Below are 57,671 nucleotides of genomic sequence, written 5' to 3'. Positions count from 1 at the left end.
TAGCTCCAAAAGCTACTTTCGAGAAACCAATAAAAAAAGAGTGTATCGAAATCGTACAGTCAAATTTCAGCTTTGGACATAAAAAAATCCCCGAACACACTGCTCGGGGATCTAATCAATATTCTTGCAACGCTTATTTTTTCAAAGCTTCACTATAGTTTGTATTTGCCTGATCCCAATTGATCACATTCCAAAATGCTGCAATGTAACTCGGGCGCAAATTCTGATAATTCAGGTAATAAGCATGTTCCCATACATCCAATCCGATGATTGGAGTTCCTTTGATCTCAGCCACATCCATAAGAGGATTGTCCTGATTTGCGGTGGATACTACCTCGAGTGTACCAGCAGCAGTCAAAATCAACCATGCCCAGCCAGAACCGAACCTGGTAGCTGCTGCTTTATTAAATACTTCTTTGAATGCATCAAAATTGCCAAACTTGGCATTGATGGCATTTGACAAATCGCCAGTCGGTGCTCCTCCACCTGTCGGTGACATGATTTTCCAGAATAGGCTGTGGTTATAATGACCACCGCCATTATTTCTTACCGCTGTATTTGACCCAGCTACTTGAAGCAATTCCTCCAACGATTTGCTCTCCAGGTCAGTTCCGGCGATCGCATTGTTTAGATTAGTTACATATCCATTGTGGTGCTTACCATGGTGGATTTCCATGGTTTTTGCATCAATGTGCGGTTCCAAAGCCGTAGTGGCGTAAGGTAAAGATGGAAGTTCGAAAGCCATTTTGTTTAAATTTTAAGGTTAAAAGATTGATTAAAAGTCATACAAATAATCTGCCTTAGCAACCAAGACTACCTGAAAAAGGTTCTTATGAAATCAATTTCCTTTTATTTTCTCAGTTTTTGGAAAAATTCGAATAAAAGCTTTTCTGATTCTAAGCCAAGGCTTCCCGAAAAGACTTTTGTCTTAGGGTGTAATATCCCCGGATTGCTTTGCAAATACCCTCTTTTAGGATCAGATGCGCCATAATGAATTTCGCTAATTTGTGACCAAAAAAGTGCTCCTCCACACATCACACAGGGTTCCAAGGTCACGTATAATCGGCAATCATTCAGGTACTTTGCCCCCATATAATTAGCCGCGGAAGTGATCGCAAGCATCTCGGCATGGGCAGTTACATCATTGAGTCTCTCTGTCTGATTGTACGCTTTGGCAATAATCCTATTTTTAGACACAATCACTGCACCTACAGGAATTTCGCCCTCTTCGAAAGCTTGCTTGGCCTGCTTGAGGGCTTCATTCATGAAGTAATCGTGACTGTAAAGTTCTATTTCCAAAATGGCCTAGAAAAAGTCCAGAATTTCGTTTCTCACACCGTCATTAATGATGAAAGCAAGAATCAAAGATACTACCAAGCCAATAAATGCTTTGGAAACGTCCTTCCGTGCCAATCTAAATGCCCTAAAAAGCCAAGCATTTCGTTTCTCCGCTTTGGCGTGCTTTCCGAGAGCAATTGCAATTTCCCTACCTCCCAGCAAGCCAATGAATACCCAAGTTGTGCTCATCGGAACATTGCTGTGGATCTTGAAATAAAACAGAATTATCGCATAGACAAAATCAACAATGGTCGCTGCACGTACATCTGTTACACTGGTTTTCTCATTGACAATTCCCTGAATTTTGTCCCCTTTCATGTAAAAAAGGAATCCTAATCCTATGAATACAAAACCTGTATAAACAGAGAATTCCATCACACTCAGCTGTCTGGGAAGGAATACTGCAATATTGGCTGCATCCTGCATGATCCATACTGCCCAGAGGGTTCCTGATGTAATCCATTGTAAGTATATCCAATAGGGAGCCGGTTTTCCTTTTAGATAGTTTTTGACAAATCGCTCAAGCACAAACCAAACAGCTATTGCAATAGAAAAAGCCAAAATGTAACCCACAAAACTTTTAAACATTACACTCACAATAGTGCCTGCCTTATAGGTGAAAACATTAAGTAAGAGAAATGTGGTAGAAACAGGCATCCTCAGCCTAGTCATAATGAGCAACACAATTGGAGCTGCAAGCTGAAGGAAGACAAAACTCGTAGGTGCTGTGTCCAGGCCCGGTACGCTCAGACGTTGATAACTAACGTCGCCGTTATAGGTAATCCAGCTGTAAGTAACTGTCCCAACAAATATCAGCCCCATAAATAGCCATAACCAATACCATTTCTTGTTGTGATTAGAGGCAATAAATGTCCCGATTGTCTGGATACTGTCATTTGCAATGGCAGAATAGGCAGCCAGTGCAAACCCAAACCACATGGCGGCATACGTGTAAGGCGTTAATAATCCTGCAATAGAAATCAGGACACAGATCACAATCAAAAAAGATTTCTCTTTTTTGGTGAAATCAAACAGTGAATAAGCTCCTTTTGACAGCTTATCCTGATTAATGTTTTGGTCTATTTTTTTCTTGGCCATGATTTGGCTTTTGGTCAGTCGCGCAAAATTAAAGAAGATAAATTGCTATTCATGTTATCAAATTGTTAAGTAACTACAATTCCTCTTCTAAAAGACAGTTTCACCTTGTTTTTCGCAAAAAAATTTCAACTTTTGCCCAATATTTTATTAAAAATTTGGAATCTCGGATAGTCCCCTCTACCCACAATTTAGACCCATAACCTTAGCTAAAATATTCTTAAACGGGATAACTTCTGAATCTGCTAGATGGAGCGCTTGGAGAATGAAAAAGACACAGTAAATAAGACCAAAAGCTATCTGATGATGCTTTTGGCACTCGTGCTATTCATCTTTGCAATAGATCTGCTCACTGTAGCGATGAGCAACCTGAACAATGTGGTAGCTGAGAACATACTTCAGGCCACCAGAAACCCATTCGTCAGCCTGTTTATCGGACTACTGATGACGGCGCTGATTCAAAGTAGCTCCACCGTGACAGCTAGCATAGTCGCCGTAGTGGCATCCGGCCATCTTACTCTGGAACAGGCAACACCTATGGTGATGGGTGCCAACATCGGCACTACCCTGACTTCTACGCTGGTATCGCTCTCTTATATTATGAATAGAAAACAATTCAAGCGAGCACTATCCGCAGGCATGCTTCATGATATTTTCAACATCTTCACTGTTATTATTTTGTTGCCGTTGGAAGTTTACTTCGGCTTTTTATCCAAAATATCTATCAGGATAGCACATTTTTTTTTACCGAATGAACCCTATTCCGGCCCTATAGTGTACAATAAGGTCTTCACTAGGCCCATTTCAGAATGGATCACTGCTGCTATAGACATCCCATTTCTAACGACGATTCTTTCGATTTTCTTGGTTTTTGCAGCCATTAAGATCTTGTCCACCTCGGTTTATAAAGCATTTGTGCTCAATAGCTTCCAAGACATCAACAAGCTGATTTTCAAAAATCCCTATATGGCTTTCTTATATGGGACTTTCTTCACAGCTGCTGTCCAATCCAGTACTGTCACTACTTCGTTGGTGGTTCCGCTGGTCGCCAATAAAAAAGTGTCAGTAAGAAAGGCGTTTCCCTTTATTATCGGAGCCAATATAGGAACCACAATTACAGCAGCGATTGCAGCTATTTACAAATCCGAAGCGGCCATTGCACTGGCCATTGTCCACTTTCTGTTCAATTTTATTGGTGCACTTATTTTCCTGCCATTTCCAAGGTTGAGAAATATTCCGGTGTTCTTGGCTATGTTTATGGGCAAAAAATCAGTAAAAAGCAGATTTTTGGGCTTTGCCTATATTCTACTGACTTTCTTCATCATTCCTTTTCTGCTGATCTACTTCAGCAATGATTGAGAATTTCTCCAGGAATCCATTAATGCTTTTGCCGAACTGGTTCCTATTCTATCCGCACCCGCTTTAATCAGATCCTGCGCAAAGTCAAGTGTTTTTATCCCCCCACTTGCCTTGATACCCACTGAAGAGGACAACGTCTCCCGCATCAGTAAAACATCACCTACTTTGGCTCCGGCAGAAGCATACCCTGTGGATGTTTTTACAAAATCTACTCCTGCATCCTGACAGATCATGCATGCCTCTACGATCTGCTTTTCATTCAGATTGCCGGTTTCAATTATAACTTTCAGGATTCTCTCTTCTTCATGACAAATCTTTGCAATTTGGGCAATTTCGATCTTTGGCCAGTTCATCCCCGAATGATAAGCCGTCTGAGACCAAACCAAATCCAATTCATCGGCACCTTGCCGTATAGCTTCCCTGGTTTCAAAAACCTTGGTAGCCGTGTCAGAATAGCCAAAGGGAAATCCGATTACCGTTACCAATTGAATATTCTCTTCACCTAAGTCTCTTCTCACCTTTTTCAACCAAAACGGCGGCACACATACTCCTACGAATTGCTCTTCGATAGCATCTCGTACCAGAAAATCCAAATCAGTGGCGCTCATGGTGGGCTTCAAAAGGGTGGATTCTAAAAATCGATTCAGATTATTCATGTTGATTTACAAATTCTGTCAGGTACATAAACTCTATAGTCAAATCTCCATCGCGAGCTATAGTAGCTCCCTCCAAAATGCCTGAATTCTCTTCCATAAGTGCTGGAATTACCCATTTCATCAGCTGAACTCCAAACTCCCGGCTTGCCTCCCTTGGTAGCTCACAGGGCAAATTATCAATTGCCATCACTGAGATACTCGTCTGGCTGCCAAAGGCGTGGATTTTTTCGCCTGATTTACGATCCACATCATACACAGGGTCGGTAATCGTAGTGGAAGAAATTGTAGTGGGAATAGCCCCTCCCACATCACAGCTGACATCAGCGATCACCGAAAGCTGAAAATCCTCCCCTGCAATATCATTCAACGCAAATAAACGAGGAGCATCAGGATTCCAAAAAGCTCCGGAAATCAGCATTTCTCCCGCTTCTGCATACTTCAGAAAATGACTTTCATACCGCTCCGGAAAAGTATAGAATTCCTGCTTATCAAACCCTCCGTCAGATTTCCTCCTATTGTAATCTGAAGAACTCAATTTCACGTATACCGGCTCATCAAAATACAGATGTAAGAAGTCATGTGCCGACACTTCCCGAATCTTCAGGGAATGCAATATCTCCATCGCCCCATTGCCCACACGTCCTGTCCCTGTCAGGATTATTTTAATAGGCGGCAACTGCACCTTGTCAAGTTCTCTATGAAGCTCATGAAGGTTTTTGCATTCATTCGCACGCCTGAGATCAAAAAGAGCTGTCTTCTTTCCATAGGTCCAAAAAGCATTATAAGCACCGACGATTCCTGCCCATCTTCCAAAGGCAACAACTCTCCTTCCTTCCTCATCCTTTAGTGCCTCATAATCAATAAGTCTAATTCTCTTTTCCAAGATTGTCCTAAGAAGCTTTCTGTTAGAGGGCTGTTTTTTGATAGTATGGGAAAAGAATAAGTATGTCTTACCCTCTATCAACTGGTTAATGGGTACCTCTTTCACTCCAAATAGCACGTCACAGTCGGAAATATCTTCCACCACATCAATTCCCACGTCGAGAAATTCCTGATCGGTAAATGCACGTAAGGGGCTGGATTGCACAAAAAACTTAAGCTTGCCAGTATAATCCTGCTGAATAACTTTCAGCTGATCAGGAGTAAAAGGAACTCGTTTGTCAGGAGGGTTTTTTCCTTCGCGGATTATTCCGATTTTCATAAAAATTTTAGTTACTCTGGAAATTACTATACCCAAATGAATTATGTGCTGCTAGGGCTGAGTTGGGCCGTATTCTATTCACTTCATTCTTTTCTGGCTGCAACCAAGTTAAAAAGAATTCTGCAGGGAAAATTGGAAAATGCCTATAAATGGTATCGCCTGGTTTACACCTTGATATCTATTTTCTTAATCTTAGGTATCACAATCCAAGCGCTGGTAATTCCCAAAACCATTCTACTATCTAAAAGTGTCTTTACCGATTATCTGGGCTACATGTTGGCAGGGTTTGGTACTATCATCGTTACAAAATCAAGCAAAAATTACTCATTGAAGCGATTTCTGGGTCTTGCTCCATTGGAAGTACATGAGGAAGCATTGATCACCACCAGTCTTTATTCCAAAATCCGCCATCCACTGTATGCCGGGCTCATATTGATTTTTCTGGGCTATTTTTTGTTTGCCGGCACATTAAGTTCGGCCATTCATCTAGGATGTTTATTGCTCTATTTACCTGTAGGGATATATTTTGAGGAAAAAAATCTTGTAGCACAATTTGGTGAAACCTACCATAAGTACAAGTCTGCCACTCCTCCAATCATTCCAAGATTTCGGTGAAACAAATTGGCCGTACTTAAAAGTGAAACTTTTGCTAATCAAGCCTTGGCAAGCTCAGCTTGTATTTCATAGAAAGCAATCTGATCGCAATAATCACGGCAATGGAAACCAGCAAGTTGACATCTCTTGAAACTCCGAAAGAATTTAAAATTAGGTAGAATATTGCGCCTGCAAGGCATGCCGAAGCATAAATTTCCTTTCTGAACAAAATGGGTATTTCGTTGGTCAAGGTGTCGCGTATTACGCCGCCCATCACTGCAGAAAACATACCCATAATCGCAGCAATCTCAGGTCTTACACCCAGACTCAAAGCCTTTTCTACTCCCAAGACAGTAAAAAAAGCTATCCCAAGTGTATCAAAAAGAAAGAAGGTCTTACGGAGCTTACTCAGGAAATTCGGAAAAATAAATGCTGCCAAGATTCCTACCAATATTGAATAGAGAAAATTCACATCGCCAATCCAAACAAGCGGATAACTATCAAGCAAAATATCCCTGAGCGTCCCACCGCCTATAGCGGTAATAAAGCCTGTGAATCCCGCCCCAAACATATCGTGCTCACGCTCTCTGATTGCCAAAGCGCCGGAGATCGCAAATACAAAAGTTCCAATCAGCTCAAGTCCGTATTGTAAATCCATTAAAAATTTATATTTCCAATTTCTATAAACATCATATAGCCGATGTTTTTGTCTCACAAACATTCAAATTTATTTCGGTTCGTGTCGCACGAACCGAGGCGAGAGTTCAACCTCTCTTTTCCATCACAAAAACTCCCATGGCGCGCTGACCATGTACCAAAACAGATTTTGGATGTTCCAAAAGTCTCATGCCCATTTCTTCCAATTTATCCAACTGATTCTGAGTCAACAAAAATCTCACGGAACCATCAGGAAGCAAGTATTTACCTTCCCCCACCGATTGGCTTTGTTCCAACATACCGCCAAAAGCTGTCGTCATCCTAAACCATAAAATACCGCCGGGCTTTAGCACGCGCAACATTTCACTGATCATCTGCCAGAAAGCGGATTCATCCTGAGCAAAATGAAGAACTGCGGAACAGATTACTGCATCAAACGCCTTTTGATGAAAAGGAATCTCTTCCAATCCACCCACTTGGAAGCGATAAACGTCGTAACTCTTGTCCAGACTGCTTGCCATATACCTACAGTACTGAATAGCCGTTTCGTCTCGATCAATTCCAAATATCTGATATCCTCCATTGATGAAATACACAGCATTTCTACCTTCTCCACAGCCGGCATCAAGAATCCTCATATCTTTCGAAAACCTGCCTTTAAGAATCTGATCCAGTAGATAGATATCTATATTTCCAAGTAATTTATTCAGTTCGGAGATTCCCATTTTCCCAGTTGTCTAAGGCTTGAATCGCTTTTTCACGGCCGATTTCTATCAGCTCCTCCGCACGGTAAAATTCCAACGTTCCGGCTTGATTTCTGGCAACTTGCACAGTAACATCCACCTGATACTTTTCAATCAATAAGGCAGAAAACCGGTCTTGAAGCAGATCAAACGAGCGAGTCATAAGTCCAATCGAACTGAGCGAAGTAGGCCTTTCTATTTTATCTTGCTCAGGAAAGTATTGCCGCATTTTATTTCTATACTCGACCATCCATGCAGGCATAGAAATGAATTTCCTACCTGTAGAATCTTTCTTCGGAGGAACTACCAATTCAGAATCAGCAGCATTTAGACCAACGACAACGACTATATTTTCATCAGCTTGCTTCAACAGTGAAAGAGGTACCGGATTTAAAACTCCTCCATCTACCAACTCATAACGATGGTACCTCGCTGGTTGAAAAACTGTAGGAATACTTCCCGAAGCCCGGATGGCGGCATACAAACTCCCTTCCCTAAAAACCACTTCTTTTCCGCTTATATAGTCAACGGCATTGCAATAGAAAGGGATGCCCAAGTCTTCGATCTGGCAATCTTTAATCACTTTTTTCAAGGCATTATATACCTTATCACCCTTGATAAATCCTCGGGTAGAAAATGTGAAATCCATCAAAGAAAAGACATCCAACCTATCCAAATGGCAAATCCAATCCTTAAATTCCTCCATTTTGCCCGCTGCATACATGCCTCCGACAAGGGCTCCTGCTGAGCAACCTGCAATTTCGGCAATATGATATCCGCGCTTCTCAAGCTCCTCGATCACACCTACGTGCGCTAATCCCCGGGCTCCGCCGCTGCTCAAAACCAATGATACTGATTTGCCTTTCTCCATACTAATTAGGGAATAAACAACTAAATTGAAGCCGAAAAACCTACAACGAAAGTACACATTTATGCGTCAATTTAAACCCTTTCACCTAGCCTTCCCTATCCGGGATATTGCGGAAACCAGAAAATTCTATGGAGAACTTCTTGGTTGTGAAATAGGAAGAAGTACTGACAAATGGATCGATTTTAATTTCTTTGGACATCAGCTTTCAGCACATGTCAAACCGGAGGAATTGGCATTGGCGCACAGCAACACTGTGGATGGCAAATATGTCCCTGTTCGTCATTTTGGCGTAATTTTGCCTTGGGAAGAATGGCACGAACTTGCCGAGAAATTGAAAAATCACGGAATTGAGTTTGTGATCGAGCCATACATCCGCTTTCAGGGCGAAGTTGGGGAGCAGGCTACTATGTTCTTTCTAGACCCGTGTGGCAATGCACTGGAATTCAAGTCCTTTCAGGATGAAACTCAGATTTTCGCCAATTAATTAATCGTTTTGAAAAACCATTACCTCAATTCGGCAATCAATCGTACAATCACAATTCAAGGTAAAGAATGTCTTTATTTCAGCGGAACCTCCTATCTGGGAATTGCACAGGACAAGACTTTTCTGAATGCCCTATCAGACAATCTCTTTCTTCTCGGAGCTAATCATGGACAAAGTCGAATCAATAATATTCGTTTGGAGATTTTTGATGAGTTTGAGGATTACTTCTCTAGCAAAGCAGGAGCCGAATCCGCTGCCGTTTTCAGTTCGGGATATCTGGCAGGCATAGCAGCGTGGAAATCAATGCATAAGGAAGCTGATGAAATATGGATAGCTCCTGATGCACATAGTGCTGTAGTCCCTGACAATTATTTCCAATCTATACAATTTAATTTTATACAATGGAAAAATCAGTGTTTAGAACAATCTGAAGCCCTTCCCCCCAGAGAAATACTTCTAATAGGCAATGCTGTAGATCCATTTCTTTGCGAAATCCATTCATACGATTGGGTGAAAAAAATCGCCCAAAAGCATAAAGTAAGCCTTCTGATAGATGATAGTCACGCTTTCGGAACGTTGGGAAATAGCATATATGGCACCTACCGCCAATGGCTAGATCCCTCTTTCACTTTGCTGGTATCAGGTTCTCTGGGAAAAGGGCTGAGCTTGCCCGCGGGAATCGTTTTGGGAGGTGGAGCTCAAATCTATAAAATCAAAACAACACCCCTGTTTGGTGGGGCTTCTCCCGGCTCACCGGCTCATCTAAAAACATTCCTGGACACTGAGGAACTCTACTTAAAGAAAAAAGACTGGCTACAGGATGCCTGCAGAATTTTTGCCCAGGAAACAGCCAATATTTCTCAAATCCTAGGTAGCAGCTATTTCCCTGCATTCGCATATACAGACCCTACCTGGTTGGCTGAACTGGAAAAAGCAGGAATTATAACCTCTTCCTTTCCATACCCTACACCCGAAAGTCCCAGTATAAACAGAATCGTGATTTCAGCATTTCATGAACCGGAAGACTTGAAATATCTTAATCAACTACTACAAGATCTGTCGCGATGATAAAGCATTTTGCACAATTACTACTCTTGGTTGCTCTGATCACCTCATGCGCTCCGAAGGAAAAAACACCCTTTGAAGATGGTCTTGCTGATTACCCCACACTCAAGAAAGTTCTGGAAAATGTAGAAAAATATCAAGTTCAACTAATCTATACCCAAATCGACCGAAACGAACATGGCAATGCCCTGTTCACTGATTATACAGTAAATCTAGACGATAAGCGATATTTCTATCCCGCATCGACCGTCAAATTACCTGTTGCTATACTAGCGCTAGAGTGGCTAGAAGAGCAAAACATCGAAAGTCTGACTGCCAAGACAAGCATGCTGATTGATTCGGTCCGTCCTTCCCAAGTTCCGGCTTTGGTAGACTTCTCTTCCAAAGACTCTCTTCCCAGCATTGCACATTACATCAAAAAGATTCTTTTGGTATCAAACAACGACGCCTATAACCGCTTATACGAATTACTGGGACAGGACTACATCAACCAAAAACTGAAAGAAAAAGGACTGGAACAAACCATTATCAACCACAGGCTCAGCTTTTCGGCCAGTCCAGAAGAAAATAGAATCACCAACCCCGTTCGTTTTGTGGATTCAGTTGGCAATACTATTCTGACCATTCCGGAACGGGTTACTGAAACTGACTATTCAAATGTCGACAACCCAGTAATCGGAAAGGCCTTTTACCTGGAAGATTCACTGGTGCAGCATCGAATGGATTTCACCTTTAAGAATAAGCTTGCACTGTCAGATCTCCATGGTATAGTGGAAAGAATAATTTTCCCCACGTCATTTGTGGAATCCGAACGTTTTAGCATCACGGAGGATCAAAGAGCATTTGTTTTGAAATACATGAGTATGCTTCCTGCTGAGAGTGATTTTCCTGCATATCCTAAGCAAGAATACTGGGATACCTTCTCTAAATTTTATCTGGATAGAAACGATAAAAAAGACATCCCTAGAAACCTCCGCCTTTTCAATAAAACCGGACAAGCTTATGGGCATTTGATAGATGCAAGTTATTATGTCGATTTTGAAAAGGGTGTAGAGTTTTTTGTCTCAGCCGCGATTTATGTAAACGAGAACGAAACACTCAATGATGACCGGTATGAATATGAAGAAATTGGCTTTCCTTTCTTTGCAGAATTAGGAGATTATCTTTACAAATTAGAATCTAAACGAAAAAAGACGGTTCCCGCAAATTTAAACCTGTTCAAATTTGAGTACTAGAAAAAAAGGAACTGACATAGCCAAAGAAAACAGCCAGCTTATGAAACAGAACAGCATGCCATTTTTATACCGTTCATTCTTCAATTTTTGGCTGGTCTTAATCCTTCCAGCCGGAATTATCACTGCCATCGTGACTTATCTAATTTCCCAAGGCTCACTTGACTCCGATTTATTTAAGTTGCCTTCTACTTATGCGAAATTTTTACTATTTCAAGTGATATTCGGCACTTGGATGTACTATAGAGATTACAAACCAAAGTCGAAGAAATTTAGAGAAAAACCCTGATCCATTTCAGGGGGTATATTCAGAACCAAAATGAAAAAACACACATCCAAGCGTCCTTCTATCCAAAAGAAAGCACCATTTATTTACCGATCGTTTATAAATTTCTGGTTGGTCGTTGTCCTCCCTGCTACGTTAGCAGCATTAACTATTTCCAAGCTGTATTACAATAATACCATAAATTTTGAGCCTTTGGCGCAGCCTTCAACTTGGCTTTATTTAGCCATTCTTCAAGTATTCACCACGTTTTTTAGCTATATCTGGGTATTTCGAATTAAGGCTAAAAACTATAGGAATTAGAATTTCTGCAACTTTAGAAAAATCAGAAATGTATCTTAGGGTAAACAACAACCCAAGATGAAGAACCTGAGCTACTTTCTATTCCTTTTGGCATTCTTGCCTACAATTACCTTTTCTCAAAACCTAGCCGAAAAGCTTGGATATCCTGCCGACACCAAACTTCTAATTATTCACGGAGATGATGTGGGAGTATCGCATTCTCAGACCAAAGCAACTTTTGATGCGATGAAAAAGGGACTGGTGAATTCCACCAGTATGATGGTACCTACGGGATGGTCTGCAGAAGTGGGCGAAATGGCTAAGGAAATACCTGATGCGGATATAGGAATCCACATCACCCTTACCAATGAATGGCTTAATTTCAACTGGGGGCCTGAAGCTGGCAGAACAGCAGTCCCGGGTTTGGCCAATGAAAAGGGACATATGTATCCTGACTGTGCCCAAGTAACCGCAAATGCCAGCCCCGAGGAGGTAGAGAAAGAAATCCTTGCGCAGATCAAAACGGCAAACCAGATGGGAATCACTCCCACACACTTGGATTCACATATGGGCTGCGTCTTTTTCGGTCGCCCCGAATACCTGGCCTCATATCTCAAAATCGCTCAGGAACTGAAAATCCCGGCCATGATCAACCAACAAATGATAGATGGAATAGTTAAAAACAATCCAGTGCTTTTTTCAGAAATTGAAGTGGATAAATTTCCTCTAGTCGACAAGGTTATTATGGCTGAGTCAAAAGATTATGCATCAGGAATGGAGACTTTTTACTCAGATGCGCTAAACAATATCCAGCCGGGACTGAATGTGATTCTTATCCACTTAGCCTTTGATGACGAAGAAATGAACGCTGTGACGAAAGGACACGACTCCTTCCATGCTCCCTGGAGGCAGACAGACTATGATTTCTTCACCAGTGATAAAGCCAGAGAATTAATAGAAAAGAACAACGTGAAACTGGTAACATGGAGAGAAGTTGGCAAAACAATGTAGTTTTAAGGCAAAATCAGTATGTCATGTTCCGCTACCTTTTCGCTGTTCTCACTCTTTCTTTACTGAATTTTGCCTGTAAGAGACCGCAATCCGAGGAAGCTCTTCTTTTGAAAAGTTTGGAAAAATTGCCTTCTGTCGAGGTCAATGACGCATCCGAATTCTCATTGGGAAATAAGAAAATCTTAATCAGCGGAAAGCAACACGCTATTTCTTTGAAAACCATACAACTATTGAGTGGTTTCTCCGCTGCTGTCAAAAGGGAAACTGAATTAATCTGCCTAAATTCTCCGGATAGCTTCATTGAATATCCTTTTGCTGCGAAAACACATTTTCAACTTGATGAAGAGAATTTGGAAATACATCAACTCCAAATTCTCAGCCAAGATAAACTAGGAGCCACGTTGCTTTATTACATTAAGAATGTGGGCAATTCTCCAAAAAACATCCAGTTCCAATTTCAAGCCAATACAGATCTCAAACCCAGCATATTGATGGATAGCACCTTCGGAAACAATTCAGATGACCGCATTATTTTCGATGAAATGACTGGAATTTTCACCGCCAAGGATAATGAAAATGATTGGTATGTAGTCTGGGGAAGTGCTGTGGGTCTGAACTTGAACCCTATTAATTCAGATTGTATTACCCAAGTATCCGAATTGGGAGCCCGTGCAGGATTTGAAGTTTCCCTGACATTGGCTCCACGGGACGAACAGGTAATTCCCATTTTCATCGCCGGGTCAGATCAAAATGAATTCACTGCTATTCAAACCTTGGCTGATCTTCGAGCTGATCTTTTTTCAGATTGGGATGAAAATTTTGCACGGATAGATTCTCTGACTAAAACTGCCAAGATCACAATTCCTGATCAAGAAATTCAGGATGCCTACGACTGGGGAAAGTATACGGTTGGTTTATATCAATTTACTAACACCGGTGGACCTACAAGCGCAGTAAGTAATCCGGATGAGCTTCTTCTAGTCCTCAGTAAGCTTAGTAGGGAATTTATTTCTCAAATCGACAGGCAGTTATTTTTATTGGATAAAGACAAACCAAGACATATCAATCCTTCCTGGGAGCTGATTCAACCTATGAGCTTGCTGTTGATGGGAATTCATGGGGACGCAGAAAATCGAGTAACTTATATTCGTCCAAATTTCCCGAAAGATTGGAAAGAAGTTACTGTCGAGAGTCTATGGATCGAGGATAATAAGCTTAACATTACTATTAGTTCCGATGATAATCAAATCGTCGTAGAAGTTAACCAAAGCCAAAAGAAAGCGGGTATTTCTATTGAACTTCCCGAGGAATTCTCAAAGATGAAAGTTCTGGGCAAAGAAGTAAGCTCAGATACCAAAGAAGGATTTCGAAGAATCTTGATGACAGGGGCGCATGTGAAAATTGAAGCTAAAAAAGAATAAGGTTCTAGTTAGTTTCCCCAAAAGCCGTGAGCATCAAACTTCTACTCCCACCGTTTCTACGGAATTCGCACAGGTAAATTCCCTGCCAAATTCCCATGGCAAGTTTTCCACCGGAAATGGGAATTTGGAGGCCGGTATCAAAAAAACTGGCTTTAATATGCGCCGGCATATCATCCGGCCCTTCATAAGTGTGGATAAAACGTGGATAAGATTCTGGAATTAATTCATTTACAAACATCTGAAAGTCCCTTCTCACAGTAGGATCAGCATTTTCATTGATAGTCAAGGCGGCCGAAGTATGCTGGATAAATACCTGTAAAAAGCCCGTTTTGATGAGGGCTATTTCCGGTATAGCATCTTCTACTTCTTCGGTGATCAGGTGATACCCCGAAGGAAATGACGGCAAACGAAGTTTATGTTGGAAAAATTGAGTCATAAAACGAAGGTGGAAAGCAGACCATTCATTTACTATAGCATCGGTGGAAAGGAGAAGGGACTAATATTCACCACTTTTCCGTAGGATCTACAGAGCTAAGTAAAAGAAATGTCCTAAGACTTTATTTTATCTCTTCCGGAAAATCAAGTTGGGTCCATCACATTCACTCCAGCTGCCGGATATAGTCGTGGGATCCAATACTGCAAATGGCTCATAATTCTGCCCACAATAATGAATAAGGTTTCTCCCTGATTCTTCATTAAGCTTAAGGGATTCCTCGTCATAATTCAGCGAAATATAAGTTCTATCGCTTGTGGTATTATCCACTTCATAGGTTCCGGTCAAACGATGCGTTCCAATGTTTTTCACAAATGAACCGTTTTTCTCCAACCTATAGTTGTAAACCGTATCGGTTATTGGCATTAGTTGTGGATCAGCAACCCAAGCACTTTTATAGCCTATCAAAGTCCATTCCTGCGGCATTTTTGATACATCAGGGTTATCCGACTTTTCACATGCGAGAAAAACAAATGAAAGTAAAACGACAAATAAATACTTTTTCATAGCAATTAGGTTTGATAAGATTTATGGTTTAAGATTTTACTTTTTACGGGAGCTTACACTCCAGCCGCCGTCTACCCAAAACTCCAGATCTTACTCTCCTGACAAGAAAAAGGCAGCAAATAGACTAAATATAGATGACTTCATAAAATTTGGATTTATAGAAAAGACCAGCATATATATCCCTTACGAAACACCTCCTCAAAACGCTACAGATCAGATCTTTTCGATGAAATTTTCTAAGCTTCCAATCTCATCGATACTAATTCTCACTTTGTCTCCCACCTCGAGTGTAAAGTCATCCGGTACGATTCCCGTTCCTGTCATCAGAAAGCAGCCAATTGGAAAAGTATTCGCACGGAAAAGCCAATCCGCCAATTCCTGCGGTTTACGCTTCAGCTGGGTCAGGGCTGTTTCCCCTGAAAATGCCAAAACATCCTCTCTGAAAATCTCCAATCGGATGGTAGCCGTTTCTTCGATGGCTTTATCCGTGATAAAAAGACAGGGGCCAATCGCCGCACAACCTGCATAAACCTTCGCCTGAGGCAAATAGAGTGGGTTTTCCCCTTCTATGCTTCTACTACTCATATCATTCCCGCAGGTGTACCCCTGAATTTTTCCCGAGGGAGAAATCACCAAAGTCAGTTCCGGCTCGGGCACATCCCAGGTAGAGTCTTTTCGGATATTTACCGTAGTTCCGGGTGCCGATACCCGACTAGCAGTTGCTTTGAAAAACAACTCCGGTCTATCTGCATTATAGACTTTGTCATAGAAATCCGCTCCACCGGCATCTTGAGACTCTTCCATTCTAGCTGTTCGGCTACGGAAATAAGTCACCCCTGCCGCCCAAATTTCCTGGTTTCCCATCGGTGCCAAAATTCCCTTCGCAATCAATTCATAGCCTTCTTCCGGAGAAAGGGTTTTCCACGTTTTCGATTCCTTATTCAGGTAATCTTTTAGGTCTTCTCGAGCCAGTAGGGCATCCCAATTTATTTCCGGGCCGAAAAAAGCTTCAGTTCCATTAAGCAAAAGTGTGCCCGAAGGCAATTTGTAAATTTTCATAGGTTAATAGGGTTTGGTTAGAAATTTAGGAAAAAGAATCGAGAGAAACGTAAAAAAAGGAAAGGAAAGGCTTATTAACTAACCGGTGTCTTATGACTAGTCAAAAACGGATTTCCACTCCCCTGATTTGCTAAGCAACTTTTCACCACTACCTTTGCTATTAGATCATAGGGGGTGCCTTAACAAAACGGGCTGAGATCATACCCATACGACCTGATCCGGGTAATGCCGGCGAAGGGAAATGAACAAACGTTGCAAGCAGCAAAATCAAAAAATCTAGCCGGTTTCTGGATTTTGCCAATGCGGCAGGGTAAACAAAAAACGGCAAGCTTCCCTAAAGCTTTCCAATGTTTCACTCAATCTCCCGCAAGGGAATTATTACACATGAAAAAAGTATTTCTTGGACTGGCTTTATTCTTGGGCTCAATTTCAGCTTGGGCACAACAAAGCCTCAGCGGAACAGTGATGGACGCATCATCCGGCGAAGCATTAGTAGGAGCCTCAGTATGGGCAGAAAACCAGGGTAAAGGCAGTGTAACTGACGAAAATGGTCTTTTCACCATAAATAAATTGCAAGAAGGGAAACTAGAACTACGCGTTTCTTATATCGGGTACAGCACATTCAAGCAGACGCTGGAGGTGCCATTTTCCGGAAAACTTAACATACGATTAAACCCGACAGATCTGATGACGGAGGAATTTATCGTATCAGCTACCCGGGCATCCCAAAGTACTCCCACCACCTTTCAGGAGATAACTAAGGAAGAACTCGCCATAAGGAATCTTGGACAAGACATTCCAATGTTGCTTAATTTTACCCCTTCGGTAGTTACACATTCTGATGCCGGCGCAGGGATCGGTTACACAGGAATGCGAATTCGCGGTTCAGACCAAAGTCGGATCAACGTAACTGTAAACGGTATCCCCATGAATGATGCGGAATCCCATGGTGTGTTCTGGGTAAATATGCCTGACTTCGCCTCTTCTGTGGATAATCTCCAGATTCAGCGTGGGGTGGGAACCTCCACAAACGGTGCAGCTACTTTTGGTGCAAGTTTAAACTTCCAAACGGACACAAGACAGGATGATGCCTATGCACAAATTGACAATTCAGTTGGTTCCTTTAATTCGCGAAAACATACAGTTAAGGTAGGAACAGGGCTTTTGAACAATCGCTTTGCGGTGGATGCCCGCCTTTCAAAAATAGCCTCTGACGGATATGTAGACCGGGCTTCTTCAGACTTGAGTTCCTACTTCGTCTCCGCAGGATATTATGGAGAAAATCATGTCCTAAAGATGAATGTTTTCTCAGGAAAAGAAAAAACTTACCAAAGCTGGTATGGGCTACCAGAATCAAAACTTGAAGAGGACAGAACCTTCAATTACTACACTTACGAAAATGAGACCGACAATTATCAGCAGGATCACTACCAATTAATATACGCAGGTAAACTAGGCAGCAATTGGAAAGTAAATGGTGCGCTGCACTACACTTATGGTCGCGGATATTATGAGCAATATAGGGAAGATGATGACTTTTCCAGCTATAACCTGCCCGATGTCATCATCGGAGATTCTACGATCAGCAGCACAGATATTATCCGGAGGCGATGGTTGGACAATGACTTCTACGGTGCCGTTGCTTCTATTAACTATATCTCTGACAATGGAAAATGGGATGTAGCTTTAGGTGGTGGAGCCAACCGCTACGATGGGGATCACTTTGGAGAAATCATCTGGGCCAGAATCGCCGGAAATACTGACATCCGGGATCGCTATTATGACAACAATGCGGTCAAAGATGATCGAAACATCTACCTCAAAGCTACTCACGAAGTTTCTGCCGGTTTAAATCTCTTTGGAGACCTGCAGGTAAGAGGGATCGATTACTCCTTTGTGGGGGTGAATGACGATGGGAGAATTGTGGATGGAGAAGAAAAGTACACCTTTTTCAATCCCAAGTTGGGGATGAGTTATGAGAAAAATGACAAAACCTTGTATGCAAGCTATGCTGTGGCAAACCGTGAACCTACACGGGCTGACTTTACAGACAATCCAATTACCGAAGTCCCCAGAGCTGAACGGCTAAACAATGTAGAGGCTGGAATCAGAGCGCAAAGCGGCAAGTTCAATTACAATGCAAATTTCTATTACATGGACTATAAGGATCAGCTGATCCTTACCGGGCAGATCAATAATGTAGGTGCCTATATCCGGGAAAATGTACCTAATTCTTACCGTGCAGGAATAGAACTGGATGGTGCTTATAGACTTTCAAAGCGGTGGACTATTGGTGCTAATTTGGCTTTGAGCCAAAATAAGATCAAGGAATTTACTGAATACATAGATGATTACAGCACGGATGAGTTTACCCAGGAACAGATTTCTTACTCAGACACAGACATCGCCTTTTCTCCAAATGTGGTTTCCTCGGCAATAATCGAATTTAAACCGGTGAAAAATTTATCCCTGAACTGGATGAGCAAGTATGTAGGCAAACAGTTTCTGGACAATACCGGAAATGACAGCCGCGCATTGGATGCTTTCTTGACGAACGATTTCCGCGTGAGTTATTCGGTTCAACCGAGGTATTTCAAAAGTATTGAACTGAACCTGATGGTCAATAATATCTTCAATGAAATGTACGAGCCAAACGGCTATACTTTCAGTTATTTCGTGCCTGGTGAAAGCCAAAAGGAATTGGTGACAGAGAATTACTACTACCCGATGGCCGGCACCAACTTTATGTTGGGCTTGAGCCTAAAGTTCTAGAAGTAAAAAACCAAAAAGAAGCATGGACTCACTCAGAACGATTCTGAGTGAGTCCATGCTTTATTTATTTAGGTCAATCTAGGCGACATCCCATCTTTTTACTCATAGTCGGGAATGTTTTGACCTAGGATAATATCCCTGCGAATCGTAAGCATATCATGGACTTGGATTGGTTTCATAATACCGGATCCGCCTCTATTAGCCATTTTTCTCCTCATTTCAAGGGTCAAGATCGGATCATCCTCAAACACAAAGTCATCAAGATAATAAGCAGTTTTTCCCGGTTCCTTAATGGTGGCATGGATATGCTCAGGCTCATCTCTAGTCGGATATGCCCCTGGCCTAAACGTGAAAAAAGTATACTTCCCATCCTTATCTGTTTTCACCCATCCTCTAATAATACCATGACGCTTTGCCCAGCCTTTTTCATTTCCGCAGGTTTGATATTCTCCTTTCCTGTTGGTGTGATAGATATAGATAATCACATTGGCAGCAGGAGTTTTTCCGTCTTTATGAAATACGCTGCCGATTATTTCCAATTTCGGCTTATTTTCGAAATAAAGAGGGAGGGTATCTACAGGACTAAGCTTCTTATCTCCAAATTCAAAAATAGCTTCACAGCCTTCATAGCCCCCACCGACGAATCGGTCATTTTTAGAAGAGTTTGTTTGACTTTGGCAGGCATAACTAACTTGCAGGAGTAACATTAGAATGGCGATAGTGAGATTTTTCATGTGTTTATAATTGTTTTTCAATGGTCACATGGAATCTCGCATATGGGATAATCATCCCAGTGTGTGTCGTCTTCGACATGCTCGATTTCATAGTTTGGCTTTTTCCAAAAGTTTAGAAAAATTCGTCCCCCTAAAAAATCAAATCACCCCAGCAGAGGATAAATTACCTCAAGACGATTGATGTGAGGTAAATCTCTGCCTGAAGTTATCGAGATAATTTCTGCTCAACCGAAGCTCCTGCTCATTGGATAGCCGGATATCATAGTCACCGTTTAAGCGTGATTTGTACGACACTACTTTACTGAGATTAATGATCGTGGATTTGTGAACTCTTACAAATTTCTCCGGCGGTAGACGCTCTAAAATTGACTTGAGCGTAGTTGTTTGGAAATATTTCTTTTCTGAAGTATGAATAGCAACGTAGGGTACTTCTGCCCTGATATAATAAATCTCTTCGGTTTTGATAACATTTTTACTCCTTCCTGAATCCACAATTATCCGTTTCAGCTGGTTTATTTTAGCCGTTTCTTCAGCTTTCAAGCTCTCCCTACGCAACAGCACCAATGCAAGCACCGAATAAATCAGCAAGTATTTATACAAATCCTGTGCAATCGTATAATTAAGGTTTGCGAAAAAGCTAAAGGTATGGTCATAGAATAGTGCAGAAACCACATGGACCATCCCCGCAAAAAGTAGGATGTGTAAAAAAGAGGCGAGGAGGATGAAAATAATCCTTTTTACCCATAGCACATGTATTCGGGCCAGAGTGGCATTCTTTGTAAAGGCTCTCTTGAAGATAAGGGCCACCGGTAGAATCAGAATCCAGAACATATTAAAAAGAAAGGATTCTGAGGCATAAAAGGAATAAGCATTGTACCGTGAATGCAAATAATCCTGAAAGATCGTCACCAGCAATACCAAAATCAGAACGACTAGGTATTTTAGTGTCGCTTTTATTCTGAGCTTCTTTTCTTGGAATATCGGACTCATCAATCTGCCTATTTGTTTCGTCTATAATTTACCCAGTTGAATTTTCTGTGACCTGTGCGGACACAGAATCCATTAACCCTTACGCTAGGAGCTAACTGAAAGTAAGGAAAACAGCTTCTCATTTACATAGTAATTCCCTGTGCCCAGTTTCTCCTTTCGCAGTACTCCATCTTCTGCCAGCTTATTAAGATAATTTGCGGCAGTAAAGAAAAGCTATAGTTTTTTTACATAGTCAAAAGATTTTTCGATTCTCTTTACATATACGTGATGCTATGTCAAGCTGCTTTACATAATAAGAATCGGGGATGAAAGAACTGTAGACAGACAAAGTCCAAAATCAGCGGTGATCAGCGTTTTCAATCAGCGATTATCTGCGGGACAGATCAGCGGCCATCTGCGGGAAAACACCCCCATCAATCCGGAAAAACATTCTTGTCCATTCCCGGTACAATCCGCAGCGCATTTTTGTAATACAACTTCTTCAAAACCTCATCAGATAGTCCTAGACCATACATAGCCCAAAAAGCATGGTACTTTTTGTAGTAAGGAAAATACTCATCCTCCGTCTCAAGGACACGGAAATAAGTATAAAACTCCTCCTTGTTATAAGCATCCTTTCCGAACAGTACGCGATCTTGGTATTTTTCAAAAAATTCCTTCGCTCTTCTCGGCTGCCGTCCAAACTCTGCGATCACGGCGCCGATGCCAAAGTTTACATTCGGATATTTCTCCAAGTGGGCAGAAGCTGCCTCCAGATCATTAGCCATCCAGCCCATGTGCGCATTGATAAAAGTCGTCTCCGGATGCTTCGCAAACACATCGTGCTGCTCAGCCATAATCTGCTCAAAGGGTGCGGGATTATCAGCTCCTCGTTGGCGGTTTGGATGAGTCTTCAGCTCCAGCCACCGCTCATTGGTAGGATCCATTGGCTGCCAGAATTGGGCAGGATCAGCTGAATGGATGATCACGGGAATTCCCAATTCTCCGGCTTTGTCCCATACAGCATCCAAATCGGGATGATTTACAGGCACTCTCTTCCCCTCAATATCAGTTACATTCAACCCCAAGCTTTTATAAATTTTCAATCCACTTGCTCCAGCGGCTACATCCTCCTCCAATTCCTTAACTGCTATCCTTGTCCAATTCTCATCCCCAAACCCTGCAAAATTTAAATTGGTAAATACCATAAACCGCCCCGGAGCATAGGCATTGAACTCCTTCAGCATGCCCTTTATGTATTCTTGCTGTGCATTGCTGTCTCCCCGACCAAAACCCCTACCGCTCAAATTTACCATAACACCCATATTGAGTTCATCCATTTCCGCAATCAGTTCTCCGATTCTTTGCTCGTTGATCCCTCCTTGATGACTGTGAATATCCACAAAAGGGAACTTAGCCCGCTGCACCGGATGCTCTGGGACTTTGAGTGTGGAAGGGGGATTATACTCTTCAAAACTCATGTCTTGAGCCATTGCAGCACAACATATCAGTGAAAAAAAAGAACTAATCAAAAATCGGGTAGAAGTCTTCATACGATGTTTTTAGAATAGAATATGGATGCTTACGCAAAATTTTATTAAAGAGTTAGCACAATTTGAAACAGAAAATCCCGGATCAAGGCCCGGGATTTAATTTATTGAAGTTTACTTATCTCGTTGTACCACTTTGGATGACTTGCCCAAAGAAAATTGCGTTCATGTAAAGTTTATTTGTCCCAAACCAAAATGCCCGAAAATTCATATTATCCGCAAAAGCGACAACACGTCCTCTTCCCACACCCGAAATCTGAATCACAGATCCATTCTGGATTCCCGGGAGATTTGAAGGGTGAACGTATCCTGAAGCCAAAGGCTTATCTGTATAAACCAGCGGATTTGCATACGGATTTTCTGAAGGCTCCAAAAATAAGTTGTCATTCCTGAATGTGTGGATAGCTGAATTGAGATAGCCATAGCCAATCGGATGAGTCAGATCCAGCTTCGCATTGAAAATCGCGCCTCCCGTCACTTTTGCACCTCTTGCATTGTCATAGTCTGCATAGCTTTTCTGCAATCCCGCTTCAGGGGCAGCTGCTTCTCTAAACTTAAAATCTCCAACTTCATTCTCGGCAAGAAATTGAATAGCTCCTCCTTTTGCCAGCAGCGTTCCTCCACGGGTAACCCAAGACTTGAGTGTAGCTGCTCCACTCTTTCCTAAACTACTGTATCTTCCATCAGGCATTAGAATAACATTGTATCTCTCCAGCGTATTGCCGCCTATTCTATCCATGGACAATAAGGTGATCGGCATTTCATAGCGCTGATCCAACAAATGCCAGATCTCACCTGCCTCATAGCTATTTATTCCCCCTTCTACGAGCAAAGCGATTTCCGGTTTATCCAAAGGCACTATATTCGGTGAACCTATATTCAGACCTCCGGTATATCCTGAAGTCAGCCCGTAGATATCCACAGTAGATTCCGCCGCTATTTCAGACAGCTTATCATAAAAAGCCTGATCATCCAGTCCACTGTCTCCTTTACCAATCAATAAAGTGCCTCTTCCAAAACTCTTGGCATCTTCAGTTGTAAATTCTCCAGTTGCGACTCTAACCTGAAAACCTGCATTCATCAATTTGTAGGCGGCCTTAGGAGCATAATAGTCCGTCCACTCCATAGCGTATTGATATGCACCCACATCGCCCAAAACCTCTCCCGGAGCCAACGCAATAGAACTTTTTGTGATTTCATTTACACTTGCCAGATTTAGAATCTGACTGTTCAGTGCCATGTAATCCAAGTTGAAAGCCATAGGATACGTCCATGCAGATATATCGTAAAACAAGCTATCGGTGAATGTATTTCTTGTCTCAAACATTGCCTTGATCAATCTGTACTGAGGCTGATCTGCCGGGACAATAAAAGAATTCTCTTTCTTAAAGTCTGCGCCGTTTACAGTGATATCATCATTCAGACTAAAGACTTGTATGTCGTGCTGCAGAATCAAATCTGCTAAATGATAACTTCTGGCATCGTCTCCTATACTTCCAAAAATATATGCTTTGTTTGGGTCGGCGTCAACTTCATTTTGAATGTCATTGTAGAAACCCTTCATGAATTGATTCAATTCTTGGCGCATTTCCTTGGCCGCCTGAAAAGATGAAAGATTAGCTGTGAATTGATTTCTGATGGTAAAAGGAAAGCTCAACATACCATTCACGCTTTCTTGCAAATGTCCTCTAGAGCTGGCTTGCTCAAACAAAATCCCAATCGACCCCTGGACATCAGGATAAGTTGATCCCTTTCCATAATAATAATCATCATAACTCTCCTGATTAAAATACAGAGAGCCTATCTTATCAAAGGCCTTCGCATGATAGGTTCCAATCTTCTCGGTCAACTCAAAATTTTTCTCAGGAGTAAGGGGATGCATTCTTGCAGGTACGCCAGGCTGGAAAAAGAAGGTACTGTTTGTTCCCATTTCATGAAAATCCAGATGGATATTAGGAAGCCATTCCTGAAAAATCCGAACACGGTTTCTGGATTCCGGATGCTGAACAGGTAGCCAGTCCCGATTTAAGTCAAACCAGTAATGGTTCGTCCTACCTCTTGGCCATGCTTCGCTAAACTCCACATTATTTGGATCACCATTCATGTTATATGACTTATGCGAATTCACCCAAGACGCAAAGCGGTTGAGTCCATCGGGATTAATAGCAGGATCCAATAGCAAAACCATGTTGTCCAAATCACCTTCTATTTCCCTTGCGGCAGCAAAATGATAAGCCGCCAAAAGAGCAGCATTGGCTCCACTAGGCTCATTCCCGTGTACCGAATATCCCATAAACATTACTATTGGCATTTTTTCAATATCCACTGTGGCTCCAGCATCACGAAGTTTTTTACGTTCATCCTTAATCTGGTCAATCTTCGCAAGATTGGCAGGAGAAGTAATGGTCAACATCACCTGAGGTCTTTTCTCATAGGTTCTTCCGATCTCTTCGAAAGTCACCCGGTCTGATGCATCAGCTACAGCCTTCATATACATCACGAGCTGATCGTGGCTCACATGCCATTCTCCCACTTCATATCCCAGCACTTCCTTTGGTGTAGGGATAGATTCGTCATAGGTATATCCAGTTGGTAAATAGTAGCTCAAGTCGACCTGCGCATACGTATACAGCGTAAAAAAGGACAAAAGCAGCGAAAGCAGGCTTTTTTTCATAGAGATTTGGGGGTTAACTTTTGGCTAAATTCCTACTTTAATTAAGCAAAAAAAGCTATTTTGGTTCAATGGTAAAAATAACTGAAGAGAACATATGGATTTAATATCTCCCGGAAATGGGCTAGTTTATTGGCAAGTAGTAACATTCTCGGTGATGATCAGCTATTTCACCTTTATGATTTATGCCCTGGTAGATATGGTTCGCTCTGATTTCAAAGAAAATCCTATGAAACTGATCTGGGCTCTTATTATTTTATTTATACCTGTAATTGGGACTTTTTTATACCTCAGTATGAATAGAAGGTCCAAAAATAATTTCAGAAAGTTTAATCCAGGATTTTCAACTAACCATACTTCACAAAACAACTAAATGTCACTTCTTTTTATTCAAAATATAGGCGGTGGAGGTATTATTTTCCTTTTATTTGGCCTTATCTATACGATCCTTTGGATTTATTGTCTGGTGGATATCCTGCGGTCAGAATTTAAAGATCCTAATATGAAAATAATCTGGATTGTGATTATTCTTTTTGCGCAAGTTATCGGGGCGGTAGTATATCTCGCTATGGGCAAAGGTACAAAAACAACTTAATCCTCTTAAAATGTTTGGACTTGGAATAATCGGATTGGCCATTTATGCATTCACGATCTATGATGTGATCATAAGCAACTTTGCCAATCAAAATGACAAATTAATATGGATAATCATTGTGATTTTATTACCCTTCGTGGGAACTATACTTTGGTTTTTGATCGGTAGGGGAAAAAGGATTTGAAATGCGTTTGAAATCCACTTGTTAACTTATTCGTTCAATCACTATAGATATACTTCAGTGCAGGTACTAAATCAGGACATTCAAATTCAAAACCAGCCTTTTGGATTTTTTGAGAAGATACACGATTGCCTCCGAGTACCATTGCGGCCATTTCTCCAAGCACAGGTCTCAGCACAAAGCCCGGCACTCCAATTCCCACATAAGGTTTCCCTTTGGCTTTGGCAGCGGCTTGGGTTAGCTGCTGATTAGTTGCAGGATTGGGCCCCACCGCATTGAATACACCCTGTAGTGTAGTCTTTTCCAAGGCAAACACAAACATCCTCGCCAGATCCTCAATAGCAATCCAGCTCATCCACTGATCACCTTTTCCGAGTGGCGCAGCAATGGGCGGTTTCATCATTTCTCCCAGCGCCCCACCTTCCGCATCCAGCACTATTCCTATCCGCAACATCACTGTGCGCAGATACAGTTCTTCCATTCTCTTCACTTCATTTTCCCAAGCCACCACTACTTTGGCGAGAAAATCGGAACCGGATTCCTGGGTTTCGTCCATCAGAGAAGCTCCTGTATCGAACCCATAATAGCCCACAGCAGAGGCAGAGATAAAAGCATTCGGCTTTGCAGTAGCATTCTCAATGGCATTATACAGCAACCTGGTGCTCCGAACTCTGGAATCCAGAATAAGTTTCTTGCGCTCATCTGTCCATCGCTTTTCAGCAACTCCGGCACCTGCCAGATGAATAATGGCATCTGCCCATTCAACTGCTTCTGGATCTATGTTTTGGTTTTCTACGTCCCATAGAAAAGATTTTTGCTTTTGCTGAGATCGGCTAAGCCATGCCACTGAATATCCTTTCAGTTCCAGTAGCTGGGTAATTTTCTGGCCAATAAGACCAGAACCTCCGGAAATAAGAATATTTTTCATAGTTGGGTGAATTATACTTAGATAACCTTAGAACTTCCAAATAAGTTGGCCTCCTCTGCCAAATATAAGGCTAGGTGTACTTTACTAAATCCAATATCTATTCCTAATTTGGCCTAACTTATTGATTATCTCAGTTTGAACAGCACTTCTATTTTTCGGTACATCCTACTCTGGACCCTATTGAGCCTCTTAGTTGGTCTGCTTTCCGGTGCTGCCTCTGCTGTTTTTCTTATCTCATTAAATTGGGCTACAGCTTATCGTGAATCTCATCTCTGGATCATTGCTTTACTTCCCATTGCAGGCTTTGTGATCGGATGGAGCTATTATCACTATGGAGAAAATTCTGTGAAAGGGAACAATCTTCTCCTAGATGAGCTCTACAAAACAGAAAAGCCAATTCCCCTCAGAATGACTCCTCTTGTGCTATTTGGGACGATTTTGACTCATTTATTTGGAGGATCCGCAGGAAGGGAAGGTACTGCGGTGCAAATGGGAGGATCTCTTGCTGATCAATTAACGAAATATTTTCACCTTAATCCCGAAAATCGTAGAATCATTTTAATTGCGGGAGTTGCCGGAGGATTTGCATCGATATTTGGGACGCCTCTTGCAGGAGCAATATTTGCCTTAGAATGGATGCATCATAGAAAAATTCGCTGGAAATCACTCTTTCCAGCCTTCTGGACAGCTTTAGTGGCCAATTGGGTTTGCGCATCTTTTTTTGGTGTCGGGCATACCCATTATTCTATTGACCTAGTTCCTCCACCTACTTTGGCCAATCTACTATGGATCATTCCGGCGGGAATAGCTTTTGGTCTTTCCGGGAGATTATTTGCCCAGAGCACTCATTTTTTTTCTCATCAATTTTCCAACTTCATCACCTATCCTCCACTTCGTCCGGTCATAGGCGGACTCTTGATAGCGGGATTTGTATATATTTCGGACAATACTACCTACATTGGTTTAGGCGTTCCAAGGATTGTAGAGGCATTTGAAACACCCCTGCCCTGGTACGACTGGCTGGCAAAAACAGGCCTGACTAGTTTTACTTTGGGAGCAGGATTCAAGGGCGGTGAAGTCACTCCTCTATTTTTCACGGGAGCGACGCTGGGCAATGCACTTTCCCCTTGGATTCCCCTTCCCCTTGCTCTTCTTGCGGGAATGGGTTTTGTGGGGGTTTTTTCGGGAGCAACCAATACACCGATGGCATGTACAGTGATGGGAATGGAGCTGTTTGGATACGAAAGCGGAATATTTCTGGGAATTGCATGCATGATAGCCTACCTTTTCAGCGGCAGATCAAGTATATACTCTTCACAAAATCTGGATAAGAAATTACTTTTGTACCCGAAAGATGGGATTTTTACCTTCTTCCAAAATAAGCCCTCAAAGAATGATTGATATTTTTCAAAAGCCTATTACCCAAGCATGAACTTCAAGCTGAAAATCTTTTCTAACCCTGATCGAAATATCATCTTTTTGAAAAAGGTGGTTAAAACCCAAGAAAAAGTAGTTCAGGTTAGCAGTTTTCTAGCTTTTGGAATATTACTTTTTCATTTGGGCTATTCAATAGACCCACAAGATCAGGTCGCAACTTCAATGCTCTTTACCGCCTCACTGATGTTAATCGGAATGGGCTACTTTATAAAAGTTTTGTTACTGGAAAAATCCTTCATTCCTGCCAGAGTAATACTCGAATTGCTTCTTTCGGTGGTATTGATATGTACGGCATTAATTCGTTGGAATGTACTGGGAGATGAAACAACGCAACTTATATTGGCGTTCACTGGTCACTATCATCTCATTAATGGCTTGGTAATCGTTCTGTTTTTCATAGAACTAAGCAAATTTAGCCTTACCGTAAATGAGCTCAAACTCAGTCCTTCTCTTGTATTTATTCTCTCTTTTGTACTACTTATTATAGTGGGAGCTGGACTTTTAAGTCTGCCTGAAGCCAGCACCGAGAGTATCAGCTTTATAGATGCGCTGTTTACTTCTACTTCCGCAGTCTGTGTGACAGGTCTGATAGTACTGGATACAGCTAAGGATTTCACTTTTTTTGGTCAGGTAGTCATAATGATTTTGTTCCAAATCGGGGGACTTGGAATCATGGTTTTCACAAGTTTCTTCGGCTTTTTCTTTAAAGGAAGCTATTCCATAGAAAATAGGCTTTTCATTCGGGATTATATCAATGAAAACAATGTAAATGAAATTTACACGACCCTGTTTAAAATCATTTCTTTTACGGTTTTAGTGGAAGGAATTTGTGCGTTTATGATCTATCAATTTACCGATGCTGCACAATTTACAGGTCGGGGGGATCATTTGTTTTTTTCTCTTTTCCACGCAATTTCAGCTTTTTGCAATGCCGGTTTTTCTACACTGAGCAGTGGATTATATGAAGAAGGATTCCGGCAAGCTTACAATATGCATTTAGCTATAGCTCTGGCTATTGTGCTCGGTGGAATAGGCTTTCCTGTGGTATTAAACTATTACTCCTACCTCAAGCATGTAATCATCGGTACAGGAAAACGTATCCTAGGCATAGAAAAGTACCGGCACAGCCCGAGGGTGTCCAGTGTCAATACACGGCTGGTAGTCTATACTACAGGGATTCTCCTGGTAATCGGAATGGTCGTGTATGCGATTGCTGAGCAAGATGCTACGCTAAAAGGGCTTAGTCCGTATGGTAAATTTGTCACCACTGTTTTCGGTTCCGTGACCCCCAGAACTGCGGGGTTCAATACCGTGGATATGCGGGAATTAGCCGTTCCTACCATCTTGATTTATCTTTTTCTGATGTGGATAGGAGCCTCTCCGGGATCTACAGGAGGGGGTTTGAAAACCAGTACGTTCGCAGTGGCAATGCTCAATACATTTAGCATTGCTTCGGGTAAAACCAAAGTAGAAGTATTCAGAAGGCAACTAACGAATGAAACACTTAAAAAAGCATTTGCTGTAATTTCCCTCTCTGTATTGGTGATTGGAACTGGAGTTTTTCTACTAATGATTTTTAACCCTGAACTTGCTTTGTTGGACGTGGCTTTTGAAGTATTCAGTGCTTTTGCCACGGTTGGTCTCTCATTGGGAATTACTTCCCAATTAAGTTTGGGCAGCAAATTAGTTTTGATGGCAATAATGCTTATAGGAAGAGTAGGAACTTTGACTATGCTGGTGGCAATCGTACGGAAAATTGGTGAGCAACGGTATAAATATCCTGAAGAAACAGTATTCATAACTTAATCATGCGCATAAAATCGAGCATGACTAAGCGTCACACGCTGGGATATTCTCCCGAATCGAATTCGGGAAAGGTTGTGGCCTTAAAAAATAAATTATAAACACATGAAATATATAATAGTAGGCATAGGCAATTTTGGAGGCTATCTGGCAAAGCGTCTTACAAATCTTGGACATGAAGTAATAGGCGTGGATTCTAACGAAAGCAGAATAGAGCTCATCAAGGACAACATTACCCATTCTATCGTTATGGATGCTACAGATCAGGCAGCAGTGAAGAACTTGCCTCTGAAGGATACAGATGTAGTGATTATTGCTATTGGTGAAGATATTGGAGCTTCGATCATGAGCACCGCCATTTTCAAGCAGCTGAAATGCAAGCGTATTATCGCACGCGCAATAAATGACCTCCACGAAACCGTCATTCAGGCTATTGGTGTGGATGAAATCATACATCCCGAGGAAGAAACTGCTGATCGCCTTGCAAAGCGATTGGAAATGAAAGGAGTTCTGGATTCTCTGGAGATCTCAGATGAATATAATATTGTGGAAGTGAAGGTGCCCCCCAGATACATAGGAATGTCTGTCGCAAAAGCTGATATCCGCAAAGAGTTTTACCTCAATATCCTGACCATTATTAAAATTGAACAAAAGAAAAACCTCCTTGGAATAAATACTCCCCACAAAAATGTAATTGGAGTGGTGACTCCTGAATATAAGTTTGAAACTGAAGATATATTGCTCCTTTTTGGCAAAATAAAAAACATTCAACAGTTTCTTTCACTAGGGGATTAGTTTAACTTCTTCCCACAAAATTTACAATACTCGTCCCATTCATCCAGACCGGAATGCTTGCAGGCAGGGCAGGTAACTTGTTTTCTTTTTTCTATCCTTCTTTTCTCAGCAGCCATCTCAGAAGATACTATTCCGGTGGGAACAGCAATAATAGCATAGCCAAGAAGCATGATCAGAGAAGCCACGAATTGGCCGATCGTAGTCTGAGGGGTGATATCACCAAAACCCACTGTAGTCAAGGTCACGATAGCCCAATACATTCCCATAGGAATACTATCAAATCCGTGCTCAGGTCCTTCAATGATAAACATCAGAGTACCCATAATAAGTACTATAGTCAACACAAAACCTATGAAAATCATGATCTTGTGAGAACTCGCCTTTAACGATTTGGTTAGGTATTCAGCTTCCGCAACGTATCGTCCCAATTTCAAAATCCGGATTACCCGTAGCAATCTCAAGGCCCTGACCACTGTGAGTAGCTGGGAATTCACAATTATAATACTCAGATAAGCAGGCAAAATTGCCAGCAGATCCACAATCCCGAAGAAGCTGAATATATATCCTCTTGGATTGCGTGAAAGCCATATTCTTAAGGCATATTCTAGCGTGAACAAAACAGTGAACAACCATTCTAACAATAGAAACTCTTCTCCGTACTGTCTGTGCAGGCTAGCCACAGAATCCAAAATTGCCACCAAAATACTCCCAAAAATCAGGAATAGCAGCACAATATCAAATGCCTTGGAAGCCCAATCATCTGACTCAAAAACTATATGGGCTAATCGCTTTTTAGTGATTTTCATAGAGGAATTTAGAAAAATTTAACAGCCAAAACCAAGCTAGTCCAAGTAATAAATCCGCTTCACACGGGTGCTGATATTTGTCAACAATTCATAGGGGATAGTTCCTATCTGATCTGCCAGTTCTTTCAACGATATCTTTTCCCCATAAATAATGGCATCATCCCCGACCTTTACCTCCATCCCGGTAACATCCACCATGCACATATCCATACAGACATTTCCGATGATGTGCGCCTTTTGGCCATTGATCAACACATAGCCTTTTCCATTGCTGAATCTGCGGTCGTAGCCATCTGCATAACCTATCGCAAGTGTGGCAATTTTACCTCCGGAAGATAAAACACCTTTTCGGGAATAGCCAATAGTCTCTCCCGGAGCAAGTTCTTTGATCTGAGAAATAGTAGTTTTAAGCGTACTGATAGCCCGAAGAGCTAACTCATGCTTGCCCGTCACTTCTACTCCATATAATCCAATCCCCAATCTTACCATGTCAAATTGATATTCGGGAAAAGCAACTATTCCTGCAGAATTGAGCGCATGGATCAGGGGTTGGTACGAAAGGACATCGAGTACTTCACTCCTCATTTCTTCGAAATCCGCCAGTTGAACCAAAGAGAACTTCCTGTGCACTTCTTCATCCGCACCGACTAAGTGGGTATAAATGGACGCAATTTCCAATTGCGGATTTGATTGTATCAAGCTCCTCAAGGTGGACAAATGCTTCTTCTCAAAACCCAATCTGCGCATCCCGGTGTCCAAATCCAGATGTATTTTCATCTTCTTTTTACGTATACTACACCAAGAACCAAGGCTTTCAAAAATCTCAGGACTGAAAACCACCGGCTCCAAATCAAACTCGCTGCAAAGGCCAAAGGATTCCTGCATCGTATTTAGAACCATAATTGGGAGTTTGATCCCCTGCTTGCGCAATGCAACTCCCTCATCCGAAAAAGCAACACCGAGATAATTTGCTCCCATCGTTTGGATCTGGTTGGCAATCTCTACCGCACCCCCTCCATAGGCAAAAGCCTTCACCATCACCATTACTTTCGTCGTGGGTGAAAGAAGTTTCCTATAGAAATTGTAATTGTGGGTAAGTGCATTGAGATTGATTTCCAGTGTAGTGCCATGAATTCTCTGTTGAAGCTGATTTACAACGTCTTCGAAACCAAAAATCCTAGCACCCGTCACTAAAATCAAGTCATTCTGAAAAGTTTCCGGATCAAGATTCTTCAAAAGCTCCGCAGTAGATCTGAATCCTATGAAAGTTTCCGGAAAAACTTTCTTCAAAAAGAGAATTTCACTGCCCACACCATACAGTTGATCAAATTCATATTTCTTGATCAATTCAGCAATTTCTCCAAATATTTTTTCCGGAGAACCCTGCTGAAGCAAATCAGACAAAATCAAAATTTTTCTCCGTTTAGGTCGCTGCTGCTGCATAAAGTCCAGTGCTACCTTCAATCCTGCCAAGTCATTGTTGTAAGTGTCATCTATCAGCAAAGAATCATTTATCCCAGGCTTCAGGGTCAATCGCATATCCACAGATTTCACATGTGAAATCCCTTCCTGAATAGCTTCTACACTTTGTCCCAAAGTCATAGCTGCTACAATCACATGCGTGATATTTTCCAGAGAAGCCGTATCTGTAAACGGAACCTGAAAAGTATGGGTAGTGAGATCTGATTTCATCAAAATCAAGCGTGCTCCATTTGCTTTCACTTTCACGGATCTGGTAAATTCCGCTCCCGACCGATCTGACCATCCGACTAGTTTCTCTGAAGAAAACATGGCTTCTATTTGCTCAGAAACCTTTTGCTGATCCCGGCAGTAAATCAGGTAATTCGAACCCACAAAAAGAGAAAGCTTCTCATTGAGCTTGGCTTCAGGATTTTCAAAGCCTTCTTGGTGCGCCGTTCCCAGATTTGTGAAGATTCCAAGGTTCGGCTTGATCATTTCCTCCAATACAGCCATTTCTCCTGCTCTGGAGATTCCTGCTTCCAAAATCGCTACTTGGTGATAGCCCTCTATCCCAAATATCGAAAGAGGAACACCAACTTGGGAATTATAACTCTTTGGGCTTTTGGCCACAGCGTATTTCTGTCCCAAAATCTGCCCCAACCATTCTTTGACAATCGTTTTTCCATTGCTTCCCGCAATACTTACAACAGGCTTCGAAAATAATTCACGCTGATACTGAGCCAGTAGCTGCAAGGCACGCCGGGTATCAGTGACTTTGATAAAACAAAAATCTGAAAATTCCAGCTCATCAAAATCAAGATGAACCAAGAATGTCCGTACTCCCGATTCTATCAGCTGAGGAATAAAATCCTTGCCGTCGGCTTTTGCCCCTCTCAGAGCAACGAATAATGTCTTCTCCGAATGAAGGATTTGTCTAGAATCAATGGCAATTTGAGAAATCAGTAACTCATCATGCCCGTTGAAAATGACCCCCTGTGTGATTTTTGCGATCTGGTTTTGACTAATTTCCTGATACATCCTCCTTTGGATTTATTTTCTTTTTCTTAAAAAAGACCTGCTTCACCCATCGAGGCAAGAAAAATGTGCCTAAAATTAAATAAGGATAATAGGATAAAAGTCTCCATACAATACTGGTAACAAACGTGTAGTTTGTTAAGAATTGAGTGAAAAACTGCGCAAAGAAAAACTCGGCCGTTCCGCTACTTCCAGGAGTAGGAGAGATCATCATCACAATCCACATGATCACCTGTCTGGCGAAGATGATGATATGGTCATTGATATTCAAAGGTACAAAGGCGGAAATCAATGCATTCAACATAAGATATCTAGAGCTCCAAATAAATATTGTTGCTATAATTATCGGCAACCAATAATTCCATCTTTTGCCTGAGAGTTCCTTGGATGCTTCAATGATCTGGTTGCCATATTCCTGCGCATCGTGTTTCCATTTTCTGAGCCACTTGATTGAAAAAAGCTTGATTAAAACCCACTTAAAAACCCTTGGTCTATAAAATAAAGCCGCTGCCATCACTATGCTGTAAGCGGCGTATAATGAATAAGAAATCCAGAAAATGGCCTCCATGCTATTTTCAAGTTGCATCTCAAGAAGTTTACTCTCCGGAAATATATTCCCCTTTGCGAAAAATAGAATAATAGGCGCACCTATAACAAAGAAGAGGTTATCCAGAATCGCTGTCACCATCACGTAGGCCACAGCTCTGCCGAGTTTGATCCCCTCCTTGTTCAAAATAAAAATAGCAACCGCTGTGCCACCCACTACCGAAGGTGTCACCGCAGAAGCAAACTCCCATAGGATAATAACATAGATCGATCTCTTCCAAGTAAGTGTCCGTTGTGTAATTTCCCTGATTCGATATACATAACCCACATCTCTAAAGAATATGACCACAATGGCAACGACTATCCAAGGCATAGAAGCATCAAATACCCCCCTTAGAGAATCCTTGTTTACCGACGGATCGAAATAAAACATCCCGAAGACAATGGCCAGACCAATGATCACGGGAACCCAAATTTTATTCGGATTTAGGGTCTGAAAAATCTTCTTATTATCCAATTTCATACGCTATTCAGCAACTATCGGCTCAGTCTTTTCCACCCAGAAGTTATTGAAACCATCACCTATGACGATCGTAACCAAGGAAAGTTGAAGTAATTCTAAAATTGCCAAAAAGGTATAAATCACAAAAATTTTGTCGGGTTTGATGCTGATGAATTCGGCGAAAGGTACTTTATTCCTGAAACTGATTTTCTCCAACACAAACTCTTTTTGCTGGGCGATAGTATATGGATACTGAATTACGGTGTGTTTTGTTTCATCCACCCGTGAGGCCATTTTGGCCATAGTCCGCTGGAAGACTTTCAGCAATTTGTACAAATCCATATCCTGCATTTCTGCGTCCACATCATCCACCTTGCTCAGCGTTTTTAATTCTTCTACTATATTTCCTCGCTTTTGCTTAGATAGCTCTTCCTCTTCCATCGAAGCAAGTTCTTCGATGACGGATTTGTACTTTTTGTATTCCAGCAGATTCCTGATCAATTCCTCTCGGGGATCCACTTCTTCCCCTTCTTCATTCAGCTCTGGTCTGGGCAATAACATCCGTGATTTGATCTTCATTAGTGTAGCCGCAAAGAGGATAAAATCACTGGCTACCTCCATTTCCATTTGCTCCATCTGATGGACATAATCCAGAAAGTCATTGGTAATCTTGGAAATAGGAATGTCATAAATATCCAGTTCATCACGCTCGATGAAAAAGAGCATCAGGTCAAAAGGACCTTCGAAGAGTGGTAATTTGATTTCGAAACTCAAAGGATATTTAAATTATTGGTTAATTTTGCCACCTTGTAGCCAAAGATATTCAATTAAGCTAAATTAATTGGAAACGGCCGGAGAAAGAGGCAATCGCCTCTTGTCCAAATTTACTTTATTGGAAAAACAAAGAAGCATAATTGTTGTTATTCTAATTTGAACATATTACCGCTGTAAAATGCTGATTGAACCAGGAGAATTATTAGCCCAAATAAATAACCCCGCAGACCTTAAGAAGTTTCCGAAGGAAAAGCTGGTTCAAATCTGTGATGAACTGCGTCAGTACATTATCGATAATGTATCTGTGTATGGCGGACATTTCAGTGCTAGCCTAGGAGTAGTAGAACTTACGGTTGCACTTCACTATGTCCTTAATACTCCCGAAGATCAGTTAGTCTGGGACGTTGGACATCAGGCTTACGGGCATAAAATTCTTACTGAGAGAAGATCACGTTTTCATACCAACCGTCTTTATGGGGGAATTTCCGGCTTCCCAAAACGAAAAGAAAGTGAATACGATACCTTTGGCGTAGGTCACTCCAGCACATCGATTTCTGCAGCATTGGGCATGGCTGTAGCTTCTCAATACAGAGGTCTTACTAAAAAACAGCACGTAGCTGTGATCGGTGACGGTTCAATGACGGGTGGGATGGCTTTTGAAGCCATGAATCATGCTGGGGTAAGTGATACCAATCTCTTGATCATTTTGAATGATAACTGCATGGCTATCGACCCAAATGTCGGGGCACTCAAAGATTATCTCACTGATATTACCACTTCCAAAACCTATAACAAGGCTAAGGATGAGGTATGGAAAATTTTAGGGAAGCTGAGCAAATTCGGTACAAGTGCGCAAGATGTGCTCTCTAAGGTGGAAGGAGGAATCAAATCGGCTTTACTTGACCAAAGCAACCTTTTCGAATCATTAAATCTCCGGTACTTCGGCCCAGTAGACGGACACGATGTCAACCACTTGGCAGAAGTACTGAAAGACCTCAAAGATATTCCGGGTCCTAAAATCCTCCATTGTATCACAATGAAGGGAAAAGGATATGGTCCAGCAGAAAAAGGAAATCAAACGACTTGGCATGCGCCGGGGACATTTGATAAGGTAACTGGGGAAATATATAAAACGACTCCAAGCACGCCGCAAGCTCCCAGATACCAGGATGTCTTTGGGCATACGTTGGTAGAACTGGCTGAGCTAGACAATAGAATCATGGGTGTGACCCCGGCCATGCCATCCGGTTCTTCTATGAATATCATGATGAAAGCGATGCCAAACCGGGCATTTGATGTGGGAATAGCGGAGCAACATGCCGTGACTTTCTCAGCAGGGCTGGCCACACAAGGGCTCGTCCCTTTCTGCAACATCTATTCTACCTTTATGCAGCGTGCTTACGACCAGGTATTGCACGATGTATGTCTTCAAAATCTACCCGTGGTCTTTTGCTTGGATAGAGCAGGATTTGCCGGAGCTGATGGCCCTACGCACCATGGTGCTTATGATATTGCTTTCTTCCGATGTATTCCAAACCTGGTTGTTTCAGCTCCCATGAATGAGGAAGAACTCCGTAATATGATGTATTCAGCCTCCATCCACAATGGGCCATATTCTATTCGCTACCCTAGAGGAAAAGGCGTGATGCCTGAGTGGAAAACACCTTTTGAGCAAATTCCGGTTGGCCAGGGCCGAATCATAAAAGAAGGTGAAGAGATCGCAATTTTGACGATTGGGCATATCGGCAACTATGCAGTGGAAGCTTGCAATAAACTTGAAAAAGAGGGGCTGAACCCTGCACAATACGATATGAGATTCGTAAAGCCGCTAGATGGGGAACTCCTTCATGAGATTTTTGGCAAATTCGAAAAGGTAATCACAGTAGAAGACGGCTGCCTTATGGGTGGGTTTGGCTCAGCCGTGATCGAGTGGATGATGGATCATGGGTATCACGCTCAAGTAAAGCGTTTGGGTATTCCCGATGATATCATTGAGCACGGTGAGCAGCATGAACTTCACCGCGAATGTGGCTTTGACCCGCATGGGATCGCTGAAGCCGTTAGAACTATGGCCAAGGTTTCCAAAACAGTTTAATACATGTCTGCTATTCATTTTTTTGAAAAAGGTGCCGGTGAACCGGTAATTTTGATCCATGGATTCTGCGAAATCGGTGAGATGTGGCGTGATTTTGCAGAAGCTCTTTCTTCTGATTTTAGAGTGATTTGCCCCGATCTGCCAGGATGCGGCAATTCTCCCATCCACTCCGATTCCATTACACTGGAAGAAGTCGCAGTCCTTTTACAAGAATGGATGGAAGAGAACGCTATTCATGATCCGATAGTTATTGGCCATTCTCTCGGCGGATATGTGACCCTTGCACTGCTGGAACTAATGGGTTCACAGCTAAAAGGAATTGGGCTTTTTCAATCTACAGCTTTTGCCGATGATGAAGAGAAAAAAGGTATGCGGGACAGAACAGTCATTTTTCTGAATAAACACGGATTAGATACTTTCGTGACTTCATTTATCCCTCCCCTTATACCTGAGCATAAGAGAGAAGCTTTTCAAGAAGAAATTACGACTGCTATCGATCAAGCCAAGCAGTCTACACTAAAAGGTCTGATTGCCTATACCCACGCTATGCGGGATAGGAAGGATCGTTTTGAGGTATTGAAGAATTATCCTGGTCCAAAGATGATGATAGCAGGTACATTAGACGGAGCTGTAAAAATCGATGCCAGCCGAGCCCATAAACCTGCAATCACTGACTATTACGAATTAGATGGAGTTGGTCATTTGGGAATGATCGAACTGAAAAATGAGAGTATTGAGATTTTGAGGGAGTTCTGCGGGAAGGGTGCCGCTTCTTAAATTCTACTGAACTCCTCAACGTATGCTAGCTTAACCGGAAGATGCTTTCATGTAAAATTAGAACCCTCACCAAGTTGATGTTCTCGCAATCTTAATTCTAGATTTTTGGTACTGACTGCATAATAAAATCCGTTAGCACAAATCAGTATATACATGAACGCTTTCATAGGTTCCTTAGAATAAATTTCAATTTTTCCATCTGGAGCTGATGAAACTACAACTGCTTACCCAGCATCTCCATCAGCTTCTCCAAATACTCCTGATCTACTGCATCAAAATCATCCAATTGATCGGAATCCACATCGAGTACCATCGCAACCAACCCACCTTTGAACACAGGAACAACTATCTCGGACTTGGAAGCTGAACTGCAGGCAATATGACCGGGAAAGGCATCTACGTCGGGAACCAAGACCGTTTCCCCTTTCTGCCAAGCGGTTCCGCATACTCCTTTGCCCATAGAAATCCTGGTACAGGCAATGGGCCCCTGAAAAGGTCCCAATACCAATTGATTCTCTTTCGTCAAGTAAAAACCAACCCAAAAGAAGTCAAATGCTTCTTTTAACGCAGCAGAGATATTGGCAAGGTTCGCATAAAGATCCGGTTCGCCAGAAATCAAAGCTTCGATCTGTGGCAAGATGGCTTCGTATTTTTCAGCTTTTGTCACCGATTCAGGAATGTATAGACTTTCAGACATGGTAGTAAATTCTTAAGGTGTCTTCCAAGATTTCAATGGTCTCGGAAATTGGGGTAGGAGGAATAGGTGCTACTATCCCCTTGCCAAACTTGGTATTGCTAGTAAACACCCGTGCTTCGTCCCAAAGTTCGGATACCAAAAATTTATTCAATAAATAGCTTCCCCCCTCTACTATCACACTTTGAATATTCCTGCGGAAAAGATCCTCCAAGATCTCCTTGACCTGAAATTCAGGATTCAACTTGACAAACTCCAAAGTCCCTCTAGTTTCAGCTTTCAGGGTATTGTAACAAATAGTTGGTACCGCTTCGTCAAAAAGTTTGAGAGTATTGGGAAGCTCCAATTTACTGTCAACTACCAGTCTGAGCGGATTTTTCCCTACCCAATCCCTCACATTCAACGCAGGATCATCGTATTTGGCGGTATTTTTCCCCACCAAAATAGCATCTTCCTCCGCTCTCCATTTATGCACAAGTTGTCTACTGGAAGCATTGGTAATCCATTTGGAAGAATAATCCCCTCTCGCTACAAAACCATCTTGTGTCTGTGCCCACTTCAAAATCACGTAAGGTCGTTTCTGTTCGATCTGGATAAAAAATCGTTTGTTTTGAAGCCGGGCTTCCTTTTCCGACACTCCTATTTCTACCTCAATTCCTGCATTTTCTAGAATTTGAATGCCTTTTCCCCCAACCAAAGGATTGGAATCAAATGCGGCGATCACCACTTTCTTCACTTTTTTCTCCACCAAAAGATGGGCACAAGGTGGAGTTTTGCCAAAATGGGCACATGGTTCCAATGTCACATATACCGTGGATTCAGCTAATAATTCCTGATTTACAACTGAATTTACGGCATTGACTTCTGCATGTGCTTTGCCATATTCCTGATGGTAGCCTTCTCCTATAATCTTCCCCTGATGAACGATCACGCAACCAACCATCGGGTTGGGACTCACTTTTCCCCGACCAAACTCCGCCAGCTCAAGTGCTCTTTGCATATATAGTTCGTCTGTAATCATTAAGGTGCTCTCTTAAGCGTAATTTCATTGAGAACAGAATCCTTTCTTCTTACGATATCCATTGAGAAAGCTGTGTCCAAGTAGAGCCCGTCTTTTGCGTTAATCTGCACATTGTAAAATCCCTCCGGAACACGGAAATAATATCTCCCAGAAGCATCTAGATGAGTAGAAAATGTCCCTTGCTCGCCGGTAATAGTAAGCGTAGGATAAAGGGTTAAAGGCTTTAGTATCCCACTGAGCGTACCTGTTCCTGCTCCCTCTATCAAGGAGAAGTAAGGATTCAAGTCATATGTAAGAGGAGATTCGGACACCTGTACGATTGACTTCTCAAGGTCCAGATCAAGGAAGAGATCGTATGATATACCTTGCTCCATGACTATAGCTGCGGGCAAAGAAATTTCATTTTCGGATGGATCAGAGAGTTTCAACTCATATCTTTTCTCATCCAAAAACATGGAATGATTCTCTCCCAAAATGATTTTAGCATTTGTAATCTGGCCTATCGGCAACTCATTTCTGCCTATTAATAGCGCATTCCCTCCCACCAGCTCACTCACTTTTATCCGCTTGTTTCCGGATTTATATTCTAGGAAAAAAGTCTGAGTTTGGCTTTCCCTCCCTTCCACCAAAACATCAATATCCACTCCTTCAACCTCCACAAATACAGAGTCCCATTTGGCAGGAGCATCTACCAAAATGACATTTAGAAGAGCCTTCGGGCTAGAGTCCGGATCCTCACACGATGTGAAGAATAGCACATAGACAATAGAGAGGAGACAAAAGTAAAGTTTTTTCACAGGGTAAATTTAGCCCAAAACTTTTCAAAAAGTCGATTCGCCTAAGCCTAGTTCAAAAAAAGGCCAGCCTAAGCTGACCTTTTCCCATGTTATTTTTCACTAAGTATTACCGGATCAATTGTAGTAATCTTTCCATCCTCCACCACAATTCCTTCCAGTACTACCCCAGTATAGGATTCATTTGGCGTAAATGTAACTGTATACATACCATCATCCAGCCCTGTGATCTTATAATTACCGGCTGCATTGACGAAAGTATTCATAGTTTCATCTCCATCGTAAGCGGTAACCTGCACCGGCTGGGCCTTCACTGGCAGCACTTGTCCCATAATACCCGAAGAAACTTTATCCAAATATGCCCGTAAAACAGGTTTTAAAATAATCTGACCGGAATTGCCAGCCTCCACAATTGATTTCGCAGCATCAAAGTCAATGATCAAATCATAAGACAATCCTCCCAATACATCCTTATCAACTTTTATTTTCAACCCGCTTTGCTGTGCACTCGGCGTTTTCAGTTCGTGACGTATACCATTTTTGATCACATAATTATTCTCTCCCAAAATCAATCTAAGCTGTTCTATTTCCCCTGCCGGAAAATCTTCAGAACCCAACAGTTCACTGTTGCCTCCAGTCAATTCCAGAAGATTTATGGGCTGGCTTTTGTCGTAAATGATTTCTACCCAAGATGACTCATCGTCGTCTTCATGCGTATTTTCTTCGATTCCATCTTCATTCACCTTGACTCGAAGAGCGAGCACTTCAATCCAGACCTCATCATAAGAAGCAGGAGCATCTACCAGATAAAAATTTACACGGGCAGAACCCTGACTTGGATTGTCGTTATCAGAAGAGCAGGCAATTGCTATTAAAGCCAGCCCAGTGATCATAAAATAAGTAATTATACTTTTCATAAGAAATGTGTTTAATTTCCTTGTGCGTGAAATCCAATGACCATGCCAAGTCAAAAAACACAAATTATAAAGTAATGTCTAAAGAGCTTCTTATTTTTGGGGATGATGAAATGGGAGCGCCTCTTATCCAGAGGCAGATTTGGTGACAATCCGGGATTTATACCCACACAAGTGGTCCGAAGTGAGTTTGAAATTGATTACGATCGAATTATTTTTTCGGCACCGTTTCGTAACCTACAAGATAAAACTCAGGTTTTTCCCTTACCCGAGCAGGCATTCGTGCACACTCGACTTACCCACAGCCTAGAAGTATCGAGTGTAGGAAGATCTCTAGGAAAAGCAGCAGGGGAAATTCTATTGGAAAAGTATCCTCAACTGACTAATACAGGCATTACTCCCTTTGAAATTGGAGCTATTGTAGCTGCGGCTGCTCTGACACATGATATTGGAAATCCGCCTTTTGGACATGCGGGAGAGGAAGCTATTTCAGATTTCTTCAAATTCCACCCTTCAGGAAAATGCTGGGAATCTCACGTCCGCACAGAGCAATTGGCAGACCTATGCAACTTTGAAGGAAATGCCCAAGGCTTTAGAATGCTTGTTTCAAAGCAATATGGACTGAAATTGACCTATGCTACACTCGCGGCATTTACCAAATATCCGAGACCAAGCATGATTGCACAGCGTGATATTGCCAGAAGAAGTCAAAAAAAATACGGCTTTTTCATTAACCAACTTGTCGATTTTGAACAATTGGGGGTGATATTGGGAATGGAAAAATCCAGTCCGGAGTGCTGGTATAGACATCCTTTGGCTTTCTTGGTAGAAGCCGCTGATGATATCTGCTATAGTATCATTGATTTGGAAGATGGCTGCACTCTTGGATTGGTGAGTTTCGAAGAAACAGTAGCACTTCTCGCTCCTATTTTGAAAGATAAGTTTGATCCCAAAAAACTAAAAGAGCCCAGAACTGCAGCTCAAAATTTGGGGGCACTTCGCGCACTGGCAATCGGACAACTAATCAGCGAATGTGTGGAAGAATTCGCCAAATATGAGGAAAGTATGTGCAAAGGCAATTTTGACAAGGCCCTGACAGACATTATCCCTTCTGCCAAAGCCCTACAGAAAATCACCGAAGTTTCTGTGCAAAAAATCTACAGATCCCAGATAGTTTTGGAGAAGGAGGCTGCGGGATTCCAGGTGCTGGAAGGGTTGATGGAGGTCTTTTCCAGAGCACTATACCATCAGTTTTATAATCCTGAGAAGTTCTCCGGACAAGACAAAAGCATTCTTCGCCTATTGCCGGAAGACTTTCCGCTGAAAGGCTGGGGAGCTGAGGTTAATCCCTATCCTTTGCTTCGCAGCTTGGTGGATTTTATTTCGGGTATGACGGACAAGTATGCACTGAATCTCTACAGACGGGTGAAAGGAATCTCATTCCCCGGATCTTAAAGCACAGAAGTAATCCACCATGTATTCCCAAACAGATCTTTATGGATTTGTCTAAAACTACATTTCTTTGATAATCTGATCAAAAAGTATTCTATTCAAAACTCGGAAAAGATTACAAGTCGGCTTAAATCTTGTTCTTACCTAGCCAAAAAGACTAAATAACACGTAATTATACTGTGTGAAATGAGTATTTCCAGTCAAACAAACTCCTGTTAGTCTTATAAATCCCGTTATGAAATCGAGCATGTTGAAGACGATACACAGCGGGATGATGATTACCCCACATGCGAGATTCCATAGCCTGCGCTGATTAATCGGGGTGGCCTTAAAAAAACAAATTATAAACACATGAAAAAGACACTGATCATCCTTCTAAGTGTATTTCTATTTTTGATAGCCGCGGCAGTAGCTGTTCCATTCCTTTTCAAAGACAAAATCGCTGCCCGGATTGACCGGGAAATTGCTCAATCTGTGAATGCCAAAGTAATTTATGACATAAATAATGTTAGTTTAAGCCTTTTCAGAAGATTTCCAAATGTTTCGGCAAGAATCAGAGATTTTGATATTGTTGGAAATGCACCATTTGAAAATGACACCTTGGTCTCTCTTCGTGAACTTTCCATAGATTTTAACCTTAGATCTGTCATTTTTGATGATTATCCCACTTTAACCGGAGTGCATTTGAACGGCGGAAATGTTTACATCAAGGTACTGAAAGATGGCACTGCGAACTACGACATCGCCTTCCCATCGGAAGAAGTAGAAGAGGAATCGACGGAAAGCAATTTCCAAATAGGAGTGGATCAGATGGAAATCAGTAATCTAAATGTAGTTTACGACGATAGACAGCTTAATTATTTCATGGCTTTGGGAGGTATTAATGCGAAAGGTGCCGGTGATTTTACTGCGGATGTATATGATCTTCCAATCGATCTGGAGGCACTAATCGCAGATGTAAGCTATGAAGACGTAAGTTACCTTTCCAATAAAACATTCAAAGGGAAAACACTACTGAATATTGATTTGGAAAACATGAAATTTACGCTGGGAGAAAGCGATTTTCAGCTGAATGACTTCCATTTCGGATTGAGCGGCTATCTCGCAATGCCTGGTGACGATATGGAAATGGATATAGCCATTGAAGGTAAAGACAATGAATTCAAAAACATTCTATCTTTGGTTCCTGGGATTTATTCAGCTAGTTTTTCAAGTTTGAAAACTTCCGGAACGATGGATTTTTCAGGCAAAATCCAGGGAACGTACAATGAAGAAAAATTTCCTGCTTTTGATGTTTCTCTAAAAGTAGCGGATGGTATGTTTCAATATCCTGACTTGCCAAGGCCCGTGAAAAACGTAAACCTTGACCTTCATGTCAAAAACGAGACAGACAACATATCCAATACTTCTGTATCCATTCCCACCTTCAATCTGGACTTTGGCAGCAATCCTATTTCGGGTAAGTTGCACCTTTCAGATTTGGTTAGTTACACTATTGATGCAGCTTTGAAAGGTAAACTCAATCTGGAAGAACTAACTTCCATTTTTCCGATTGAAGGCATTGAGTTGAAGGGCAATCTGGATGTAGATGCTACCGCAAAGGGTAGGTACGATTCTGCCGCAGGCATTATTCCCGCAATCAATGCAAAGCTGCTTTTGGCTAATGGATATGCCAAAAGTATTGATTACCCCGCTCCAATAGAGAAACTTACCGTCAATGCTTCTATCCAAAATCCAAGTGGAAGTATGACGGATTTTCTTGTGGACCTGAGCAGATTCGGATTTGAACTCGAAGGAGAGGCTATCAATGGAACTATGAAAATCCGTGATTTCGACAAGTTAATTTGGGATGGGGAGATCAAAGGCGGAGTAGATCTCAAAAAGATTTTGGCGATTTTCCCCATGGAGGACATGAGTATGGAAGGCAGGATTCTGGCCGATATCAACACAAAGGGTTCCTATGCCGCTGTACAGGAAGAAAAATACAATCAGTTGGAAACCCGTGGCACGATGGATGTCAGCAATTTCAAGTTTTCTTCCAAAGATGTACCTCAAGGAATTCAGATCGCCACAGCAAAAGCTGAGTTCACACCGGAACGAATTAATCTCACCGGATTCGATTCTCAAATCGGCGAAAGCCCTCTACAGGCTACAGGCTCACTATCAAATTACATGAACTATTTCTTAGGAGAGAATGGTACATTAAAGGGTCAACTTACCATGAAGAGTAGTCGGTTCAATGTAAACGAGTGGATGACTGAAGACACATCTGTAGACAGTACAAATGCAGAACTATCAGTTATAGAACTGCCCAGTAACATAGATTTTGCAATGTCAGTAGCTGCAAATGAAGTCCTTTATGACAATATGAACCTCAAGGATGTGAAGGGAAATATGTCTTTAAAAGACGGTGTTTTAAGCTTTTCCGATGCTTCAATGAAAACTATGGGAGGAACAATCGGTTTGGACGGAAAATATGATCCCCGTGACCTAACTGCACCTGCATTTAATTTCAAATTGAACATCGCAGACCTTAGCATAGCCGAAGCATTCAACTCTTTCAATACGATCAAGGCCTTTGCACCGATTGCTCAAAATTTGACAGGAAAATTCAATTCCAATCTTAGTTTCTCCGGGAAATTAGGCCAGGATATGATGCCCTTGCTGTCAAGTTTGGATGGAGAAGGATTGCTAAAAGTAGCCGAAACAGCCCTAAAAGACAGTAAAATCCTAGAAGGAATCACCAGTCTGACCAAACTCAAAGATGTCAATTCTCTTCAGATGAAAAATATTTCTATTCCCATCACTATCGAAAATGGCGTAATGGATGTAAAGCCATTTGACGTGAAACTTTGGGACTATCAGGCCAAAGTACAGGGGACTGCCGGCTTTGATGGCTCGATTAACTACTTAATAGATATGCAGATTCCCGCAGGGAAATTTGGGGCTCAGGCAAATTCTCTGCTTGCCACCATTTCAGGTAGTTCGATGGATGAAAACACCACCATCCCACTGGCATTGAATCTTTCGGGAACATACAATTCTCCCAAAATTTCCTTGGCAGGAGGCAACAGCATCGAATCCTTGCTCGCCAACGCTCTGAAAGCTAGAGTAAGCGGAGAAGCCAAAGCTCTCCAAAGTCAGGCTTCAGAGCAATTTAATGCAACCCAGGATAGCGTGAAGCAAGCCCTAAGAGCTAAATCCGAAGTAGCTCAGGACAGTGCTAAAAAGGAACTTGAGAAAAAAGTGGATGTCGCTAAGGACAAGGCTGTAGACGAAGCGAAAAATCTTCTAAAAGGATTTTTTCCAAAAAGCACTCCAGCAGCCAAACCAGATACGACAGTTTTGAAGAAGGATTAATTTGTGGGTTAAGACGTTTTGGAACTGTCAGTTTGTAAACATTGACCAGATACGGAGGCACCTTCCTGAATGAATTGGAAAGCATTAATCTGAGCAGATTTAAAGGGATGGGGCAGAAAAATGGCAGATATATCAAAAAAAACAGGAGCCTAAAGCCCCTGTCAGTTGATTAACTGTTTTTCTTACTTTCTTTCTTTGCGGCTTTTGCCGCCCGCTTTTCCTTTAGCGTTTTTGTAGCCTGAGATTTATCATTCTTAGGTTTACCTTCCGGTTGCTTAGCCATAGTTTCATTGATCAAATGATGTAATTGATTCTTGTTAAGTTAACGCGAATTCTCAACGGCTCAATCTAAATGTCCCTAATTATTTTATGGATGAAGAGTAGTAGTCGGTATTCAGTCACAGCGGTCACTGTACAACTGCGACTGAATACTGTGGCTGTCTACTTAAAACGGATATTTGCCTTGATCAATCATATAGTCAGCAATTTGCCTTCTCAATTCTTTCGTATTATAAAGCTCCGATTTGGTAAATCTCTTCAAGCCCATCAGCATCACTTTTTGCTCATCCCCTTTGGTGAAGCTACCTATGGCTTCCTTCGCTGCAGTAGCAATTTTATCAACGGCTTCGGAAAGATAAATCTGCGTCATAGCTATTTGGTTTTTGCAAGCCTCTTCTCCTTTGAGGGAGACAAGTTTCTCTGTCCGAAGGATAGCTGACTCACTTGCGTAGATTTCGATCATCACATCAGCAAGGTTCATCATAATTTCCTGCTCATCTTCGATCTTGTCCTGAAGTGTCATGGCCGCTTTGCCTCCGACCATGAGAAATACCTTTTTCAGTTTTTTGAGCACTTCTTTCTCAGCTGCAAAAAGCTCGGAGGTGTCAGTTGTCTCAAATGACGGCACGGATGTAAGCTCTTTGGAAACAGCCATTGCGGGATCAAAAATATTGATCTCTCCCTTCATCGCACGCTTCAGTAGCATTCCTACCATCAAAATACGGTTGATTTCGTTCGTTCCTTCATAGATTCTGGATATCCTGGCATCACGGTATGCACGCTCCATAGGTGCATCGGCCGAATATCCCATGCCCCCATAAATCTGCACTCCCTGATCTACTACATAATCCAATACTTCAGAACATTGCACTTTTGCGATGGCGCACTCAATTGCAAAAGCTTCCACACCTTTCAATTTTGCCTGATTGGCATCCATTCCATCTGCTTCCAAAGCATTGATTTTATTTTCGATGTCCTGACCAGCGCGATAGCAAAGTGCCTCAGAGACGTATGATTTGGTTGCCATCTCTGCAAGTTTGGACTTGATCGCTCCGAAAGAATTGATGCTTACTCCAAACTGCTTCCGCTCAGTGGAATACTTGATCGCATTGGTAGTGACTGTCCTCACCCCTCCCAATACGCCGGCACCGAGTTTTACTCTACCGATGTTCAGAATATTCACGGCGATTTTAAATCCGTTCTGACGATCCGAAAGCATATTTTCCGCAGGTACAGGACAATCATTGAAAAACACCTGACGGGTAGAAGAGCCTTTGATACCCATCTTTTTCTCTTCCTCATTCATCGTGATCCCTCCGAAGGACTTCTCTACAATGAATGCTGTCAGATTTTTGTCATCTTCGATTTTGGCAAAAACAATGAATAAATCCGCAAAACCTGCATTTGAAATCCACATTTTCTGGCCGTTGAGAAGGTACGTTTTACCATCTTCAGAAAGCATAGCTTTGGTTTTACCACTGTTTGCATCAGAACCTGCATCCGGTTCTGTCAAACAATAGCAAGCTGCCCATTCGCCTGTGGCAAGCTTTGGCAGATATTTTTTCTTCTGCTCCTCAGTGCCATAATACAGGATCGGAAGGGTACCTATCCCTGTATGTGCACCATAGGTAGTGGAAAACGAGCCTGCCGAGCCGATAATATCTGCGATCAGCATGGAAGTATTAAAACTCATCCCCATTCCTCCATATTCCTCGGGGACTGTAATTCCCAAAAGACCTAGATCTCCGGCTTTTTTGAAAATTCTCGGTATAAGGTCAGGATCTTTCATACTATCGATCTCCTGCACGTGGGGCGTGATCTCGGTATCAATAAAATCCTGGCAGGCTTGAGCCATCATTCGTTGCTCTTCTGTAAATTCTGCAGGGATAAAGATGTCTTGCGCATCTGTCTCCTTGATGAGAAATTCTCCTCCTTGGGTTGATTTTGTTATTGTGGCCATTGTTATTTAGACTTAAGATTATAGACGTAAGACTTTAGACGCTAGATTTAGCTCGATTTGGTATCGAACTTTATAATTAGTGCGTACAGCATTTTTTGTATTTCAGTGATTTCGTTTGTAACAAAATCAATTTTTTCCAAATCAGTATATTCTAATTCTATACTGACATAGAGTTGGGCTTCTAATTCACATATTGAACCATGAGCAATTCCAAGGAAATGCACAAATTCTTTATCTGTCCTTCTTCCCCCACCTTCAGCTATATTAGAAAGAACAGAAACTGAAGCTCTTCGCATTTGGGAAATCAATCCAAACCTTTCCTCAATAGGAAAATCGGCTGTCAATTTATAAATATGAGCAGACAGTTTAATCGCTCTTTTCCAGACAAATAGCTCTTTGTAATTATGCATGTTTGATATTAATCAGTTGGAACAATCGTATTGATAGATTAGCACTAGGTTCTATTGTCTTATGTCTTTCTACTTCAAAAGCTCATATACCCCCGCAACCCCCTGACCACCACCTACGCATGCCGTAACCAGTCCGTACTTCTTGTTCTGTCTCCGCAGTTCATTGAAAATTTGAACAGAAAGTTTTGCCCCCGTACATCCCAGCGGGTGACCTAGAGCAACAGCTCCACCATTTACATTGACAATATCCGGATTGAGTTCCAACGCCTTGATCACAGCTAATCCCTGTGCGGCAAACGCCTCGTTGAGTTCGATCAAATCAATATCATTCAAACTTAGTCCTGCCTGCTTCAGTGCTTTTGGAATCGCCAACTTTGGGCCTATTCCCATAATTCTGGGATCAACTCCCGCAGTACTATAAGACATCATTCTGGCAACCGGCTCAATATTCAATTCCTTCACCATCCGCTCTGACATCACGACTACGAAAGCTGCTCCGTCAGAAGTTTGGGATGAATTTCCGGCCGTGACCTGCCCACCATTTTTGAAAGCCGGTTTCAATCCTGACAGCACTTCCATCGTAGTTCCCGGACGGGGTCCCTCGTCCGTATCCACCACATATTTTCGGGTTTTCTTCTTGCCTTTTTCATCGAGGTAAGTCTCTTCTACTTCCACCGGTACGATCTCATCTTTGAATTTCCCAGCTGCTATGGCCGCTATGGCTTTCTCATGGGATCTCACCGAAAAAGCATCAGATTCTTCTCGGGTAATACTGTATTCTTTTGCCAGCTCTTCAGCCGTCAATCCCATGCTGATATAATAGGAAGGATTCTCCTTCGCTATTTTATAATTCAATACAGTCTTATATCCCATCATCGGCACCAGAGACATAGATTCTGTCCCTCCCGCAATGATGCAATCCGCCATTCCGGCCTTTACTTTTCCTACTGCCAATGCAATGGCTTCGATTCCCGAACCGCAATAGCGGTTCACGATAAATCCGGGATTTTCAACTCCCAAGGCGAGAAGTGATATCATTCTGCCCATCTGCATTCCCTGTTCCGCCTCCGGAACCGCATTACCCACGATCAGGTCATCTACCATTTTGGTTTCCAATCCGGGTGTATTTGCTACCAAATGCTTGATCACATCCGCAGCCAAATCATCGGGGCGATAGAATCTAAATCCGCCTTTTTTGGCTTTTCCCACCGCCGATCTATATCCATTTACTATATATGCTTCCATGTTATTTTCGAGTTATTTGAGTGTTTGGGTTAATGAAGTATCAAGATTTTAGAAACAAGAATCTAGACTTTAGAGACTAGATACTAAGGGTTCAATGTTGATTTAAAGCCAACGATCATCCTTTGTACTTCAGAAATATTAGCTTCCAATTCCGCTGCAACTTCATTAGAAATAAGATTTACTCTTTCAGCGATTATCATCTGTGTTTCCAGTTCGAAACTTTCTCCTAAGCTTATTTCAAGAGAATTCGAAAAAGACTTTGAAGTGGACTTAGCTGTTCCTTCAGCAATATTGGAAGGAATGGAAACCCCTGCCCTACGCATTTGAGAAGTAATTCCAAACTTTTCAGAAACTGGAAATTCTGCTGTTATATGATAGATTTTAACAGCTAGATCAACTGACTTTTTCCAAATTTTCAAATTCTTAAAATTATGCACGACAGGGATTTTTGGTTAAACTCTTAATTCTTGGTTCTTGACTCTTAGTTCTTGATACTTGATACTAATTTCTCAGCGGTTTTCCCTTAAATAGAATACTGTGGATTCTCTCCAGCGTTTTCTTCTCTCCTGTCAAACTCAGGAAAGCTTCCCGCTCCAAGTCAAGAAGGTATCGTTCGGAAACTTCTGTAGGTGAAGACAGATCACCTCCCGACATTACCCAAGCCAGTTTTCTGGCAATTTTCGCGTCATGCTCAGAGATATATGCACCATACTGCATTCCGGTCACCCCGGCATCGAACAATGCAAGCGACTCCTTACCCAGAACTTTAATAGTTGTCTGCTCGATAGGCTGCGTATATCCTGCTTCATGCATCGATAGCACCTTGCCTTTCGCCTCTGCCAATTGCCGCTTTCTGTTTAGCGTTATTCCGTCTGATTTTCTCAAATAACCCAGATTTCTGGCTTCTTCGGCTGAAGTGGAAACTTTCGCCATGGCAATGTTCATGAAGTATTCTTGCAACTGGTTCAGTTCCACATCCCCTGAAATCAAACTATTGGAAAATCTCAGCGTCATCTCCTTGGTACCACCACCGGCAGGAATCAAACCTACCCCAACTTCTACCAGCCCCATATACAATTCAGCGTGAGCCTGTACGTGATCTGAGTGTAGAGAAAGCTCGCATCCACCACCCAGAGCCATATTATGTGGAGCAACTACTACAGGAACTGAAGAAAAACGTGCCCGCATCATCGTATTCTGAAACTGCGCAATCATTAGGTTGATCTCGTCGAAATCCTGATCTCCTGCAAACATAAACAGCATGGCCAAATTGGCTCCGGCAGAGAAATTTGCTCCCTCATTGCCGATTACCAGACCTTTATGAGACTTCTCAGCCATACCGATAGCCGTATTGATCCCTTCGATGACCTCAGCTCCCATGGAATTCATCTTGGTATGAAACTCCAGGCCGATCACATCATCGCCCATATCATAGACAGATGCTCCGGGATTATTCCATATTTTCTTACCTGCAGATTTCAGTGTGTCCAAAATAATGAATTCTTCCAGACCCGGAATTTCGAGATAGGATTTACTGGGAATGTCGTAATAATGCTTTTTACCGTTTTCTACTTTGTAAAAAGAATCATTTCCTGCTTCCAGCATCTCATAAACCCAAGCTGCGGGCTTCTCACCGGCTGCTTCCATCTTGTCCACGGTCTCCTTCACACCCAGAACATCCCATGTTTCGAATGGCCCAAGCTCCCAGCCAAAACCGGCAGAAACTGCCTGATCTATTCTATACAGTTCATCAGAAATCTCCGGGATGCGATTGGAACAGTATCTGAACAAATCGTAATAAGTCGCACGGTAAAACTCGCCTGCACGATCATCAAAATTCACCAGATATTTGATCCGCTTTCTAAGGTCTTCAAATTCCTTTGCAGCTTCCAAAGCTTTGAATTTTGGCTTTTCTACCTCCTTATATTCGAACGTCTCAAAGTCTATTTCCTTCAACTCTTTGGAGCCATCTTTGTGACGGATCATTTTGAAGTATCCCTGCCCAGTCTTATCCCCGAACCACTTATTGCTGTGTAAAACCTCTACTATTTTCGGAAGCTTGAATTTATCTCTGGATTCATCATCCGGAAGGGCTTTGTAAAGATTATTGGCCACATTCACGGTAGTATCCAAACCGACCACATCCATGGTTCGGAAAGTGGCGGATTTGGCCCGACCTATGATCGTTCCGGTCAATTTATCCACTTCAGATACTCCAAGCCCCATTTTCTCAATGGTGTGCATGGCCGAAATAATTGCATATACACCAATTCTATTTGCTATAAACGCCGGTGTATCCTTACACAGCACGGTTTCTTTTCCAAGGAATTTATCACCATATTCCATCATAAAATCCACGATCTCCGGCTTTGTTTTAGGACCTGGAATAATCTCCAAAAGTCTCAGATACCGGGGTGGATTGAAAAAGTGTGTTCCTACAAAATTCTCCTGAAAGTCTTCCGACCTTCCTTCACACATCATATGCATAGGAATACCGGAAGTATTGGAGGTGATCAGTGTGCCCGGTTTTCTACATTTTTCTACTTTTTCAAAAAGACCCTGCTTAATATCCAATCTTTCCACAATTACTTCGATTACCCAATCATAGTCCTTTATCTTGGGAAGGTCATCATCAAAATTTCCTGTGGTAATCCTGGATGCAAAAGCTTTATCATAGATAGCTGAAGGATTTGACTTCAATGTGCTTTGCAAAGCTTCGTTTACTATCCGGTTTCTGACCATAGGATGATCCTTAGTGAGTCCTTTTTTCTGTTCCTGCTCTGAGAGTTCAAAAGGTACAATGTCCAATAAAAGTACCTGAACGCCAATATTGGCGAAATGACAGGCAATTCTGGATCCCATAACTCCCGAACCTAAAACGGCAACTTTTTTAATGGTTCTGTTCATAATTTTGGGCTTTTAGCCTAGTGGCGGTTATTGGTTCATAATTCAAATATTGGTTTGTTGATATCTACTCCCTTATCAATCTGCACCTGATCGATGACCAGCTGTATCTTTTCAAATACGCTAAAAAAGCTGTTCAACTCTTCTTCGCTGATCACTCCACGCACCTGTTCATTGAATTCCCGAATGGTATTTACTGAAATTTCCTTTTTCTTTTTCCCTTTTTCTGTAAGGTAGATCCGGACAGACCGTTTGTCCACCAAATCCGGTTTTTTGAAAATAAGTCCTTTTTCTTCCATCGTCTTCAGCATACGGGTTAGGCTTCTGGTCTCCAAGCCTATTTGCGGCGCAATTTTGGTAGCCGGTGTTCCTTCCTTCGAATTGATGTTGATCAGTACAAAGCCGATGGCAGTAGTAAAACCTTCTGCGGCAGCCTGCTGATTGTACATTCTGGAGATGGCGTGCCAGGCACTTTTTATATGATAATCAACTGTTTCTTCTCTCTTCATCTCTCCGAATTGCTTCAATTTTAACGATTTCTAATGTACAAAAAATAATGTATGCATGCATACTATATTGAAAAAAGTTATGCATGCATCACAAATTGACATTTACGGAGAATTCAACAAAAAGCCTCCCTTGATGATGGAAATGAAAAATAATTCAGTAGAACCAGAATATTTGTAAAAAATGCCTCCTTTGACAATAGGATTTACTAATGTTAAAAAAAATGTAAAGTATTCTAAATCAGCTCATCATTCCTGATAGATAAGCTTAATTTCGGCTTGGTATTTCTGCAAAATCGCTTTTCTCTTTAATTTCATAGTGGGAGTCAATTCCCCCGATTCAATCCCCCAAGGTGCTGATAATAGGCTGAAACGCTTCACTTGCTCCCATTTCGCAAAGTATTTGTTCAGCTGTTCTACTTCGCGATCATATTTATCCAGAATATCCGGCCTCTGTATCATCTCCCTATCAGAGGTATAGGGGATTCCTTTATGCTTACAATAGTCTTTTAAACCTTCAAAAGCAGGGACAATGAGTGCCGCCGGAAAATTTCTGTTTTCACCTACTACCATCAGCTGATCAATCAGTGTAGATTCTTTGAATTTATTCTCCATCAGCTGTGGCGCGATGTACTTCCCTCCGGAGGTTTTGAACATCTCTTTTTTACGATCCGTGATCTTTAAGAATTCTCCGTCAAGCTCTCCTATGTCACCTGTATGAAACCAGCCGTTTTTAAGTGCCTCTGCGGTCATCTCAGGCTGCCGGTAGTATCCTTGCATGACATTGGATCCTTGGACGAGAATTTCGCCATCTTCAGCTATTTTCACTTTCACATCCTTTACTATTTTTCCTACCCATCCGATTCTCATCTCTTCCCGGGTACAAATAGAGGCAGATACTACCGGTGAAGTCTCCGTCAGGCCATATCCCTCACATACTTTGATCCCTGCAGCCCAGAAAACCCTAGCCAATCTAAACTGCAGGGCTGAAGCGCCTGAATTAATCTGGAGAACCTCTCCGCCCAAAGCTTCTCTCCATTTACTAAAGATTAATTTATTGGCAATTTTCAGTTGAAAATCATACCAAGCTCCCATTTCCTTGGCAGGATCATACTCCAGACCCAGCTTCAGTGCCCAAAAGAAAAGTCCTTTCTTAATGCCGGTAAGCTCGTACCCTCTGGCAACTATTTTATCATAAATTTTCTCCAAAAGTCGGGGAACAGTATTGAATGCATGCGGTTTGATTTCCTTCATATTCTCTCCCAGCATCTCCAGACTTTCGGCATAATAAATAGAGAAGCCTAAGTACATAAAGCAAAATGCACCCGTACGTTCATAAATATGACAAAGTGGAAGAAAACTCAATATCCTTGATGAACCGGTAGCAGGTGTCATAATGGATGCGATCGATTCTACATTTGAAAGAACATTGATATGGGAAAGCATCACACCTTTTGGCCGTCCGGTAGTGCCTGAGGTATAAATAATGGTAAACAAATCATCCGGCTTAACGGCCGCTTTCAAAAGCTCAAGCTCTGCAATACTCTCATTTACTCCTTTTGCCAAGAAATCCTCCCAGAAAACAGCTCCATCCAGGTGTGAAAAGCTATAGATCGTGCGCTGTCCACAGACCTCTTTTGCTTTATCATAAATGGTCTGGTCACCAACGAAAATCATCTTGACATCAGCATGGTCAAATATGTATTCAAAGTCAGATGAAGTAATGGTGGGGTAAACAGGAACTGAGATGGCACCGATCTGCTGAAGGGCCAAATCGATAAAATTCCATTCAGGACAGTTTTCAGAGATTATCGCAACTTTCTCTCCCTTTTCCAATCCTTCTTTCAAAAACGCCAAACTCAGATTATCGACTATTTCCTTGAGATCTCTTGATGAATAGGCCTTCCATTTCCCGTTCTTTTTTTTGGACAAAGCTACTTCCTTGTCATACGTTGCAATTTGGTACGGAATTAAATCAAAAAGTCTGCTCGGCTTCATAGTTCATCATTTTGGGTGTCTTATAATATTACCAAAATACGAAGCCATTACAAAGAGTTATCCACGCTCTCTTTTTATAATAATTGTAAAATAGATTTTTAAAAAAATTCTTTACTAAGGTTATTAGGACTGTGGATTTGTGGAAAAGAAGGGGGATTAATCTTCTCCACGTTATTCATTGGACTTTACTAGGGTTTCCCACGGGTTATCCCCGTTTTGTCCACATGTAAGTTGTTGTAGATGATTGAAGTAATTCTTTTGACTGATTTATGTGGATTCTTGACTACTTATTCACTGTTGGGAAATCAGCTGTGGATAGATTGATTTTGGGAAGTGGATAACTGTTGGCTTTTCCCCAAATAACTTACCGGGAGAAATAGCTTGGTGAAGCCCGGTGTATAAGTAGTGGGTTATCCTTGCCTACCCAGTTTTTATCCACACTTGAATTGGCACTTATCCACGCCTAATCCTGAATGGTTTTTAAGCCGGTCTTTGGTGTAGCTTTTATCTGAAGATCCTCCAAGGTCCAGCCACCTCTGATGGTAATATTTTTACTTGACGTTTCGGGGTCGATGTAATAGAACACCCGTTCTGCATACCGTCTTTCTTCATAGTTGGCAGGATCCCAGCGATGGTTTCTGTTTGCATCCTCTATTATTCTGATTTGGTAGTTTCCTGCTTCTATTAAACTAAAGGAAAATTTGTTTCCGGTCTCTACGTATGATTCTCTTTTTATGTCGCCTTTACTATCGAGCAGCTGGATAATGAAAGGCCCCTCTGTGTCCTGGATAGTTCCTGTAATGGCATCTGCCAATGTTTCTCTTTTTAGTCTTTTGTAATTGCCTGAGAGTGGTCCTTCATTGTACAACCCTTCGATATCCCTAAAGGTAGAATCTGCTGCTTTGAGCGTGAAAGCATCGTAAGGTATGGAATCAGGTATAGTTAGGGTAATGTTGATAATATCTCTTCTCAGCGAATCTTTGAAGCTTAGCATCTCCGGGGTAATCTGAATCATCGAGGCGGTATCGTAAGCAATATAAAGTGAGTCGTAATTGATACTTTTCACAGGTTTATTGAAGGTTAATTCTATAGGAAGGGTCTGGTAGAAGTTTTTCCCTGAGTTAGGGGTAATGGTCAGTTTTTCCGGTTTTCTGTCGGATTCTTCAAATTTTGCCCAGACAAGCGAATCGATTTGATATCCTACGGAGTCTTTTAAGTTGATATTGACTTTCAGACTATCTGAAATAGGGGCATCTGAAAAAAGATTGATTCTTTTATCTCCTAGTGTATAAAAAATTTCATTCCCGAGTTTCTCATTTTCTAAAGTGATATCTACGGGCATTTTGTTTAGG

General features: G+C 41.8%; 52 protein-coding genes, 1 pseudogene and 1 riboswitch (1 of these 54 only partly in view). Of the genes and pseudogenes, 20 read left to right on the top strand and 33 right to left on the bottom strand.

Features of this window, described 5'->3' with window-relative positions:
* Window positions 1-133: 133 nt before the first annotated feature.
* From ID165_RS21540 to ID165_RS21530, 3 genes are all read right to left on the bottom strand, one after another.
* A complete protein-coding gene (locus tag ID165_RS21540; protein WP_192347485.1) occupies window positions 134-745 on the bottom strand; it encodes a superoxide dismutase in 612 nt (203 codons plus the stop codon).
* Window positions 746-849: 104 nt separating this feature from the next.
* The gene (locus ID165_RS21535) at window positions 850-1,293 is read right to left on the bottom strand and encodes a nucleoside deaminase (RefSeq protein WP_192351704.1); all 444 of its coding nucleotides are present in this window, start codon (window positions 1,291-1,293) and stop codon (window positions 850-852) included.
* A 12-nt stretch (window positions 1,294-1,305) separates the two neighbouring features.
* Window positions 1,306-2,436, bottom strand: a complete 1,131-nt coding sequence (locus ID165_RS21530; RefSeq protein ID WP_192347484.1) for a hypothetical protein — start codon at window positions 2,434-2,436, stop codon at window positions 1,306-1,308.
* 246 nt (window positions 2,437-2,682) lie between these two features.
* Here ID165_RS21530 and ID165_RS21525 point away from each other — a divergent pair, with 246 nt between their 5' ends.
* Window positions 2,683-3,792: a Na/Pi symporter gene (locus ID165_RS21525; RefSeq protein WP_192347483.1), complete on the top strand. Its 1,110-nt coding sequence runs from the start codon at window positions 2,683-2,685 to the stop codon at window positions 3,790-3,792.
* Here ID165_RS21525 and deoC read toward each other — a convergent pair.
* Both deoC and ID165_RS21515 read right to left on the bottom strand, forming a co-directional pair.
* Window positions 3,774-4,448, bottom strand: coding sequence for a deoxyribose-phosphate aldolase (deoC, locus tag ID165_RS21520; protein ID WP_192347482.1), 675 nt, complete (start codon window positions 4,446-4,448; stop codon window positions 3,774-3,776). The genes ID165_RS21525 and deoC overlap by 19 nt on opposite strands.
* Complete coding sequence (locus ID165_RS21515) at window positions 4,441-5,649, bottom strand: NAD(P)-dependent oxidoreductase (protein ID WP_192347481.1); 1,209 nt, start codon at window positions 5,647-5,649, stop codon at window positions 4,441-4,443. Before ID165_RS21515 ends, deoC begins: the two co-directional genes overlap by 8 nt.
* A 36-nt stretch (window positions 5,650-5,685) precedes the next feature.
* On the opposite strand from ID165_RS21515, the gene ID165_RS21510 reads away from it, so the two are divergent.
* Window positions 5,686-6,264: an isoprenylcysteine carboxylmethyltransferase family protein gene (locus tag ID165_RS21510; RefSeq protein ID WP_192347480.1), complete on the top strand. Its 579-nt coding sequence runs from the start codon at window positions 5,686-5,688 to the stop codon at window positions 6,262-6,264.
* A 34-nt stretch (window positions 6,265-6,298) separates the two neighbouring features.
* Here the strand turns inward: ID165_RS21510 and ID165_RS21505 are convergent, their stop codons facing one another.
* From ID165_RS21505 to ID165_RS21495, 3 genes are all read right to left on the bottom strand, one after another.
* The gene (locus ID165_RS21505) at window positions 6,299-6,901 is read right to left on the bottom strand and encodes a trimeric intracellular cation channel family protein (RefSeq protein WP_192347479.1); all 603 of its coding nucleotides are present in this window, start codon (window positions 6,899-6,901) and stop codon (window positions 6,299-6,301) included.
* Between the two features lie 106 nt (window positions 6,902-7,007).
* On the bottom strand, window positions 7,008-7,625 hold the full coding sequence (locus tag ID165_RS21500; RefSeq protein WP_192347478.1) for a bifunctional 2-polyprenyl-6-hydroxyphenol methylase/3-demethylubiquinol 3-O-methyltransferase UbiG: 618 nt from the start codon (window positions 7,623-7,625) through the stop codon (window positions 7,008-7,010).
* The gene (locus ID165_RS21495) at window positions 7,603-8,514 is read right to left on the bottom strand and encodes a patatin-like phospholipase family protein (RefSeq protein ID WP_192347477.1); all 912 of its coding nucleotides are present in this window, start codon (window positions 8,512-8,514) and stop codon (window positions 7,603-7,605) included. The genes ID165_RS21500 and ID165_RS21495 overlap by 23 nt, the downstream gene beginning before the upstream one ends.
* A 61-nt stretch (window positions 8,515-8,575) precedes the next feature.
* On the opposite strand from ID165_RS21495, the gene ID165_RS21490 reads away from it, so the two are divergent.
* Genes ID165_RS21490 through ID165_RS21460 form a run of 7 tightly spaced genes read left to right on the top strand, consistent with a single transcriptional unit; the run spans window position 8,576 to window position 14,292 of the window.
* On the top strand, window positions 8,576-8,998 hold the full coding sequence (locus ID165_RS21490) for a VOC family protein (RefSeq protein WP_192347476.1): 423 nt from the start codon (window positions 8,576-8,578) through the stop codon (window positions 8,996-8,998).
* Window positions 8,999-9,007: 9 nt separating this feature from the next.
* Window positions 9,008-10,066, top strand: coding sequence for an aminotransferase class I/II-fold pyridoxal phosphate-dependent enzyme (locus tag ID165_RS21485; protein ID WP_192347475.1), 1,059 nt, complete (start codon window positions 9,008-9,010; stop codon window positions 10,064-10,066).
* Complete coding sequence (locus ID165_RS21480; protein ID WP_192347474.1) at window positions 10,063-11,298, top strand: serine hydrolase; 1,236 nt, start codon at window positions 10,063-10,065, stop codon at window positions 11,296-11,298. Before ID165_RS21485 ends, ID165_RS21480 begins: the two co-directional genes overlap by 4 nt.
* Window positions 11,288-11,584 carry a hypothetical protein gene (locus tag ID165_RS21475; protein WP_192347473.1) on the top strand — a complete coding sequence of 99 codons (297 nt, stop codon included), beginning with the start codon at window positions 11,288-11,290 and terminating at the stop codon, window positions 11,582-11,584. The genes ID165_RS21480 and ID165_RS21475 overlap by 11 nt, the downstream gene beginning before the upstream one ends.
* A gap of 30 nt (window positions 11,585-11,614) precedes the next feature.
* Window positions 11,615-11,881, top strand: a complete 267-nt coding sequence (locus ID165_RS21470) for a hypothetical protein (protein WP_192347472.1) — start codon at window positions 11,615-11,617, stop codon at window positions 11,879-11,881.
* A gap of 57 nt (window positions 11,882-11,938) precedes the next feature.
* Window positions 11,939-12,871, top strand: coding sequence for a polysaccharide deacetylase family protein (locus tag ID165_RS21465; protein WP_192347471.1), 933 nt, complete (start codon window positions 11,939-11,941; stop codon window positions 12,869-12,871).
* 23 nt (window positions 12,872-12,894) lie between these two features.
* Window positions 12,895-14,292, top strand: coding sequence for a hypothetical protein (locus tag ID165_RS21460; protein ID WP_192347470.1), 1,398 nt, complete (start codon window positions 12,895-12,897; stop codon window positions 14,290-14,292).
* Between the two features lie 4 nt (window positions 14,293-14,296).
* Here the strand turns inward: ID165_RS21460 and ID165_RS21455 are convergent, their stop codons facing one another.
* From ID165_RS21455 to ID165_RS21445, 3 genes are all read right to left on the bottom strand, one after another.
* Window positions 14,297-14,728: a secondary thiamine-phosphate synthase enzyme YjbQ gene (locus tag ID165_RS21455; RefSeq protein WP_192347469.1), complete on the bottom strand. Its 432-nt coding sequence runs from the start codon at window positions 14,726-14,728 to the stop codon at window positions 14,297-14,299.
* Window positions 14,729-14,854: 126 nt separating this feature from the next.
* Window positions 14,855-15,292, bottom strand: coding sequence for a hypothetical protein (locus tag ID165_RS21450; RefSeq protein ID WP_192347468.1), 438 nt, complete (start codon window positions 15,290-15,292; stop codon window positions 14,855-14,857).
* Window positions 15,293-15,505: 213 nt separating this feature from the next.
* Window positions 15,506-16,351, bottom strand: a complete 846-nt coding sequence (locus ID165_RS21445) for a fumarylacetoacetate hydrolase family protein (RefSeq protein ID WP_192347467.1) — start codon at window positions 16,349-16,351, stop codon at window positions 15,506-15,508.
* A gap of 160 nt (window positions 16,352-16,511) precedes the next feature.
* A riboswitch (TPP riboswitch) is annotated at window positions 16,512-16,608 on the top strand.
* 127 nt (window positions 16,609-16,735) lie between these two features.
* Between ID165_RS21445 and ID165_RS21440 the strand changes: the two genes are divergently transcribed.
* On the top strand, window positions 16,736-19,123 hold the full coding sequence (locus ID165_RS21440) for a TonB-dependent receptor (protein ID WP_192347466.1): 2,388 nt from the start codon (window positions 16,736-16,738) through the stop codon (window positions 19,121-19,123).
* A gap of 98 nt (window positions 19,124-19,221) precedes the next feature.
* Here ID165_RS21440 and ID165_RS21435 read toward each other — a convergent pair whose 3' ends face one another.
* From ID165_RS21435 to ID165_RS21420, 5 genes and pseudogenes are all read right to left on the bottom strand, one after another.
* A complete protein-coding gene (locus tag ID165_RS21435) occupies window positions 19,222-19,857 on the bottom strand; it encodes an intradiol ring-cleavage dioxygenase (RefSeq protein ID WP_192347465.1) in 636 nt (211 codons plus the stop codon).
* A gap of 168 nt (window positions 19,858-20,025) precedes the next feature.
* Window positions 20,026-20,847 carry a LytTR family DNA-binding domain-containing protein gene (locus ID165_RS21430; RefSeq protein WP_192347464.1) on the bottom strand — a complete coding sequence of 274 codons (822 nt, stop codon included), beginning with the start codon at window positions 20,845-20,847 and terminating at the stop codon, window positions 20,026-20,028.
* Between the two features lie 84 nt (window positions 20,848-20,931).
* Window positions 20,932-21,039, bottom strand: a pseudogene (locus ID165_RS27165) (hypothetical protein); the annotation flags it as partial.
* Window positions 21,040-21,260: 221 nt separating this feature from the next.
* Window positions 21,261-22,379 carry an amidohydrolase family protein gene (locus ID165_RS21425; protein ID WP_370539711.1) on the bottom strand — a complete coding sequence of 373 codons (1,119 nt, stop codon included), beginning with the start codon at window positions 22,377-22,379 and terminating at the stop codon, window positions 21,261-21,263.
* A 115-nt stretch (window positions 22,380-22,494) separates the two neighbouring features.
* The gene (locus ID165_RS21420; protein WP_192347463.1) at window positions 22,495-25,050 is read right to left on the bottom strand and encodes a M14 family zinc carboxypeptidase; all 2,556 of its coding nucleotides are present in this window, start codon (window positions 25,048-25,050) and stop codon (window positions 22,495-22,497) included.
* A 94-nt stretch (window positions 25,051-25,144) separates the two neighbouring features.
* Between ID165_RS21420 and ID165_RS21415 the strand changes: the two genes are divergently transcribed.
* From ID165_RS21415 to ID165_RS21405, 3 genes are read left to right on the top strand one after another with little or no spacing between them, the layout of a single operon-like run.
* Window positions 25,145-25,420: a PLD nuclease N-terminal domain-containing protein gene (locus tag ID165_RS21415; RefSeq protein ID WP_192347462.1), complete on the top strand. Its 276-nt coding sequence runs from the start codon at window positions 25,145-25,147 to the stop codon at window positions 25,418-25,420.
* Window positions 25,421-25,642, top strand: coding sequence for a PLDc N-terminal domain-containing protein (locus ID165_RS21410; protein ID WP_192347461.1), 222 nt, complete (start codon window positions 25,421-25,423; stop codon window positions 25,640-25,642).
* A gap of 10 nt (window positions 25,643-25,652) precedes the next feature.
* Window positions 25,653-25,826, top strand: coding sequence for a PLDc N-terminal domain-containing protein (locus tag ID165_RS21405; protein ID WP_192347460.1), 174 nt, complete (start codon window positions 25,653-25,655; stop codon window positions 25,824-25,826).
* 34 nt (window positions 25,827-25,860) lie between these two features.
* Here the strand turns inward: ID165_RS21405 and ID165_RS21400 are convergent, their stop codons facing one another.
* On the bottom strand, window positions 25,861-26,751 hold the full coding sequence (locus ID165_RS21400) for a TIGR01777 family oxidoreductase (RefSeq protein ID WP_192347459.1): 891 nt from the start codon (window positions 26,749-26,751) through the stop codon (window positions 25,861-25,863).
* Window positions 26,752-26,931: 180 nt separating this feature from the next.
* Here ID165_RS21400 and ID165_RS21395 point away from each other — a divergent pair, with 180 nt between their 5' ends.
* The 3 genes from ID165_RS21395 (at window position 26,932) to ID165_RS21385 (ending at window position 30,786) form a co-directional block, all read left to right on the top strand.
* Window positions 26,932-28,152: a voltage-gated chloride channel family protein gene (locus ID165_RS21395; RefSeq protein ID WP_370539710.1), complete on the top strand. Its 1,221-nt coding sequence runs from the start codon at window positions 26,932-26,934 to the stop codon at window positions 28,150-28,152.
* Between the two features lie 27 nt (window positions 28,153-28,179).
* The gene (locus ID165_RS21390; RefSeq protein ID WP_192347457.1) at window positions 28,180-29,994 is read left to right on the top strand and encodes a TrkH family potassium uptake protein; all 1,815 of its coding nucleotides are present in this window, start codon (window positions 28,180-28,182) and stop codon (window positions 29,992-29,994) included.
* A gap of 102 nt (window positions 29,995-30,096) precedes the next feature.
* A complete protein-coding gene (locus ID165_RS21385) occupies window positions 30,097-30,786 on the top strand; it encodes a TrkA family potassium uptake protein (RefSeq protein WP_192347456.1) in 690 nt (229 codons plus the stop codon).
* Here the strand turns inward: ID165_RS21385 and ID165_RS21380 are convergent.
* Genes ID165_RS21380 through ID165_RS21365 form a run of 4 tightly spaced genes read right to left on the bottom strand, consistent with a single transcriptional unit; the run spans window position 30,783 to window position 35,910 of the window.
* Entirely contained in the window at window positions 30,783-31,592 is an 810-nt protein-coding gene (locus ID165_RS21380) for an ion transporter (protein WP_192347455.1), read from the bottom strand. The two genes, ID165_RS21385 and ID165_RS21380, sit on opposite strands and share 4 nt — an antisense overlap.
* A 36-nt stretch (window positions 31,593-31,628) precedes the next feature.
* Window positions 31,629-34,091 (bottom strand): bifunctional UDP-N-acetylmuramoyl-tripeptide:D-alanyl-D-alanine ligase/alanine racemase, encoded by a 2,463-nt coding sequence (locus ID165_RS21375; RefSeq protein ID WP_192347454.1) that lies wholly within the window; start codon window positions 34,089-34,091, stop codon window positions 31,629-31,631.
* Entirely contained in the window at window positions 34,075-35,157 is a 1,083-nt protein-coding gene (locus ID165_RS21370; protein ID WP_192347453.1) for a lysylphosphatidylglycerol synthase transmembrane domain-containing protein, read from the bottom strand. Before ID165_RS21370 ends, ID165_RS21375 begins: the two co-directional genes overlap by 17 nt.
* 3 nt (window positions 35,158-35,160) lie before the next feature.
* The gene (locus tag ID165_RS21365; RefSeq protein WP_192347452.1) at window positions 35,161-35,910 is read right to left on the bottom strand and encodes a ScpA family protein; all 750 of its coding nucleotides are present in this window, start codon (window positions 35,908-35,910) and stop codon (window positions 35,161-35,163) included.
* A gap of 178 nt (window positions 35,911-36,088) precedes the next feature.
* On the opposite strand from ID165_RS21365, the gene dxs reads away from it, so the two are divergent.
* Together dxs and ID165_RS21355 are read left to right on the top strand one after the other, a co-directional pair.
* Window positions 36,089-38,005 (top strand): 1-deoxy-D-xylulose-5-phosphate synthase, encoded by a 1,917-nt coding sequence (gene dxs, locus ID165_RS21360; RefSeq protein WP_192347451.1) that lies wholly within the window; start codon window positions 36,089-36,091, stop codon window positions 38,003-38,005.
* Window positions 38,006-38,008: 3 nt separating this feature from the next.
* Window positions 38,009-38,782, top strand: coding sequence for an alpha/beta fold hydrolase (locus tag ID165_RS21355; protein ID WP_192347450.1), 774 nt, complete (start codon window positions 38,009-38,011; stop codon window positions 38,780-38,782).
* 214 nt (window positions 38,783-38,996) lie between these two features.
* Here the strand turns inward: ID165_RS21355 and ID165_RS21350 are convergent, their stop codons facing one another.
* The 4 genes from ID165_RS21350 to ID165_RS21335 all read right to left on the bottom strand — a co-directional run bounded on the left by ID165_RS21350 (window position 38,997) and on the right by ID165_RS21335 (window position 42,208).
* Window positions 38,997-39,479, bottom strand: coding sequence for a GAF domain-containing protein (locus ID165_RS21350; protein WP_192347449.1), 483 nt, complete (start codon window positions 39,477-39,479; stop codon window positions 38,997-38,999).
* The gene (gene ribD, locus ID165_RS21345) at window positions 39,472-40,497 is read right to left on the bottom strand and encodes a bifunctional diaminohydroxyphosphoribosylaminopyrimidine deaminase/5-amino-6-(5-phosphoribosylamino)uracil reductase RibD (RefSeq protein WP_192347448.1); all 1,026 of its coding nucleotides are present in this window, start codon (window positions 40,495-40,497) and stop codon (window positions 39,472-39,474) included. The genes ID165_RS21350 and ribD overlap by 8 nt, the downstream gene beginning before the upstream one ends.
* Complete coding sequence (locus tag ID165_RS21340) at window positions 40,497-41,294, bottom strand: DUF4382 domain-containing protein (RefSeq protein ID WP_192347447.1); 798 nt, start codon at window positions 41,292-41,294, stop codon at window positions 40,497-40,499. Before ID165_RS21340 ends, ribD begins: the two co-directional genes overlap by 1 nt.
* Before the next feature lie 89 nt (window positions 41,295-41,383).
* Window positions 41,384-42,208 (bottom strand): DUF4382 domain-containing protein, encoded by an 825-nt coding sequence (locus tag ID165_RS21335; RefSeq protein WP_192347446.1) that lies wholly within the window; start codon window positions 42,206-42,208, stop codon window positions 41,384-41,386.
* Between the two features lie 105 nt (window positions 42,209-42,313).
* Here ID165_RS21335 and dgt point away from each other — a divergent pair, with 105 nt between their 5' ends.
* A complete protein-coding gene (dgt, locus tag ID165_RS21330) occupies window positions 42,314-43,660 on the top strand; it encodes a dGTP triphosphohydrolase (RefSeq protein ID WP_192351700.1) in 1,347 nt (448 codons plus the stop codon).
* 348 nt (window positions 43,661-44,008) lie between these two features.
* Window positions 44,009-47,017, top strand: a complete 3,009-nt coding sequence (locus ID165_RS21325) for an AsmA-like C-terminal region-containing protein (protein ID WP_192347445.1) — start codon at window positions 44,009-44,011, stop codon at window positions 47,015-47,017.
* A 445-nt stretch (window positions 47,018-47,462) separates the two neighbouring features.
* On the opposite strand, the gene ID165_RS21320 is transcribed toward ID165_RS21325, so the two are convergent.
* The 8 genes from ID165_RS21320 to ID165_RS21285 form a co-directional block, all read right to left on the bottom strand.
* Window positions 47,463-49,256 carry an acyl-CoA dehydrogenase family protein gene (locus ID165_RS21320; protein WP_192347444.1) on the bottom strand — a complete coding sequence of 598 codons (1,794 nt, stop codon included), beginning with the start codon at window positions 49,254-49,256 and terminating at the stop codon, window positions 47,463-47,465.
* A gap of 47 nt (window positions 49,257-49,303) precedes the next feature.
* On the bottom strand, window positions 49,304-49,666 hold the full coding sequence (locus tag ID165_RS21315; RefSeq protein ID WP_192347443.1) for a four helix bundle protein: 363 nt from the start codon (window positions 49,664-49,666) through the stop codon (window positions 49,304-49,306).
* A 69-nt stretch (window positions 49,667-49,735) separates the two neighbouring features.
* Window positions 49,736-50,911, bottom strand: a complete 1,176-nt coding sequence (locus ID165_RS21310; protein WP_192347442.1) for an acetyl-CoA C-acyltransferase — start codon at window positions 50,909-50,911, stop codon at window positions 49,736-49,738.
* Between the two features lie 83 nt (window positions 50,912-50,994).
* Entirely contained in the window at window positions 50,995-51,330 is a 336-nt protein-coding gene (locus tag ID165_RS21305; RefSeq protein ID WP_370539709.1) for a four helix bundle protein, read from the bottom strand.
* 82 nt (window positions 51,331-51,412) lie between these two features.
* Window positions 51,413-53,818 (bottom strand): 3-hydroxyacyl-CoA dehydrogenase/enoyl-CoA hydratase family protein, encoded by a 2,406-nt coding sequence (locus ID165_RS21300; protein ID WP_192347441.1) that lies wholly within the window; start codon window positions 53,816-53,818, stop codon window positions 51,413-51,415.
* A 35-nt stretch (window positions 53,819-53,853) separates the two neighbouring features.
* On the bottom strand, window positions 53,854-54,324 hold the full coding sequence (locus tag ID165_RS21295; protein ID WP_192347440.1) for a MarR family winged helix-turn-helix transcriptional regulator: 471 nt from the start codon (window positions 54,322-54,324) through the stop codon (window positions 53,854-53,856).
* 246 nt (window positions 54,325-54,570) lie between these two features.
* On the bottom strand, window positions 54,571-56,319 hold the full coding sequence (locus ID165_RS21290; protein WP_192347439.1) for a long-chain fatty acid--CoA ligase: 1,749 nt from the start codon (window positions 56,317-56,319) through the stop codon (window positions 54,571-54,573).
* Window positions 56,320-56,782: 463 nt separating this feature from the next.
* On the bottom strand, window positions 56,783-57,671 hold the 3' portion of the coding sequence (locus ID165_RS21285) for an Ig-like domain-containing domain (protein ID WP_192347438.1). 785 nt of this gene lie beyond the right edge of the window; the window shows 889 of its 1,674 coding nt (coding positions 786-1,674); the start codon falls outside the window, past its right edge; the stop codon is at window positions 56,783-56,785.

The organism is Algoriphagus sp. Y33, from assembly GCF_014838715.1.
Classification (GTDB): Bacteria; Bacteroidota; Bacteroidia; order Cytophagales; family Cyclobacteriaceae; genus Algoriphagus.
This window is presented reverse-complemented; position numbering and strand designations above follow the sequence as displayed.

Excerpts from the sequence above, each read along its gene's own strand:
- ID165_RS21500 (WP_192347478.1), bottom strand. The coding sequence starts at position 7,625 with ATGGGAATCTCCGAACTGAATAAATTACTTGGAAATATAGATATCTAT.
- ID165_RS21385 (WP_192347456.1), top strand. The coding sequence starts at position 30,097 with ATGAAATATATAATAGTAGGCATAGGCAATTTTGGAGGCTATCTGGCA.
- ID165_RS21315 (WP_192347443.1), bottom strand. The coding sequence starts at position 49,666 with ATGCATAATTACAAAGAGCTATTTGTCTGGAAAAGAGCGATTAAACTG.
- ID165_RS21320 (WP_192347444.1), bottom strand. The coding sequence starts at position 49,256 with ATGGCCACAATAACAAAATCAACCCAAGGAGGAGAATTTCTCATCAAG.
- ID165_RS21505 (WP_192347479.1), bottom strand. The coding sequence starts at position 6,901 with ATGGATTTACAATACGGACTTGAGCTGATTGGAACTTTTGTATTTGCG.
- ID165_RS21380 (WP_192347455.1), bottom strand. The coding sequence starts at position 31,592 with ATGAAAATCACTAAAAAGCGATTAGCCCATATAGTTTTTGAGTCAGAT.
- ID165_RS21355 (WP_192347450.1), top strand. The coding sequence starts at position 38,009 with ATGTCTGCTATTCATTTTTTTGAAAAAGGTGCCGGTGAACCGGTAATT.
- ID165_RS21495 (WP_192347477.1), bottom strand. The coding sequence starts at position 8,514 with ATGGAGAAAGGCAAATCAGTATCATTGGTTTTGAGCAGCGGCGGAGCC.
- ID165_RS21410 (WP_192347461.1), top strand. The coding sequence starts at position 25,421 with ATGTCACTTCTTTTTATTCAAAATATAGGCGGTGGAGGTATTATTTTC.
- ID165_RS21370 (WP_192347453.1), bottom strand. The coding sequence starts at position 35,157 with ATGAAATTGGATAATAAGAAGATTTTTCAGACCCTAAATCCGAATAAA.
- ID165_RS21300 (WP_192347441.1), bottom strand. The coding sequence starts at position 53,818 with ATGAACAGAACCATTAAAAAAGTTGCCGTTTTAGGTTCGGGAGTTATG.
- ID165_RS21295 (WP_192347440.1), bottom strand. The coding sequence starts at position 54,324 with ATGAAGAGAGAAGAAACAGTTGATTATCATATAAAAAGTGCCTGGCAC.
- ID165_RS21450 (WP_192347468.1), bottom strand. The coding sequence starts at position 15,292 with ATGAAAAAGTATTTATTTGTCGTTTTACTTTCATTTGTTTTTCTCGCA.
- ID165_RS21435 (WP_192347465.1), bottom strand. The coding sequence starts at position 19,857 with ATGAAAAATCTCACTATCGCCATTCTAATGTTACTCCTGCAAGTTAGT.
- ID165_RS21400 (WP_192347459.1), bottom strand. The coding sequence starts at position 26,751 with ATGAAAAATATTCTTATTTCCGGAGGTTCTGGTCTTATTGGCCAGAAA.
- ID165_RS21460 (WP_192347470.1), top strand. The coding sequence starts at position 12,895 with ATGTTCCGCTACCTTTTCGCTGTTCTCACTCTTTCTTTACTGAATTTT.
- dgt (WP_192351700.1), top strand. The coding sequence starts at position 42,314 with ATGAAATGGGAGCGCCTCTTATCCAGAGGCAGATTTGGTGACAATCCG.
- ID165_RS21290 (WP_192347439.1), bottom strand. The coding sequence starts at position 56,319 with ATGAAGCCGAGCAGACTTTTTGATTTAATTCCGTACCAAATTGCAACG.
- ID165_RS21530 (WP_192347484.1), bottom strand. The coding sequence starts at position 2,436 with ATGGCCAAGAAAAAAATAGACCAAAACATTAATCAGGATAAGCTGTCA.
- ID165_RS21515 (WP_192347481.1), bottom strand. The coding sequence starts at position 5,649 with ATGAAAATCGGAATAATCCGCGAAGGAAAAAACCCTCCTGACAAACGA.
- ID165_RS21470 (WP_192347472.1), top strand. The coding sequence starts at position 11,615 with ATGAAAAAACACACATCCAAGCGTCCTTCTATCCAAAAGAAAGCACCA.
- ID165_RS21310 (WP_192347442.1), bottom strand. The coding sequence starts at position 50,911 with ATGGAAGCATATATAGTAAATGGATATAGATCGGCGGTGGGAAAAGCC.
- ID165_RS21455 (WP_192347469.1), bottom strand. The coding sequence starts at position 14,728 with ATGACTCAATTTTTCCAACATAAACTTCGTTTGCCGTCATTTCCTTCG.
- ID165_RS21440 (WP_192347466.1), top strand. The coding sequence starts at position 16,736 with ATGAAAAAAGTATTTCTTGGACTGGCTTTATTCTTGGGCTCAATTTCA.
- ID165_RS21480 (WP_192347474.1), top strand. The coding sequence starts at position 10,063 with ATGATAAAGCATTTTGCACAATTACTACTCTTGGTTGCTCTGATCACC.
- ID165_RS21430 (WP_192347464.1), bottom strand. The coding sequence starts at position 20,847 with ATGAGTCCGATATTCCAAGAAAAGAAGCTCAGAATAAAAGCGACACTA.
- ID165_RS21540 (WP_192347485.1), bottom strand. The coding sequence starts at position 745 with ATGGCTTTCGAACTTCCATCTTTACCTTACGCCACTACGGCTTTGGAA.
- ID165_RS21375 (WP_192347454.1), bottom strand. The coding sequence starts at position 34,091 with ATGTATCAGGAAATTAGTCAAAACCAGATCGCAAAAATCACACAGGGG.
- ribD (WP_192347448.1), bottom strand. The coding sequence starts at position 40,497 with ATGATTACAGACGAACTATATATGCAAAGAGCACTTGAGCTGGCGGAG.
- ID165_RS21445 (WP_192347467.1), bottom strand. The coding sequence starts at position 16,351 with ATGAAAATTTACAAATTGCCTTCGGGCACACTTTTGCTTAATGGAACT.
- ID165_RS21525 (WP_192347483.1), top strand. The coding sequence starts at position 2,683 with ATGGAGCGCTTGGAGAATGAAAAAGACACAGTAAATAAGACCAAAAGC.
- ID165_RS21425 (WP_370539711.1), bottom strand. The coding sequence starts at position 22,379 with ATGAAGACTTCTACCCGATTTTTGATTAGTTCTTTTTTTTCACTGATA.
- ID165_RS21510 (WP_192347480.1), top strand. The coding sequence starts at position 5,686 with ATGAATTATGTGCTGCTAGGGCTGAGTTGGGCCGTATTCTATTCACTT.
- deoC (WP_192347482.1), bottom strand. The coding sequence starts at position 4,448 with ATGAATAATCTGAATCGATTTTTAGAATCCACCCTTTTGAAGCCCACC.
- ID165_RS21420 (WP_192347463.1), bottom strand. The coding sequence starts at position 25,050 with ATGAAAAAAAGCCTGCTTTCGCTGCTTTTGTCCTTTTTTACGCTGTAT.
- ID165_RS21390 (WP_192347457.1), top strand. The coding sequence starts at position 28,180 with ATGAACTTCAAGCTGAAAATCTTTTCTAACCCTGATCGAAATATCATC.
- ID165_RS21325 (WP_192347445.1), top strand. The coding sequence starts at position 44,009 with ATGAAAAAGACACTGATCATCCTTCTAAGTGTATTTCTATTTTTGATA.
- ID165_RS21335 (WP_192347446.1), bottom strand. The coding sequence starts at position 42,208 with ATGAAAAGTATAATTACTTATTTTATGATCACTGGGCTGGCTTTAATA.
- dxs (WP_192347451.1), top strand. The coding sequence starts at position 36,089 with ATGCTGATTGAACCAGGAGAATTATTAGCCCAAATAAATAACCCCGCA.
- ID165_RS21415 (WP_192347462.1), top strand. The coding sequence starts at position 25,145 with ATGGATTTAATATCTCCCGGAAATGGGCTAGTTTATTGGCAAGTAGTA.
- ID165_RS21490 (WP_192347476.1), top strand. The coding sequence starts at position 8,576 with ATGCGTCAATTTAAACCCTTTCACCTAGCCTTCCCTATCCGGGATATT.
- ID165_RS21405 (WP_192347460.1), top strand. The coding sequence starts at position 25,653 with ATGTTTGGACTTGGAATAATCGGATTGGCCATTTATGCATTCACGATC.
- ID165_RS21350 (WP_192347449.1), bottom strand. The coding sequence starts at position 39,479 with ATGTCTGAAAGTCTATACATTCCTGAATCGGTGACAAAAGCTGAAAAA.
- ID165_RS21465 (WP_192347471.1), top strand. The coding sequence starts at position 11,939 with ATGAAGAACCTGAGCTACTTTCTATTCCTTTTGGCATTCTTGCCTACA.